At 51.7% G+C, this 57671-nt stretch carries 55 protein-coding genes and 1 pseudogene (1 of these 56 cut by a window edge); 27 read left to right on the top strand and 29 right to left on the bottom strand.

What is annotated here, in order from left to right; genetic code table 11:
- Window positions 1-4: 4 nt before the first annotated feature.
- The 11 genes from ACTG3Z_RS04980 to cysQ all read right to left on the bottom strand — a co-directional run bounded on the left by ACTG3Z_RS04980 (window position 5) and on the right by cysQ (window position 11158).
- A complete protein-coding gene (locus tag ACTG3Z_RS04980; RefSeq protein ID WP_439141627.1) occupies window positions 5-925 on the bottom strand; it encodes an aminotransferase class IV in 921 nt (306 codons plus the stop codon).
- Window positions 926-930: 5 nt separating this feature from the next.
- A complete protein-coding gene (locus tag ACTG3Z_RS04985) occupies window positions 931-2361 on the bottom strand; it encodes a nodulation protein NodH (protein ID WP_439141628.1) in 1431 nt (476 codons plus the stop codon).
- 3 nt (window positions 2362-2364) lie between these two features.
- Window positions 2365-4062, bottom strand: a complete 1698-nt coding sequence (locus tag ACTG3Z_RS04990; protein ID WP_439141630.1) for a DUF5927 domain-containing protein — start codon at window positions 4060-4062, stop codon at window positions 2365-2367.
- Window positions 4059-5069: a glycosyltransferase family 2 protein gene (locus tag ACTG3Z_RS04995; protein ID WP_439141632.1), complete on the bottom strand. Its 1011-nt coding sequence runs from the start codon at window positions 5067-5069 to the stop codon at window positions 4059-4061. Before ACTG3Z_RS04995 ends, ACTG3Z_RS04990 begins: the two co-directional genes overlap by 4 nt.
- Window positions 5070-5117: 48 nt before the next feature.
- A complete protein-coding gene (locus ACTG3Z_RS05000) occupies window positions 5118-5426 on the bottom strand; it encodes a glycosyltransferase (protein ID WP_439141633.1) in 309 nt (102 codons plus the stop codon).
- Window positions 5413-6345, bottom strand: coding sequence for a glycosyltransferase family 1 protein (locus tag ACTG3Z_RS05005; protein ID WP_439141836.1), 933 nt, complete (start codon window positions 6343-6345; stop codon window positions 5413-5415). Before ACTG3Z_RS05005 ends, ACTG3Z_RS05000 begins: the two co-directional genes overlap by 14 nt.
- A complete protein-coding gene (galE, locus tag ACTG3Z_RS05010; protein ID WP_439141635.1) occupies window positions 6305-7288 on the bottom strand; it encodes a UDP-glucose 4-epimerase GalE in 984 nt (327 codons plus the stop codon). The genes ACTG3Z_RS05005 and galE overlap by 41 nt, the downstream gene beginning before the upstream one ends.
- A 23-nt stretch (window positions 7289-7311) precedes the next feature.
- Window positions 7312-8205 (bottom strand): UTP--glucose-1-phosphate uridylyltransferase GalU, encoded by an 894-nt coding sequence (galU, locus tag ACTG3Z_RS05015; RefSeq protein ID WP_439141637.1) that lies wholly within the window; start codon window positions 8203-8205, stop codon window positions 7312-7314.
- A 116-nt stretch (window positions 8206-8321) separates the two neighbouring features.
- On the bottom strand, window positions 8322-9563 hold the full coding sequence (locus tag ACTG3Z_RS05020; protein WP_439141638.1) for a glycosyltransferase family 2 protein: 1242 nt from the start codon (window positions 9561-9563) through the stop codon (window positions 8322-8324).
- Window positions 9560-10360 carry a 3-deoxy-manno-octulosonate cytidylyltransferase gene (locus tag ACTG3Z_RS05025; protein WP_439141639.1) on the bottom strand — a complete coding sequence of 267 codons (801 nt, stop codon included), beginning with the start codon at window positions 10358-10360 and terminating at the stop codon, window positions 9560-9562. Before ACTG3Z_RS05025 ends, ACTG3Z_RS05020 begins: the two co-directional genes overlap by 4 nt.
- Window positions 10361-11158 (bottom strand): 3'(2'),5'-bisphosphate nucleotidase CysQ, encoded by a 798-nt coding sequence (gene cysQ, locus ACTG3Z_RS05030; protein WP_439141640.1) that lies wholly within the window; start codon window positions 11156-11158, stop codon window positions 10361-10363.
- A 121-nt stretch (window positions 11159-11279) separates the two neighbouring features.
- Here cysQ and ACTG3Z_RS05035 point away from each other — a divergent pair.
- The 12 genes and pseudogenes from ACTG3Z_RS05035 to ACTG3Z_RS05090 all read left to right on the top strand — a co-directional run bounded on the left by ACTG3Z_RS05035 (window position 11280) and on the right by ACTG3Z_RS05090 (window position 23358).
- Window positions 11280-12088: pseudogene (locus ACTG3Z_RS05035) on the top strand (ABC transporter permease).
- 136 nt (window positions 12089-12224) lie between these two features.
- Window positions 12225-13040, top strand: a complete 816-nt coding sequence (locus tag ACTG3Z_RS05040) for a MurR/RpiR family transcriptional regulator (protein WP_439141641.1) — start codon at window positions 12225-12227, stop codon at window positions 13038-13040.
- Between the two features lie 120 nt (window positions 13041-13160).
- Window positions 13161-14114 carry a sugar ABC transporter substrate-binding protein gene (locus ACTG3Z_RS05045; RefSeq protein ID WP_439141642.1) on the top strand — a complete coding sequence of 318 codons (954 nt, stop codon included), beginning with the start codon at window positions 13161-13163 and terminating at the stop codon, window positions 14112-14114.
- Window positions 14115-14234: 120 nt separating this feature from the next.
- Complete coding sequence (locus ACTG3Z_RS05050) at window positions 14235-15356, top strand: ABC transporter permease (protein WP_439141644.1); 1122 nt, start codon at window positions 14235-14237, stop codon at window positions 15354-15356.
- Between the two features lies 1 nt (window position 15357).
- Window positions 15358-16140, top strand: coding sequence for an ATP-binding cassette domain-containing protein (locus ACTG3Z_RS05055; RefSeq protein ID WP_439141646.1), 783 nt, complete (start codon window positions 15358-15360; stop codon window positions 16138-16140).
- A gap of 92 nt (window positions 16141-16232) precedes the next feature.
- Window positions 16233-17228: an inositol 2-dehydrogenase gene (iolG, locus tag ACTG3Z_RS05060; RefSeq protein WP_439141828.1), complete on the top strand. Its 996-nt coding sequence runs from the start codon at window positions 16233-16235 to the stop codon at window positions 17226-17228.
- Entirely contained in the window at window positions 17221-19143 is a 1923-nt protein-coding gene (locus ACTG3Z_RS05065; RefSeq protein WP_439141647.1) for a bifunctional 5-dehydro-2-deoxygluconokinase/5-dehydro-2-deoxyphosphogluconate aldolase, read from the top strand. The genes iolG and ACTG3Z_RS05065 overlap by 8 nt, the downstream gene beginning before the upstream one ends.
- Window positions 19144-19153: 10 nt before the next feature.
- Entirely contained in the window at window positions 19154-20986 is a 1833-nt protein-coding gene (gene iolD / locus ACTG3Z_RS05070) for a 3D-(3,5/4)-trihydroxycyclohexane-1,2-dione acylhydrolase (decyclizing) (RefSeq protein ID WP_439141648.1), read from the top strand.
- A complete protein-coding gene (gene iolE, locus ACTG3Z_RS05075) occupies window positions 20987-21892 on the top strand; it encodes a myo-inosose-2 dehydratase (RefSeq protein WP_439141649.1) in 906 nt (301 codons plus the stop codon).
- On the top strand, window positions 21889-22098 hold the full coding sequence (locus ACTG3Z_RS05080; protein ID WP_439141650.1) for a hypothetical protein: 210 nt from the start codon (window positions 21889-21891) through the stop codon (window positions 22096-22098). Before iolE ends, ACTG3Z_RS05080 begins: the two co-directional genes overlap by 4 nt.
- On the top strand, window positions 22091-22897 hold the full coding sequence (gene iolB / locus ACTG3Z_RS05085) for a 5-deoxy-glucuronate isomerase (protein ID WP_439141651.1): 807 nt from the start codon (window positions 22091-22093) through the stop codon (window positions 22895-22897). The genes ACTG3Z_RS05080 and iolB overlap by 8 nt, the downstream gene beginning before the upstream one ends.
- Before the next feature lie 62 nt (window positions 22898-22959).
- The gene (locus ACTG3Z_RS05090) at window positions 22960-23358 is read left to right on the top strand and encodes a DUF2147 domain-containing protein (protein WP_439141652.1); all 399 of its coding nucleotides are present in this window, start codon (window positions 22960-22962) and stop codon (window positions 23356-23358) included.
- Window positions 23359-23426: 68 nt separating this feature from the next.
- Here ACTG3Z_RS05090 and ACTG3Z_RS05095 read toward each other — a convergent pair whose 3' ends face one another.
- The 9 genes from ACTG3Z_RS05095 to ACTG3Z_RS05135 all read right to left on the bottom strand — a co-directional run bounded on the left by ACTG3Z_RS05095 (window position 23427) and on the right by ACTG3Z_RS05135 (window position 33950).
- Complete coding sequence (locus ACTG3Z_RS05095; protein ID WP_439141653.1) at window positions 23427-24032, bottom strand: sulfite oxidase heme-binding subunit YedZ; 606 nt, start codon at window positions 24030-24032, stop codon at window positions 23427-23429.
- 110 nt (window positions 24033-24142) lie between these two features.
- The gene (locus tag ACTG3Z_RS05100; RefSeq protein ID WP_439141654.1) at window positions 24143-26014 is read right to left on the bottom strand and encodes an FAD-dependent monooxygenase; all 1872 of its coding nucleotides are present in this window, start codon (window positions 26012-26014) and stop codon (window positions 24143-24145) included.
- Window positions 26015-26155: 141 nt separating this feature from the next.
- Window positions 26156-27136, bottom strand: coding sequence for a 2-dehydropantoate 2-reductase (locus tag ACTG3Z_RS05105; protein WP_439141655.1), 981 nt, complete (start codon window positions 27134-27136; stop codon window positions 26156-26158).
- 10 nt (window positions 27137-27146) lie between these two features.
- Window positions 27147-28658 carry an acyl--CoA ligase gene (locus ACTG3Z_RS05110; protein WP_439141657.1) on the bottom strand — a complete coding sequence of 504 codons (1512 nt, stop codon included), beginning with the start codon at window positions 28656-28658 and terminating at the stop codon, window positions 27147-27149.
- 65 nt (window positions 28659-28723) lie between these two features.
- On the bottom strand, window positions 28724-30235 hold the full coding sequence (locus tag ACTG3Z_RS05115) for a tripartite tricarboxylate transporter permease (protein WP_439141658.1): 1512 nt from the start codon (window positions 30233-30235) through the stop codon (window positions 28724-28726).
- A gap of 24 nt (window positions 30236-30259) precedes the next feature.
- On the bottom strand, window positions 30260-30763 hold the full coding sequence (locus tag ACTG3Z_RS05120) for a tripartite tricarboxylate transporter TctB family protein (protein WP_439141659.1): 504 nt from the start codon (window positions 30761-30763) through the stop codon (window positions 30260-30262).
- A gap of 26 nt (window positions 30764-30789) precedes the next feature.
- Window positions 30790-31761, bottom strand: coding sequence for a Bug family tripartite tricarboxylate transporter substrate binding protein (locus ACTG3Z_RS05125; RefSeq protein WP_439141660.1), 972 nt, complete (start codon window positions 31759-31761; stop codon window positions 30790-30792).
- Window positions 31762-31874: 113 nt separating this feature from the next.
- Window positions 31875-32726 (bottom strand): universal stress protein, encoded by an 852-nt coding sequence (locus tag ACTG3Z_RS05130; RefSeq protein ID WP_439141662.1) that lies wholly within the window; start codon window positions 32724-32726, stop codon window positions 31875-31877.
- A 453-nt stretch (window positions 32727-33179) separates the two neighbouring features.
- On the bottom strand, window positions 33180-33950 hold the full coding sequence (locus ACTG3Z_RS05135) for a fumarylacetoacetate hydrolase family protein (RefSeq protein WP_439141664.1): 771 nt from the start codon (window positions 33948-33950) through the stop codon (window positions 33180-33182).
- 230 nt (window positions 33951-34180) lie between these two features.
- Between ACTG3Z_RS05135 and ACTG3Z_RS05140 the strand changes: the two genes are divergently transcribed.
- A complete protein-coding gene (locus ACTG3Z_RS05140; RefSeq protein WP_439141666.1) occupies window positions 34181-35101 on the top strand; it encodes an MBL fold metallo-hydrolase in 921 nt (306 codons plus the stop codon).
- A 1-nt stretch (window position 35102) separates the two neighbouring features.
- Here the strand turns inward: ACTG3Z_RS05140 and ACTG3Z_RS05145 are convergent, their stop codons facing one another.
- The 5 genes from ACTG3Z_RS05145 to ACTG3Z_RS05165 all read right to left on the bottom strand — a co-directional run bounded on the left by ACTG3Z_RS05145 (window position 35103) and on the right by ACTG3Z_RS05165 (window position 38793).
- The gene (locus ACTG3Z_RS05145; protein WP_375264443.1) at window positions 35103-35213 is read right to left on the bottom strand and encodes a DUF2474 family protein; all 111 of its coding nucleotides are present in this window, start codon (window positions 35211-35213) and stop codon (window positions 35103-35105) included.
- The gene (gene cydB / locus ACTG3Z_RS05150) at window positions 35213-36214 is read right to left on the bottom strand and encodes a cytochrome d ubiquinol oxidase subunit II (protein ID WP_439141667.1); all 1002 of its coding nucleotides are present in this window, start codon (window positions 36212-36214) and stop codon (window positions 35213-35215) included. Before cydB ends, ACTG3Z_RS05145 begins: the two co-directional genes overlap by 1 nt.
- Before the next feature lie 10 nt (window positions 36215-36224).
- The gene (locus ACTG3Z_RS05155; protein ID WP_439141668.1) at window positions 36225-37634 is read right to left on the bottom strand and encodes a cytochrome ubiquinol oxidase subunit I; all 1410 of its coding nucleotides are present in this window, start codon (window positions 37632-37634) and stop codon (window positions 36225-36227) included.
- Between the two features lie 65 nt (window positions 37635-37699).
- Window positions 37700-38137 carry an EF-hand domain-containing protein gene (locus tag ACTG3Z_RS05160; RefSeq protein WP_439141670.1) on the bottom strand — a complete coding sequence of 146 codons (438 nt, stop codon included), beginning with the start codon at window positions 38135-38137 and terminating at the stop codon, window positions 37700-37702.
- 29 nt (window positions 38138-38166) lie between these two features.
- Window positions 38167-38793: a peroxiredoxin gene (locus ACTG3Z_RS05165; protein WP_439141671.1), complete on the bottom strand. Its 627-nt coding sequence runs from the start codon at window positions 38791-38793 to the stop codon at window positions 38167-38169.
- 106 nt (window positions 38794-38899) lie between these two features.
- Between ACTG3Z_RS05165 and ACTG3Z_RS05170 the strand changes: the two genes are divergently transcribed.
- From ACTG3Z_RS05170 to ACTG3Z_RS05210, 9 genes are all read left to right on the top strand, one after another.
- Window positions 38900-39364: an RrF2 family transcriptional regulator gene (locus ACTG3Z_RS05170; RefSeq protein ID WP_375264438.1), complete on the top strand. Its 465-nt coding sequence runs from the start codon at window positions 38900-38902 to the stop codon at window positions 39362-39364.
- Window positions 39361-40032, top strand: a complete 672-nt coding sequence (locus tag ACTG3Z_RS05175) for a Crp/Fnr family transcriptional regulator (RefSeq protein WP_439141672.1) — start codon at window positions 39361-39363, stop codon at window positions 40030-40032. The genes ACTG3Z_RS05170 and ACTG3Z_RS05175 overlap by 4 nt, the downstream gene beginning before the upstream one ends.
- Before the next feature lie 88 nt (window positions 40033-40120).
- The gene (locus ACTG3Z_RS05180; protein ID WP_375264436.1) at window positions 40121-40333 is read left to right on the top strand and encodes a YgaP family membrane protein; all 213 of its coding nucleotides are present in this window, start codon (window positions 40121-40123) and stop codon (window positions 40331-40333) included.
- Window positions 40330-40764, top strand: coding sequence for a YeeE/YedE family protein (locus ACTG3Z_RS05185; RefSeq protein ID WP_375264435.1), 435 nt, complete (start codon window positions 40330-40332; stop codon window positions 40762-40764). Before ACTG3Z_RS05180 ends, ACTG3Z_RS05185 begins: the two co-directional genes overlap by 4 nt.
- 3 nt (window positions 40765-40767) lie before the next feature.
- A complete protein-coding gene (locus tag ACTG3Z_RS05190; protein WP_439141674.1) occupies window positions 40768-41202 on the top strand; it encodes a DUF6691 family protein in 435 nt (144 codons plus the stop codon).
- Between the two features lie 2 nt (window positions 41203-41204).
- Window positions 41205-41813, top strand: a complete 609-nt coding sequence (locus ACTG3Z_RS05195) for a hypothetical protein (RefSeq protein WP_439141675.1) — start codon at window positions 41205-41207, stop codon at window positions 41811-41813.
- 37 nt (window positions 41814-41850) lie between these two features.
- The gene (locus tag ACTG3Z_RS05200) at window positions 41851-42732 is read left to right on the top strand and encodes an MBL fold metallo-hydrolase (protein ID WP_439141676.1); all 882 of its coding nucleotides are present in this window, start codon (window positions 41851-41853) and stop codon (window positions 42730-42732) included.
- Between the two features lie 15 nt (window positions 42733-42747).
- Window positions 42748-44421: a TIGR01244 family sulfur transferase gene (locus tag ACTG3Z_RS05205; protein WP_439141677.1), complete on the top strand. Its 1674-nt coding sequence runs from the start codon at window positions 42748-42750 to the stop codon at window positions 44419-44421.
- A 66-nt stretch (window positions 44422-44487) separates the two neighbouring features.
- Complete coding sequence (locus ACTG3Z_RS05210; RefSeq protein WP_439141679.1) at window positions 44488-46197, top strand: SulP family inorganic anion transporter; 1710 nt, start codon at window positions 44488-44490, stop codon at window positions 46195-46197.
- Between the two features lie 69 nt (window positions 46198-46266).
- On the opposite strand, the gene ACTG3Z_RS05215 is transcribed toward ACTG3Z_RS05210, so the two are convergent.
- Entirely contained in the window at window positions 46267-46869 is a 603-nt protein-coding gene (locus tag ACTG3Z_RS05215) for an alpha-ketoglutarate-dependent dioxygenase AlkB family protein (protein WP_439141680.1), read from the bottom strand.
- Window positions 46870-47094: 225 nt separating this feature from the next.
- Between ACTG3Z_RS05215 and dnaK the strand changes: the two genes are divergently transcribed.
- The 3 genes from dnaK (at window position 47095) to radC (ending at window position 51114) form a co-directional block, all read left to right on the top strand.
- On the top strand, window positions 47095-49008 hold the full coding sequence (dnaK, locus tag ACTG3Z_RS05220) for a molecular chaperone DnaK (protein ID WP_439141682.1): 1914 nt from the start codon (window positions 47095-47097) through the stop codon (window positions 49006-49008).
- A gap of 85 nt (window positions 49009-49093) precedes the next feature.
- Window positions 49094-50242 (top strand): molecular chaperone DnaJ, encoded by a 1149-nt coding sequence (gene dnaJ / locus ACTG3Z_RS05225; protein ID WP_439141684.1) that lies wholly within the window; start codon window positions 49094-49096, stop codon window positions 50240-50242.
- 110 nt (window positions 50243-50352) lie between these two features.
- Window positions 50353-51114: a RadC family protein gene (gene radC, locus ACTG3Z_RS05230; protein ID WP_439141685.1), complete on the top strand. Its 762-nt coding sequence runs from the start codon at window positions 50353-50355 to the stop codon at window positions 51112-51114.
- Here the strand turns inward: radC and ACTG3Z_RS05235 are convergent.
- From ACTG3Z_RS05235 to secA, 3 genes are all read right to left on the bottom strand, one after another.
- Window positions 51111-52670: a phosphate ABC transporter substrate-binding/OmpA family protein gene (locus ACTG3Z_RS05235; protein WP_439141686.1), complete on the bottom strand. Its 1560-nt coding sequence runs from the start codon at window positions 52668-52670 to the stop codon at window positions 51111-51113. The two genes, radC and ACTG3Z_RS05235, sit on opposite strands and share 4 nt — an antisense overlap.
- A 28-nt stretch (window positions 52671-52698) precedes the next feature.
- On the bottom strand, window positions 52699-53748 hold the full coding sequence (locus tag ACTG3Z_RS05240; protein WP_439141687.1) for a hypothetical protein: 1050 nt from the start codon (window positions 53746-53748) through the stop codon (window positions 52699-52701).
- 117 nt (window positions 53749-53865) lie between these two features.
- Window positions 53866-56568, bottom strand: a complete 2703-nt coding sequence (gene secA / locus ACTG3Z_RS05245) for a preprotein translocase subunit SecA (RefSeq protein ID WP_439141688.1) — start codon at window positions 56566-56568, stop codon at window positions 53866-53868.
- Between the two features lie 175 nt (window positions 56569-56743).
- On the opposite strand from secA, the gene ACTG3Z_RS05250 reads away from it, so the two are divergent.
- Together ACTG3Z_RS05250 and argJ are read left to right on the top strand one after the other, a co-directional pair.
- A complete protein-coding gene (locus ACTG3Z_RS05250) occupies window positions 56744-57589 on the top strand; it encodes a peptidylprolyl isomerase (RefSeq protein WP_439141689.1) in 846 nt (281 codons plus the stop codon).
- A gap of 3 nt (window positions 57590-57592) precedes the next feature.
- A protein-coding gene (gene argJ, locus ACTG3Z_RS05255; RefSeq protein ID WP_439141690.1) for a bifunctional glutamate N-acetyltransferase/amino-acid acetyltransferase ArgJ crosses the window boundary here: on the top strand, window positions 57593-57671 show its start. The gene runs 1148 nt beyond the window's last position; the window shows 79 of its 1227 coding nt (coding positions 1-79); it begins with the start codon at window positions 57593-57595; its stop codon lies off the right edge, out of view.

The raw sequence follows: 57671 nt of genomic DNA on the forward strand, positions 1-57671 counted from the left end.
CCGTTTACTGGGCTGTATGTACCTCAACCAGTTCTTTATAAAGTGTTCTAATCCGCGCCGTAACAGGACGGCTGCCATTGCCAATGAGCTTACCGTCGATTTCACCCACAGGGGTTTGTGCGCCGAAGGTTCCCGTTAAAAACGCCTCATCTGCGCCATATGCATCAACAAGTGAATAATTACGCTCATGCACTTCAATGTCGTTGACACGGCATAGATCAATCACCTTCTGCCGCGTCACGCCATTCATGCAATAGTCACCCGTGGAGGTCCAAACAGCCCCCTTACGGACTATGAAAAAGTTACACGCATTCGTCGTGTTCACGAAGCCATGTGGATCGAGCATCAAACCTTCATCGGCTCCGGCTTGCTCTGCCTGAAGACAGGCAATCACGCAATTCAGTTTGGAATGGCTGTTGTATTTCGCATCCTGTGAAATCGGTAAACCACGCACTTGCGGCACTGTTGCAAGACGAATGCCTTTGCTTTGCAACGCTTGCGCAGGCTTAGAATGCTCCATGATAATCACCATGGTCGGCCCCGTGCGACTGAGTGACGGGTGCTGAAACGGTTTCACCTTCACCCCCCGTGTGAGCATTAAACGGCAATGCACATCATTGGTCATTCCATTGGAAGCCGCTGTCTTCTCCAACGCCTCCATGATACCCGCGCGGTCCATGCCAACCTCTAGCGACACAGCCTTGCAGCTTTCAAAAAAGCGATCCATGTGTTCATCGAAAAAGGCCCATGTCCCATTATAAAGGCGCATGCCTTCCCACATACCATCGCCAAGCATAAAGCCACTGTCGTACACCGACACTTTCGCATCATCGCGGTGTACAAGGTCACCGTTCACATAGATCTTGATATCGCGATTGCGCGCATCTTCTTCCGCGTCATGGGTGGTTTGGGTATCCGAAACCATCTGCATCAGCCCCAGCTTTCGAAGCCGAACATCAGATAGTCGCGCTGATACGCGTCCTGCACAGCGCTTTCGACCTCTGCGTCGTAAATATCGGATAAGGTGAAAAACATCGGCGCGTGCGGGTCTAAATCTGGCGCTGGCGCTGTCTCGCACCCGGCCGAAAGTGCAAGAATAGGTAGCATTTCGCTCAACTGATCTTCTCGTAAAACCATATCCGGTAACGCAAACTCCGCCATATTCGCGATGGCCTGTGACTGGCTACACCAATGAGCATCAACACGGATAGATGTTTGACCGGAGAGGTTCATCTTAATAAATTGCGCGAAAGCAATAAACGCCTCACGATGCGCCGCAAGGTCCCAGTTGTCATTCGGTTCTTGGCCTGGAATCGGTAGCTTGTGAAACCGGCGCAATGTGTTGCGAATCTTGTTAAAGCTACCGGGACCTGTAGTCAGGATTTTTCGACAAAAAGCGTCGTGCAAACGAAGCGCAGGATGGCGCAAAACGGTAAACGTGCGATGACCTGCATGATCACGTTTCCAATTGCGCAATGACTTCTGGTTAAAGCCAGTTTGCAACGCGTCAAGCGGGGCACCGTCCAAAGCCGCAAGCCAGTTTTGAACGACCGCCTCAGGACCTGAGCGGATCGGCATGTAAAGCAGCGGTGCATCTTTGGCAGCTATGTAGCTTGGCACAACTGGCCCGCGACGTGGCTCAAAATTCGGCGTGCGCGCAAGGTTAAACCGATCCAGCCGCGCCAAGCCTGCATCCAGCTCATCAGGGTTCGCAACCTTGTCTTCCAACGCGACCGGGTTCTGCGGTTTGAGTGAATCATCAAGCCCTTCAAGACGACCGCCAACCCCAAGGAAACGTGCGAGCCCGTTCATCACATCAAGGTTCTGTAAATCCTCATACGCAACATAAAACGCAGTCTGACCTTCGGCCTGCATTCGATTGAGCAGCGTTACTTGGAAGGCTTGCAACGCTTCAACGTGCATTTCAAATTCTGCAGGATTGAATGTCGCCTTAGCGTCACGTCGGCGTTTGACGTTGGTCAACTTCCACTGTCCGGTTTCCTGCGCGATCTTCCAAGACACATAACTTTCTAACGGATTACGTGTCAGAATAATCTTGGCGCAGCGCGGATCATTCAGCGCAATGTCCAAGACACGTGGATCATGATCATGAAAATACCGAAACCCACCAAAGCCGTCAGAATACTTCTTAATCGTTTCGATCAACTGTTCAGGGCTGTTTTCACGCATCTCACGGGTAACGCCCAGAATATCCGTTTTATTAGGGTAGCCAATGAAGTGGGGGTTGAATGCCTCACCGTGGCACGTGACGCCATCAATCGCGTTCAAGTTTGCTTCGAGAAAATTTGAGCCTGTACGCATTTCTGCAAAGACGATGAAATAATCGAATGCGTCAGTCATATATTACTTCACCAAATAAGGTTTGCGCGCCTTTTTCACAGGCGACACAGGTTCGTCATGGATCGGGAAATCACCCATCAAATGTGGATGCATTCCTTGGTTCTTGAGATTCTGGAGGAACTGACCAAAGCCCGTTAAATCTGCCATTTTCGGCGCTTCAGACAACCGTCTTTGCGGTGCATTGCCAATCTCGTCAATGATTGTTTGCAACGGCTCCATCGGGCTTTCGATAAACTCAGCCATTGTCCAAATACGGATACGTGCCTTGGCGTAGGGGTTGCGCAGCTTGTAGAGGAATTTGTTTTCAATCTTCTGCAAACGCGCAGCTTCGCGGCGCAGATCAGAGAAGTTCTGATTGGCCGTAAACAGTGGAACCGCCCACGCGCCAGTAATGACAGAGATCTGCGCATTAGGATCGTTGCTCAGTTTCCAGCAAATGTCTTGCGAATCCATCGGCCCAAATTGGAAACACTGACGCTCCCCCCGTGTATTCCAAATGAGATTTGTCAGAAACGCTGCACCATTGTAATCGCGCAGTTCTGGCGCATCGCTCAGGCCTCCATTGATTACACTTTGATGAGACGAAAACTCCGCACGTTCAGGTGCAAAAAGATGTCCATGCACTTGCGTCCCGGTTGCCTTGGCAAGCCAAGGTTCGAAATCTTCAAACAGCTCTGCAAATCCTTGAAACACCGAATAAGCCGAGCATGTCAGGCCATTTTCCCAGCCTTCATTCGGGAAGCGAGAGTGCATGACCAGACCCGCACGCCCGCGTGTGCGCCGTTCGACGGCCTTTGCAAAAATGCGATCAATCTTGCCGGGGTTAGGCTCAGCGCGCTTCATGGCGCTTTCATCATCCGTCAAAAACGCTTCATAGACGCGATCAGCATGAGGCCAAATTTTGCGCGCAACAAAGCAATCGGAACGGCGTAAAAGCTGGAGGTGATCATCATAGAAGATGTGCGGCTTACCTTGGAAATCGAATTTCGACAACGTAAGTGAACGGCTTTCTATATTAGAAGAATACTGGCGCGCTAAAGTTTGAAAATAGCTTTCGTCTGGAATCCAAACTTTGCGAAAATAGCGATCATATTTTGGACGCTCTGGGTCTTCCAAAATCGCGGAAAGGGTTTGTCGGGTCAGGCACCACCACTGCGACCCCATATGCGGCACGAGCCCTTTTGGGATGCGTCGTTTCAGTCCGACAGCACGCTGAAATGCAACGTACTTATCAAACAGGCGCCGTTGGGTTTTCCATGAGAACGGAAAACGCAGGGTAAAACGCTCGATATCAAGTCCACCAACTGTCCAAGGCACATCAGAGGTCGTGGCCGACTCAATGAAGTCCGTGCGCGGGCGCGCATCAAGATATTCTTTCAACTCGCTAATTGGGCGCAAAGGCAGGCACGAACCAGATGCCAGAAAAATGTGACGCACATCTGCAAAACTGTGCAGCAACGCTTCAGCCGCAGCTTGGGTCGCGGCAGTAATGCCCCAACCACCCCATTCACAATAGTGACGCTTGGAAAACTTGATCAACGGTTCATCGCGGATAGAGTTCTGAAATTCACGATAGGTTTTATTGTCGACCTTCTTATCGACATGGATCACCACGGGACAGTTTGCAGCCGCCCAGTGACGCGCGACTTGCTCCGCACGCCCAAGCGCTGTGTGCACCAACATGATGATCCCGACGCTCACGCCCAGTTGCCCTTGGACATGAGACCCAGAATTTCGAGCTGTCGCCAGTTAATATACTTCTCGGACCACTTGCACCACAGATCAGGGTTCTCCGCGAGCCGCTCAGCGTAAGCCTTGTACTCAACGCTCGCAGAATAGTGCTGCTTGCGCTCCAGCTCTTCCTGCGCCTTCTCAGAGAACGTGTTTAGGAACTTCGTGTGCAGCAAAACCCCCGACGCCTTTTCACCGCCCCACTCGTCGTAAACAAGGTTCAGTCCACGTGGCAAAAGGCTGTGGGTCGAGCTGACGTAAGTGTATCGCCGATCCCACTTCACCAGCGGAATTTTGTTCAAAGCTGGTGCTTTTTCGGGGGCATCGGGGAAGAAGACGCGTGCGCGCGGCCCCCCTTGAATCCATAGATTGCCAAGCTTCTTGTTCTTTTCAATCGTGTAGTTACCGGAATCAAACCAACAGGCAATATCCATCGGATTTTGACCGGGCAAATAGGTTTCCGCATCAATACGGCCTTTTGGATACATATCCAAAAGCATAGCACTGAACGACTTGATAGAAGACGCATCAAGCCAGTCTGTCAGTGCGCGAATTGGGCGTGTGTCACAGAACGGGAAAAGGAAAAACTCGTCAGGATCGACCGTAAGACACCAGTGTCCATGCGCATACCGCAGTTGCAACCAGTTGAGCCAATCAACGCCATAACGCGACCGTTTATAGCCATTCTGCGTATGCCACACAGACACGTCAGGCTGCTCAGAGAGGTATTCAAGCCCACCATCATTGCTGTCGTTATCCACAATGAAAAAGTGGTTCACGCCAAGATCGCGATAGTATTTCAGGAAATATGGCAAGCGCACATGTTCATTGCGCATGGTCGAAAACAGAAAAATGTCGCCACGCTTAATCTGGCGCGTACGGTTGCGGATAGGTTCCAATTCGCGACGCTTTCGGATCGCACGAATGCGCCAACGCTTGCGTTGCAATCGAAGCCTATATGACTTGACGATACCCACGTCTGCTCTGCCTCCTCATAACCCAATCAGCCTTATGCACGTTTAGCATTAACCAAAGTGTTGTAACACAAGGTTAAAATGTGCATCCCATCTCGGCGCTTTGAATTGGGCCTGATCGCTTCTTACTCTACCGTGATTCTTACCGTCTTGGTGCAGTAATTTTTCAATCTCGGCACGCCAAGCATAAGCGTTTGAAGTCGTTGCGTAAACGGGGAATTCCCCGCATATTTCACGATATATGTCGAGTTCGCCACATATGATGGGTACACCAAGGCTAAGCGCCTCGACTTGCGGCAGGCCAAACCCTTCGGCGAGACTTGGAAAAAGTGCGACTTTCGCCCCTTTAAGAAGACCCATCATCTGCGCCATTCAGCTCAGTTATGCGCCCCCGATCAACCTTATCGAGCTGCGCAAACACGTCTTCGTTTTTCCAACCCCGATTGCCACAAATGACCAAATGCGGTGCGTCGTGCCACTTATCCCAAAGCTCCAGAAGAAAAGCGTGGTTCTTGCGCGGTTCTATCGTGCCAATGGTGATTACGTAGGGATTTGGCATGACTGGCAAATCCACGTCTGAAACAGAGGGTAGATCAACACCCAAATGCGCAACAAATGCGTTTGGCATTCTACCGAAGCCATTGAAATGACGACTACAATCGTCCAGTGTTTGCTGCGAGTTACAGATCAAAGTATCTGCAAATTGCGACACAACACGCATACGTTTTTCGAACTTTGCAACTGTTCCAGCACGCTGGTGATCCGGCCAATCCAGCGGGATGAGATCATGGATCAAGACCCCGATTTCCGCGTCTTTCAATGCGCTGAACGCACGAAAAACGCGTTTACTCAAATTGCTATGACCTGTGTTAAGATACGCCACACCTTCAGGAAAACTGCGGCGCAACATAACGCCAATGCGCGACGGAGTGGCGCGGGCAAACGTGCGCTTACGCAAGTTTGCCTCAGCAGCGCGGCGCGTCGGACTAAGCTTGAAAGCAAACTGCGACAGCAGATCAGTCTTACCCCAATCTGCCGTTTTCAAATGCTGATGCGCAAATACCATGCCTGTGCGATCGAGCAGAAAATACCCAAATGCACTACGAACCAGCGCATAAACAGGGCGATCCAAGCTTAAACACCATTCCAGATACGCCCACTCCACGCGATCAACACCCGTATGAACCATGCCTGTTCGGCTTAGAAGACGAGTCAGATCGAGGCAAATAGGCCTGTCTTTATTTGGAATAGTGCCCAGTTTGGTGCCACCTCCACGCATCGCCGATCATTGCTTTCAAATTTGAGCGCGTCGGCTTCCAACCAAGCTCTGCTTCGGCCTTAGTTGATCCTGATACAAGTTGAGTGCAATCACCTGCGCGACGCGCACCTTCTATAATCGGAACTTCTTTGTTGGTGACACTTCGGCTGTGATCCACAACTTCGCGCACACTAAAGCCGGATCCAGTTCCCAGATTGAACACTGCACTTGGCCGTCCATCCGTAAGCCATTGCATTCCCAACAAATGCGCATCAACCAAATCGCAAACATGCACATAATCGCGCACGCATGTGCCATCAGGCGTGTCATAATCGGTGCCATAAATTGTCAGCGCGTCACGCTTACCATCAATCGCATCAAGCATCAGCGGGATCAGATGGGTTTCCGGCTGGTGAAATTCACCCACGTCACCCTCAGGGTCCGCACCAGCAACATTGAAATAACGAAAGATTACGTGTCGAAGTCCAAAGCGACGCTCAAAATCATAAAGGATGTTTTCTACAGCACGCTTAGAGGCACCATAGGCGTTGATCGGCTGTTGCACGCTGTCCTCATCAAGAACAACATTGTCTTGATCACCATAAGTCGCACAAGTGGATGAGAAGATGAACTTGTTGATATGCGCATCAACCGCCGCTTCAATCAAATTGAGCGAGCCCAGCACATTGGTACGCCAATAGAGCCCCGGATCGTCCATGCTCTCACCGACCTGCGAAAGCGCTGCAAAATGCATGATCGCAATAGGTTTATGCTTGGCAATGACCTCGTCTATGCGGGTGCGGTCCAACAAGTCGCCACGCTCGAAAGGGCCGAATTTAACGGCATCTTCCCAGCCAGTTGAGAGGTTATCGAAACAAACGGGGGTAAAGCCAGCGCGGGACAGAGCTTTGCACGCGTGCGAACCAATGTATCCTGCGCCACCTGCAACTAATACGCTATCCAACCTTCGTTCCCCCGATCAAACGACTACTGTGCTGCTTGCTCAGTTGCCATAAGATCAGTCAGATAGCCATGCAGGTCGTCGCGTAAGTCATCACGAGACAACCCAAATGCAACTGTTGCCTGCAAGAACCCCGACTTGGAGCCACAATCAAACCGCTGACCACGGAAACGATAGCCATAAACACCACGCTCTGAGCCAATTTCCTGATCGATCGCATCGGTCAGTTGAATTTCGCCACCTGCTCCAGATTTGATTTTATTGAGGTTCTTCAAAACCTGCGGTGAAAGGATATAACGACCAATAACTGCAAGATTAGAAGGTTCTGTGCCCGGCGCTGGCTTCTCAACCATTCCTTTGACGGAAACCATAGACCCCATGTCTTCCTGCACATCCAAAACACCATAGGATGACGCTTTGGATGGCGGAACTTCCATAGCTGCAACCATATTGCCGCCTGTTTCTTCGTAAGCTTCAACCATCTGCTGTAAACACGGCTTTTCCGCTGCGATCACGTCGTCAGGCAAGATCACCGCAAATGGTTCGTTACCAATCAAACGACGCGCGCACCAAACAGCATGGCCAAGGCCCAGCGCCTTGTGCTGACGCATGTAAGCAATCGCACCGCTGTCCATATTCGTGGATTTCAAAATCTCTAGCAGGTCATCTTTGCCCTTTTTACGCAGCTCATTCTCAAGCTGTGGCGAGTGATCAAAATAGTCCTCAAGCGCGCCTTTGCCGCGCGACGTCACAAAAATGAATTCTTTAATGCCCGCAGCTCTCGCTTCATCAATCGCATATTGGATCAGCGGCCGATCTACGAGCGTCATGATTTCCTTAGGGACTGACTTGGTCGCCGGTAAGAACCGGGTGCCCAGTCCTGCAACAGGAAAAATCGCTTTCGTCACTTTGTTACGCATAAAATCGCCTTTGTACTCAGATCACTAAACATCTCGGCTGGGCTATGGGCGTACAATAGGTCCAAAACATGTCTATTAATCGAAATTTGATGGCATTGTTTCCAACGCTAGCCTTTTTAGACTTTTGGAGGAAAATTCCGTAGTTTGGCAAGTCGCTTCAACTCTTGCGCGAGTCTTTTCTTACGAGTGTTGATCAAAAAATGCGCACCCTTACGGACACTACGTCCATAAAGGCCCCCAGCTTGCTCCCACACACCCTCTTTCGTGAATTTCACCTTATGAGGACGAGGTGTCGGCGAAAATATGAACAAGGACGTGCGCATGTTGTTTGCGACTTGCTCTTGAGCGTGTTGCCTCAATAAACGACGTCTAAACCATGACCCGCTGACCAGAACATGTTGACCTTGGAACCTTTGTGGAAACGGCTTGAGCCCTTCTCGCGCCAAAGGGATAGATTCCAGCGTTGTCAGCTGTCTTTTCATACCTATTGCGACGCCGTCCTCGAAGCCCTTCATCAATTGGGTCACATTGCGAGGTTCAAGCAAACCCTTCACCATATAGCGCAATGCGCGACGGCGTTGTTCAGTTCGAAACTGATCAATCGCATTATCATGCCGCTCAACTGGCGCGAACTTGCGCAAATATACTGATAGACTTGCACCAATTTCGCTTAAATCCGTCGGTACCCGATCTTCACGCCGGGTGTCACTTGCTTTGTAGCCATGATGTACTTGAGCGAGCGGCACGATTGCCGTGCGGTGGCCGGCCCTCATCATTCGAAAGTTCAAATCTGTTTCATCTAGATAGAAACGGTAAGCCGGATCAAATCCACCCATCTTGGCAATCACATCTCGGCGCACCGCCATGTTGGTGCCTTCAGTCTTTATCGCGCGCCCGTTTTGTGCAGTGAGTATGCTAATTTTATCCTCCGGCACATCAAGCGGTGTTGCATCACCAAAACAATCGACGCTCCGCACTTTCCACTGAAAACTAATTCCGTTGCGCCCCCGCACAAATCCACCTGCAGCGGCGACGTCGGCTTCACTAAACCCTGCCACAAGAAACTGCAGCCAGGTCGGCTCAGGCACGGCATCGTCGTCAATAAAAGCAACAATATCTCCTGCGGCTTCTGCTATTCCAAGATTGCGCGCGCGCGAGATATTCGCTTCACCAAATTCTACGCTTTTCAAATCATCAAAAAACGGTAGCGTTCGCGCAGCGTTTAACCCCATTTTGTCAGCAACTAAGACAACTTCAAAATGCGGGTAATCAAGCTGTGAAATACCCAATAAACAGAGTGTAAGATCAGCAGCGCGGCCTCTGCTCACGACAATGACAGAGACCGATGGAGCGCTCATTCAATCCCCATCTCCTGCATCATTCGCTCAATCACAGGGACGTCTTCGGGATTGTTCAATTCCCAAAACTGGCGACCTTTCGCCTGCACTTCAACACATCTCACTGTCCCGCCTTGCTCCATGAATCGAAGCTGCTCAAGACCCTCCAGCTGTTCCAATGGACCTACAGGCCAATCGGGATAAGACCTGAGTGCCGCAGGCCGATAGGCGTAGACGCCAACGTGATGGAATACAGGCGTTTGCGCCTCGTTTGGGTAAGTGTCGGACGTAAAGGGAACCACCTCTTTACTGAAATACATCGCGCGCATGTGCGCATCAAACACTGCTGTAGTGCCACCAACACGCCCCGCTTTGCGATCTGCCAAAAAGCCGTTCAAGGCCCGCCCGTCACAGCGCAAAACCGGCGTCGCAATATCCGCGTCTGGACTAACGCGCATGGCCTCAATCAACTCCTCAACGAACCAAGCAGGAGTGAGTGGCGCATCGCCTTGAAGGTTAACGACGATCTCCGCATCGCTTCCCATGACATCATAGGCTGATGCGCAACGCTCCGTTCCATTCGCGCAGCTCTCCGGCGTCATCACGACATCCGCACCAAATGCTTCTGCAGAAACTCTGATCCGATTATCATCCGTCGCAACGACCACGCGGTCCACACCCTTCACAGCGCTCGCGGCTTCCCAAGCGCGTTGAATGAGGGAACGTGACTGGCCGCTCGCACCCTTCAACTCGGCAAGCGGTTTCGCAGGATAACGCGTTGAGGCATAGCGTGCAGGAATAACAATTAGAACAGACACTTACGCTTCTTTCAGTTCAACATCAGGGGAATACGCAATGAAGAAAGGATTGGCAAAATCATCTTTGCCATAAGCCAAGTCTTCGTGGTTATCAAAGCGCACAACACGGCCACCAGCGCCGGTCAAAACAGCATGACCCGCTGCTGTGTCCCACTCCATCGTGCGGCCAACACGCGGATAGATATCCGCTTCGCCCGTCGCAATAAGACAGAATTTCAGGGACGATCCCGCGCTCTTCATATCGCGCACTTTGTATTTGTTGATATAATCATCCGTCGCTTGATCGCGATGCGATTTAGACGCAACAACATAGAGCGCTTTGTTGTCCGGCTTGCTGACCGAAATAATGTTCTGTTGGCCCACTACATCAGGGTGCAATGGTCCCGTCTCTTCGATAGATTGACCATCTGCACGCGTATAAAACATCCGCTTCTTCGCAGGCGCATAGACGACACCCCGCGTTGGAACGCCGTTCTCCACATAAGCGATATTCACCGTGAAATCGCCGCGGCGATGAATAAATTCCTTCGTGCCATCAAGCGGATCAACAATTAAAAACGTATCTCCTTTGGCGCTATGGGATTCAGACTGTTCTTCCGTCACCAACATCACATCAGGAAAGGCACCGTGCAGCCCTTCGGAAATCAGTGCATCCGCCGCCTCATCAGCAGCTGTTACAGGGCTATCATCAGACTTGGATTTAACGTCAAAATCATCCTGACCATAGATTTCCATGATCACATCACCGGCTGCCAAAGCCAAACGACGCATGCTTTCTTCCAACTTTTTGTAGTCCATTTGCCCAATCCTTGCCCGAATTCATCTGTATTGTTGATAAAATATACACGCCTCTTATTATAGGAAGTCAGGCGAACGGCAATAAACATCAAACAATCGTCGCGCATCAGGCAGAGTACTCATGTTTCAGGTTCGAAAACGGGAAACGACATTTAGGAAGGTTCTGACCTTCTGCGATCTCGTTTACCACAACATTGTACGCACGATCCGAAAAACGCATGGAAATGCGTTGATGAGTATTGTGATGAACTTGATGCAAATGATCATCTTTGTTCTTGCGTTCTATTTCATGTTCTCGATCCTTGGATTGCGCGGTGCAGTCCTGCGGGGCGACTTCATGGTGTATATTATGACAGGCATCTTTCTGTTCATGACACACATCAAAACAGTTGGCGCTGTTGCAGGCTCTGAAGGACCCGCTTCGCCCATGATGAAGCATGCGCCTATGAATACTTCGATTTCTATCGCCGCCGCCGCTCTAACGCAGCTCTACATTCAGATGCTTTCGCTCTTTGTAATCACGTTTTGGTCACGCCCTTTGAGATCCAAAATGTGACTGGTGTGATGTTCATGATCCTGCTGGCTTGGTTCACTGCTGTTGCTGTCGGGCTTGTTTTTCTTGCAATCAAACCTTGGTCACCTGGTCTCTCCTCCCTTCTTTCCACGATTTATCAACGCGCAAATATGATCGCTTCGGGCAAAATGTTCGTCGCAAATACATTAACGCTACAACTGTTGAACATGTTCGATTGGAACCCACTGTTTCACTGCATTGATCAGTCGCGCGGCTATGCTTTTGTCAACTACGCACCGCGCAATTCCTCATGGGAATATGCCTTCTATGTCGGCCTAATTTTCCTGATGATTGGCATGATGGGTGAATTTTACACCCGTAAACATGCCTCTGCCAGCTGGAGCGCGCGCCAATAAAGTGCGCTTCGCTTTTGCACGATCCAAACTCACATTCTGAGCCACCTTAGATCGCAGCTGATCTATTTTGGAATGTGCGTTCCAATTTTTAAATTTTCATTCTAAGTTGCCCATCAAATATAAGGGCAAAGACGACATGGAACAATTTGAACCACCACAAAGCCTAGAAATCTTGCTCGATAGAATTTCTCATCAAAGAGATTCGTTGCCAAAGCGTCTACGTCAATGTGCTGATTTCATCGTTCAAAACATGAACGATGTTGCCTTCTCAACAGTCGCGCAAATCAGCGAAAAAGCAGAAGTGCAACCTTCTGCCGTAATGCGATTTTGTCAGGTTATGGGCTTTGGTGGTTACTCGGATATGCAAAAGCTGGTTCGGCAAAATATCCAACCCAAAATGCCTGACTATAGTGAGCGTATCCAGAATTTGCGTCATAGTGGCGATGATAGTCCAACCGCAATCCTTGCTGAGTTCGTCGAGGCAGGAAGACAGTCACTGGAACAGCTGTCAGCATCCGTAAATACAGCGTCTTTGGAACAATCCGTCGAATTGCTTTCCAATGCAAAACTTATTCATATCATGGGGTTAAGACGGGCCTATCCAGTCGCATCATACCTTTCATATGCCTTTGAAAAACTAAATGTCCCCAATATTTTGCATGCTGGAAGCGGACGGTTGAGCCATACCCAAGCAATGCGGGAGGGTGACGTTTTAATCGCAATCAGCTTCGCGCCATACAGCCCAGAGACTCTGGAACTTGCGGATGAGGCAGTACGCCGTGGCGTGCCTGTTATCGTTCTGAGCGACTCCGCTTCGATACCTTTGAAAGCAGTCTCATTTGTTCCACTCATTGTCTCTGAAATTGACTTTGGCGCTTTCCGCACTTTGTCAGCAACGCTGTCGCTTGCGATCTCGCTCGCGGTGGCTGTTGGTGCAAGGCGATCAGAGTAAAATGAAAATTTTATGTTGTGCGATTCAAAAAATGGAATATACATTCTATTATCAGAAAGCTTGATTCTTTCTGTCCGGTCTCTGAGGAGATGACCGAGCAATAGAAAATGGGAGGTCTTCATGAGAAAGACATTTACTGCACTTGCTGCGGCAGCCTTTGCTGTCGTTGGCGTGGCTTCGACTGCAACTGCCGATGGTCACGGCGGTGGCGAAAAATATGTACTCGTAAGCCATGCGCCAGACAGCGATAGCTGGTGGAACACAATCAAAAACGGCGTCGCCCTTGCGGGTGAGCAAATGGGCGTTGAGGTCGAGTACCGCAACCCGCCAACAGGCGACTTGGCTGACATGGCGCGTATCATCGAGCAGGCTGCAGCCTCTGGTCCAAACGGCATCATCACGACACTTGCTGACTTTGACGTTCTGTCCGGCCCGATTTCTGCGGCAATTGACAGCGGTGTTGACGTCATCATCATAAACTCCGGCTCGCCAGATCAAGCGCGTGAACTTGGAGCTCTTATGTATGTTGGTCAGCCCGAGTATGATGCGGGTTTCGCAGCTGGTCAGCGCGCGAAAGGTGACGGCATCGGTTCGTTCCTTTGTGTGAACCACTACATCAACTCACCTTCTTCCACAGAGCGTTGCCAAGGTTTCACAGACGGTCTGGGTGTTGAGCTTGGTAACCAGATGATCGATTCCGGTCAGGACCCTGCGGAAATCAAGAATAAAGTACTCGCGTATCTTTCCGCAAACCCAGAAACAGAAGCTGTCCTGACGCTCGGCCCGACATCTGCAGATCCAACTATCTTGGCTCTGGAAGAGAACGGTATGGCCGGTGATCTTTACTTCGGCACATTCGACTTGGGCGAAGAAATCGTCAAAGCGTTGAAGTCCGGCGTGATCAACTGGGGTATCGACCAGCAGCCGTTCCTGCAGGCGTATCTTCCTGTCATCGTTATGGCGAACTACCACCGTTATGGCGTTCTGCCTGGTAACAACATCAACTCTGGTCCTGGCTTCGTAACAGCGGATGGCCTTTCTAAAGTTGAAGAGTTTGCAGGCGAATTCCGCTAAACAAACCTCCCTGTTGGACTAAGGTTTCTAACCTATCTAACAAAAGTTTCGGGGCATTCTGTAGGGTGCCCCGACATCTAAAACCCCACTGATAATTTATAGATAAAAGGAAGGTGTGCCATGACTGGTAGTCCTCAAGCTGGTGCTGCGGACGAGCGGATCAAGGAAACCTCGTTCATTCGTAAAGCTCTCATCCGTCCTGAACTTGGCGGTATTGTAGGCACGATCGCAGTTTTCACGTTCTTTCTACTCACAGCCTTTGACAGCGGCATGTTCAACACACAAGGCGTGATGAACTGGTCTGTTGTATCGGCGCAATTCATGATCATCGCCGTAGGCGCGTGTTTACTGATGATCGCTGGGGAGTTCGACCTCTCGGTCGGTTCCATGATCGGTTTCGCCGGCATGATGATCGCGATATTCTCGGTCACGCTCAGTTGGCCGGTCTGGATGGCTATCCTTTTAACCTTCGTTATTTGCATCGCCATCGGAGCTGTGAACGGCTTGATCGTGATCCGTACCGGACTTCCAAGTTTCATCGTGACGCTTGCGTTCCTTTTCATTCTGCGCGGTTTCACCATTTTTTTCCCCCAAACGTTTGAGCGCAAAACCATCATTGGCGGCATCAAAGACGCAGCCGAGGGTGATTGGCTAGCTCCTGTATTTGGCGGTAAGATCGGCGCCCCGATTTTTCACTGGCTTGGCGATATGGGCATTATTGGTGTCTTTGAACGCGGAACCCGCGCGGGCGAGCCTGTCGTAAATGGTATCCCGATGTTGATCGTATGGGCTTTGATCCTTGTCGCATTTGGCCATGTCCTTTTGACACGAACGCGTTTCGGGAACTGGATTTTCGCCTCTGGTGGTGACGCAGAAGCTGCGCGCAACTCGGGCGTTCCTGTAAACCGCGTTAAGGTATCGATGTTCATGTTCACCGCCTTCTGCGCAACGATATTCGCCACATGTCAGGTGATGGAGTTCGGTTCTGCTGGCGCAGATCGTGGTCTTCTTAAAGAATTTGAAGCGATTATCGCAGTTGTTATCGGTGGCGCGCTTTTGACAGGCGGCTATGGCTCCGTCATCGGAGCAGCGCTTGGCGCGCTTATCTTTGGCGTGGTCCAGCAAGGCTTGTTCTTTGCAGGTGTTGAAAGTTCTCTTTTCCGCGTGTTCTTGGGTGCCATTCTACTTGGTGCGGTGATCTTGAACACTTACATCCGTCGCTTGATCACAGGGGAGCGTTGATATGTCTGAACCTATTATCCAGATGAACAACATTCAGAAACACTTTGGCTCCGTGATTGCGCTTGCTGGTGTATCCGTGGATGTAAAACCGGGCGAATGTCACTGCCTTTTGGGTGACAACGGTGCGGGTAAATCAACCTTCATTAAAACGATGTCGGGCGTGCACAAGCCAACATCCGGGGAAATCTTGTTTGAAGGCAAACCAATGTCCTTTGAAGATCCGCGTGATGCGATGGAAGCGGGGATTGCAACGGTGCACCAACACCTTGCCATGATCCCACTTATGAGCGTCAGTCGTAATTTCTTTATGGGCAACGAGCCGGTGAAGAAGCGGTTCGGGATCAACTTCCTTGATCAGCAAAAGGCAGACGACATCACCATGCAAGAGATGCGCAAAATGGGCATCAACCTGCGCGGACCTGATCAGGCGGTTGGCACTTTGTCTGGTGGTGAACGTCAGACTGTCGCAATAGCCCGCGCGGTTCATTTCGGTGCGAAAGTACTGATTTTGGATGAACCAACATCTGCTTTGGGTGTGCGTCAAACGGCCAATGTTCTCAGCACCATTCACAAAGTACGCGATCAGGGGATTGGCGTCGTATTCATCACTCACAACGTGCGTCACGCTCTGGCTGTGGGCGACCGTTTTACCGTTTTGAACCGTGGTAAAACACTTGGCACTGCCAATCGTGGCGAGATTGAATACGACGAATTGCATGATATGATGGCCGGCGGCGACGAGCTTGCCAAACTGGTGCCCGAACTGGGCAAACAAGGCCAGTAACCAGATCACGACAGCCGTGCAATTGCGCGGCTGTTTATCCCAATGTTGTTCGTTTGGCCGCGTGCCACGTGACAAGAATGAAAGTACTCCACATGTTGAAAGTTGGTCTTCTCGGCGCGGGCCGTATTGGCTGGGTCCATGCAAAAGCAATCACAGCCCACGCCGGCAGCACATTGGTCGCCGTGTCGGATCATTTTCCCGAAAGTGCGGAAAAACTAGCCGCTGATTTTGGCTGTGCCGCGCGCACGACTGATGACATCATTGCTGACCCGTCCATCGATGCCGTTTTGATTGCCACATCAACCGATACACATTCAGATTTGATGGAACAGGCCACTGCTGCTGGCAAAGCTGTACTTTGTGAAAAACCTGTTGATCTTAGTCTTGAGCGTGCGCGAGCCTGTCAAAAGGTTGTCGCCGAGACAGGAAAGCCTGTGATGATCGGCTTTAACCGCCGCTTCGACCCTAGCTTTGGAATGCTAAAAAAGTCCTTGGATGCGGGGGAAATTGGCAAAGCGGAACTGCTGAGCATCACGTCATTTGATCCAGCGCCGCCACCCGTCGAATATGTGAAAGTATCAGGCGGCTTGTTCCGTGACATGATGATCCACGATTTCGATATGTCGCAGTTCATTATGGGCGCAACACCAGTAAGCCTAACAGCCGCTGGAACCAGCATTGTAGACCCAGCTATCGGTCAAGCTGGTGACGTGGATACCGCTGTTGTCACAATGACCTACGCAGATGGACGCATCGCAGTGATCAAGAACTCACGCCGTGCAGCCTATGGCTATGATCAACGCCTTGAAGTGCTTGGCTCTGATGGTCTGCTGCAAGCTCAGAACCTACTGGAAAACCTTGTTATCAAGTCCACCAAAGCAGGCGTAACTGGCGCAAAGCCTACGTTGTTCTTCCTTGAGCGTTATATGCCCGCCTACACCGCTGAATGGGACAGTTTTGTCACGGCAGTCACACAAGGCACGCAGGTGCCCGTCACGCTTGACGAAGGTGTCAACGCACTGGCGATGGCCGAAGCAGCGACGCTTTCGGTCAAAGAAGGTAAACCCGTGAGGATTGAAGATGTCTGATTTAGATCTCATCACGATCGGGCGTTCTTCGGTTGATCTTTACGGTGCACAAGTTGGCGGTCGTTTGGAAGATATGGGATCGTTCGACAAATATATCGGCGGTTCGCCAACCAATATTGCCTGCGGCACTGCACGCTTGGGGTTGAAGTCTGCCGTTATTACAGGTGTCGGTAATGAGCACATGGGGCGGTTTATCACTGAGCAGCTTCAGCGCGAGGGCGTGAACACTAAGGGTGTAAAGGTGGATCCAGATCGCCTGACAGCTCTGGTTTTGCTTGGCATTCGTGATGAAGATCAGTTTCCGCTCATTTTCTACCGTGAGAATTGTGCGGATATGGGCCTGACCGAAGATGATATCGACCCAGAGTTTATCAAATCAGCACGCGCAATTGTTGCGACAGGGACCCATCTGAGCAACGTTCAGGTTGAAGCTGCGACGCTAAAAGCGCTTAAACTAGCGCGCGAGAATGGGCAGCAGACAGCGCTCGACATTGATTACCGCCCGAACCTTTGGGGTGTCGCGGGCCATGGCGACGGAGAAAGCCGCTTTGTTGAAAGCGCTGAAGTGACAGCAAAGCTACAGCGCTCACTTCATCTGTTTGACCTGATTGTCGGCACAGAAGAAGAATTTCACATCGCAGGCGGCTCAACCGATACGATCCAGGCGCTGCGCGCAGTGCGGGCTGTGTCTGGTGCCACATTGGTGTGTAAACGCGGCGCTGATGGTGCCGTTGCCTTTACGGGTGACATTCCTAGCAGCCTTGACGATGGCGAAGCTGGTCGGGGTTTCCCTATTGAAGTGTTCAATGTCCTTGGCGCTGGAGACGGATTTATGTCTGGCTTGCTGAAAGGATGGCTGGATGGCTCCGAATGGCCTGTCGCACTAAAATACGCCAATGCGTGCGGAGCCTTTGCAGTAAGCCGTCATGGGTGCACGCCTGCATATCCGACTTTGGATGAATTGGAGTTTTTCTTTGATCGCGGCATGGTTCAACCAGATTTGCGCAATGATGAAACTTTGGAACAGGTTCACTGGGCTAGCACGCGTGTAACCCGCTCTGGCAGCACATGGGATCATGTACGCACCTTTGCGTTTGATCACCGTTCGCAGCTGGAAGAAATTCCCGGATACTCCACTGAAAAGGGTGCGGCGTTTAAAGAGCTATGCCTTGACGCAGCGCTCACCGTGTCCAAGGGCGCGGAAGGCTACGGTATTCTATGTGACAACCGGATTGGGCGTTCAGCATTGCACCGCGCGTCTGGCAGTGGTCTTTGGATTGGTCGCCCAACCGAATTGCCCGGCAGTCGCCCAATCGAGTTTGAACCAGAGCTTGGCAAAGATTTTGGCCAGCTCCGCGAATGGGCGCGTGAGAATGTTGTAAAGCTCTTGGTGTTTTGCCATCCAAGCGACACCAGCGAAACGCGTGCCTTGCAAGAAGAGCGGGTGACGCGCCTCTTCAAAGCTGCACGACGTAACGGACTTGAGTTTTTATTAGAAGTTATTCCATCCAAGGTCGGTCCTGTTGATGACGAGACAACGTCACAACTGATCCAGCAATTCTACAATGCAGGTGTGTATCCTGATTGGTGGAAACTGGAGCCGTTTAAAACAGAAGCGGCTTGGGCCAATGCGGTGAATGCAATTGAGGTCAATGATCCACGCACACGTGGCATTGTCGTTCTAGGCCTCGATGCACCAGAAGCAGAACTGGCCAAAAGTTTTGCCTTGGCGGCCAAGCAACCTTTGGTAAAAGGCTTTGCCGTTGGCCGCACAATCTTTGGCGACGCGGCGCGCGCCTGGATGAAAGGTGATATGACAGACGCAGATGCTGTGGCACAGATGTCTGAGCGTTTCACGCGACTGTGTGAAACATGGGACAAAGCCCGTGAAAACGCGCGCCTAGACTGCGCCTGAGGAGCAAGACATGACAGAGACGATCCGTTTGACCGCAGCGCAGGCTTTGGTGCGCTACATTGGTGCGCAACAAAACGAAGATGGCGATTGCTTTATCGCAGGGTGCTGGGCAATTTTTGGTCACGGCAATGTTGCTGGTATCGGTGAAGCGCTGCACGGAGCTAAAGACACGATCACCACCTATCGCGGTCATAATGAACAGACTATGGCCCATGCGGCGATTGCCTATGCAAAACAATTGAAGCGCAAGCGCGCGATGGCGGTTACGTCTTCGATCGGGCCGGGGGCGCTAAACATGGTGACGGCAGCTGGCCTTGCACATGTGAACCGTCTTCCAGTTCTTTTCTTGCCGGGTGATGTGTTTGCCAATCGCGGACCTGATCCTGTTTTGCAGCAGATTGAAGACTTCGGCGATGGCACAGTCAGCGTGAATGATTGCTTCAAGCCGGTTAGTCGATATTTTGATCGTATTACTCGTCCAGAACACTTGCTCACGGCATTACCACGCGCATTCCGCACGATGATGGATCCTGCCGATTGCGGGCCCGTCACCTTATCGATGTGCCAAGATGTGCAGGCTGAAGCGTTTGACTATCCGCTTAGCTTCTTTGAACCACAAGTTTGGTACCAACGCCGGATCCGCCCTGACTTGGGTGAACTGGATCGCGTGGCAAGTGCTATCAAGGCCGCGAAAAACCCTGTCATTGTCGCAGGTGGCGGCGTGCATTATTCCGATGCTTGTAATGATTTGCGCGCCTTTGCTGAAACACATGGCATTCCAGTTGCGGAAACGCAGGCGGGTAAGTCCGCACTAGCATGGGATCATCCGCTCAACCTTGGCCCAATCGGTGTGACCGGTGGTGAGCCCGCCAATGACGTGTGCGCAACAGCAGATCTGGTTTTAGGTGTTGGCACGCGTTTTCAGGATTTCACCACTGGCTCTTGGGGCCTTTTTGCCAATCCGAAACGCAAAGTAGTCAGCCTAAACACCGCAGCCTATGATGCGGCGAAACATGGTGCCATGCCATTGATGGCAGATGCGCGAGTTGGTCTTTCAGAACTGACAAATGCGATCAGCGGATACAAGGTTGATGCTGGTGTAGCCGCAAGAAAAGACGATTGGTTTGGTAAAGTCGACCCACTCACAGATGCGCCGACCGACAACAATACGCTTCCGACTGACATGCAAGTTGTCGGTGCAGTGCAACGCAGCGCAACCGACGAAACTGTTGCAATGTGTGCTGCGGGAACGATGCCTGGCGAACTGCACAAGCTATGGAAAGCCAACAAACCCGGCGCGTATCATATGGAATACGGCTTTAGCTGCATGGGCTACGAGATTGCAGGCGCCATGGGGATCAAAATGGCCCAACCAGAGCGAGACGTGATCTGCTTTGCGGGTGATGGCACATATATGATGGCGAACTCTGAAATGGCGACGGCAACGATGCTGGGCATTTCGTTCACTGTCGTTGTGACAGACAATCGCGGTTATGGATGCATCAACCGTTTGCAAATGGGCACGGGTGGCGCTGAGTTTAACAACTTGCTGGCACATTCCAAGGGCGGCGAGAATTCCAGTATCGACTTTGCCGCACATGCTGGCTCAATGGGCGCAACTGCGGTGAAAGTCGCAAGCATTGCGGAGCTTGAGACAGCATTGGCCAAACGCCATGACATCAAAGGTCCTTATGTTGTTGTCATCGACACTGACCCATATCCCACTACACCACACGGCAGTACGTGGTGGGATGTTGGTGTGCCAGAAGTATCCGAGCGCGCAGAAGTGAACGAAGCCTACGCAAACTATAGAGAAAATAAGAAATCCCAAAGGATTAACTAGATGGCTGTCAAAGTAGGCATTTCCCTGATTGCATGGCAGAATGACGATCTGCCCGAGCTCACCAAAGACTTCACAACCGAAGTTGCCATGGAAGATGCCGCGCGCATTGGCTATAGCGGCGTCGAACGTGGTCGCCGTATGCCAGCTGATACCGAAGGGCTGCGCACTTATCTTGACGAATACGGCGTGTCCCTATGTGGCGGCTGGTGTTCCGGCAACCTGATGGTGTCGACAGTCGATCAAGAAAAAGAAGCGATTGCTGAGCAGGTCGAACAGTTTGCGGCGCTTGATGCGCCATGCATCGTCTATGCAGAATGCTCCAACACCATTCAGGGCGCCTTGCGCGTCCCTGTGTCTACGCGCCCTAAACTAACACGCGACGAAGTAATGGCGTATGCTGCGAAACTTTCAGAGCTTGCCAAATGGTCAGAACAGCAGGGCGTAAAGCTCGCCTATCACCACCACATGGGCGCGATGGTTCAGGATGCTGAAGATATTGATTGGCTGATGGAGGGCTCTGGCCCCGAGTTGGGGCTGTTGTTTGATACGGGTCATTTGCATTTTGCGGGCGCTGATCCGGTCGCGGTTATCGATAAATGGGCAGACCGTGTTCACCATGTGCACTACAAGGACGTGCGCCAAAGCGTGTTAGATCAGATCAATGCAAAAGACGGCAGTTTCCTTGATGCCGTTGCAGGCGGTGCTTTCACAGTTCCAGGGGATCCAGACGGCTGCATCGACTTCGAAGCAATCACATCCAAGCTTAAGGCGATGGACTATGCAGGTTGGATCGTCGTTGAAGCCGAGCAAGACCCAGCCTTGGCTGCACCATATGAGTATTCCAAAATCGGCTATGACACCATTGTCGCCACATGCGCCAAAGCCGGGCTTGTTGTTACGAAATGATAAAGCTGCTTGGTCTCAATCATACGTTTTTCAAGCCACTGCTCCGGCGTGTTATAACCTTGGTCGTGGTCGGACTTTACGGTCTGTTTGAACTGACCTTTGGCCACCCTGGTTGGGCGAGTTTCGCAGCGGCCCTTTTCGCAATTTGCGCTTATGCGTTTTTCATAGCCTTTGATCCCGAAGATAAAGGAAGCAACGATGTCTGACCTTCTTAAAAAGCCTTTTGGTACACGCGGTAAAGTACATCAGATTACCCCCGAAACTGCGGGTTGGCGCTATGTTGGCTTTTCGCTTTATCACCTGAAAGCGGGCGATACTGCGGCAGAGGTCACCGGTGACAATGAAGTCATTTTGGTAATGGTCGAAGGCAAGGCAAAGATTACCGGTGGCGATCAAGACTGGGGTATTCTGGGTGACCGTATGAACGTGTTTGAAAAAACACCGCCGCATTGTCTTTATCTGCCTAACGGAACGGAATGGAACGCCACTGCTGAAACAGATTGCGTGATCGCGGTTTGCCTCGCTCCGGGCAAAGGTGGTCATAACGCGCGCCGTATCGGGCCTGATGGGATCGCATTGACCGAACGCGGCAAAGGGACAAACACTCGCCATATCAACAATATCGCGATGGAAAATGAAGATTATTGCGACAGCCTGTTGGTCACAGAAGTCTTTACACCCGCTGGGCACTGGTCATCGTATCCGTCCCATCGGCATGACGAAGATGATTATCCGCGCATCACCTATCTCGAAGAAACCTATTACCACCGTCTGAACCCTGCATCTGGCTTTGGCATTCAGCGGGTTTACACAGATGATGGTCAATTGGATGAAACGATGGCCGTAAGCGATGGAGATGTTGTTTGTGTCCCACGGGGCCACCATCCTTGCGGTGCGCCTTACGGGTTTGAGATGTACTATCTCAATGTTATGGCTGGCCCGAAACGCAAATGGCGTTTTGTTGCCGCTCCAGAGGTTGAATGGATCATGGAGCGTGACGCTTGATTGCTTGAGAACGCCAAAGACGGGCTTTTACAAGATTGATGGGACTACAAAGGATGCTTGTTATGATAATGATATTCAAAAAATCACTTATCATCATTGCCTTGTTCGCCTTGCCTACGTCGGCCTTTGCACAAGATGCCAACGGTCTTTGGCGGACACAAACCAATGAACAAGGACATTTGGAAATCGAAATTGAAAAATGTGGTGCTGCGCTTTGTGGGACGATCGTTCGTGCACGTAATCCTGAAGGCGTGAGTGGCCCTTACGAGCATCTGGGAAAACGTATGATTTGGGACATGAAACCGACAGATCAAGCGGGCTCTTGGGCAAATGGTAAGATCTGGGACCCGCGCAATGGACGCACGTTTAATTCTCGCATGACGTTGGAAAATGGCCAACTTTCGGTTGCGGGCTGCGTGCTTGGGATATGCCAATCTCAAACTTGGGTGCGTGTGCGCTAAAGCCGTTATTCCATTACGTCAGATCGCTTAAGGCCCAAACATATCTGCTTGGGCCTTTTGCTTGCGTATTACGCTACCTGTGGCCGTGGTCGTAAATACCAATACCAAATACGATATGCCTCTAGCGCGATAAGCGGCCCAAAGTGAATCATCGCTGGCGCTAAACCATTCCAATTATGCAAAGCGGCCCAGTGCACCAAGGTCAACACTGCAGCGGCGTAGGTCCAACGTTGCAGCCATTTCCACCACGTGCCCATTTTGCGCACAAAATAGTCCATCGATGTCAGAGCCAGCGGGACAAAAATAAGAAATGCTATCCAACCAGTCCAAATGTAAAGACGCGGTAACTCATCCACGACTGTGGCAAGAGACGCTTTATCCAAAAGATAAAACACCGTGTGCATAAGCGCGTATCCAAAAGACGCAACGCCAAGATAACGACGGTTGCGTTTTAACCATTGCGGACCGCGCCAGCCCTTTAGCAGCATGGCAAGCGGCGTGGCCATCATGAGAATGATCAGCAAGCGGGCCGAAGTCTCACCTGACGGATGTACGAGAATATGAAAAACGCGCGGGTTCGAGGAAGTCAGCGCGTCAAATGTCATTCCTATGGCGGGTATAGCGAGCACCAGCCACAGCAAATACGGAGAAGTGAAAGTGAAAAAGCGTTGCATTGTATCGTCCAGATTTATGTGTGTCTGAACTAGATACGGGTGAGCCGCTGATTTCCGTCGCAGCTCTGATGTTTTTTATTTTGAGGGCGATACTCTCTTCAATGACAACTTCACACAGTCACCAATATTCTATCAAAGAAGTCATCGATCTGCTGAAAGGCATTCAAATTCAGGACTTGCGCCACAAATTGATCCGGACGCACGATCAGAAGTGCACCTTTTTCCCGATCAATTCCGCGCATATCAAATATGTCTGAGCCGCTCGAACGGTCTGGGCAAAAGGCTTTTTCATAGTCAATCAAACCGTATTTGCCTTTACGCGGTAATAGAAGTGACGGAAGCTTTTCAACTTTCATAGCTTTATGGCTTTCTTGGAAGACAGCACGCAAATCAAACAAACTGTCGATGTCAGCATCTTTAGGGGTGAAACGCGGGATCAGCGTGCTTGATGCATATTCACAAAGCTTAGCGATATCCGCCCCAATTTGACCAACGTCACCGCTTGCAGCAAAAGCGATGAGGCGCCAGCGCCCATCCGCTTTTAGCGTATGGCCCAATTGCATCGGCTTGGCGTCGCCTAAACGGATCACAGGTGCAGAATGGAACCGCATTCCCGTCTTTAAACCAGTGGCAAGCGCCTGATGCGCTTCGCTGCCTGTCAGCAGTGATGGCTCATAACGGGTCTCTACACCTGCGGTATAGCGGCCATGCTTTTTAAAATAGCGCTGAAACTGCGCAGCCTCAGTTACGTCCTTCGGCTTGGCGCTGAATAGACGCGCCATGTCTTTGTCAAAATCAATCAGTTCTTTGGCTTTTGCGCGCCTTTCATCAGAATAGGTATCAAGCAACACAGGTTTGCACTGACCCCTTAGGACCCCCGCCAGCTTCCACCCAAGGTTAAAGGTGTCGGCCATCGACACGTTCATGCCCTGCCCCGCCTTTGGGCTATGCGTATGACACGCATCCCCTGCAATAAAGATTCTCGGCATTTGAGTGCCGCGTGCATCTGACGGAACATCATCAAACCAGTCACAAACGCGCTGGCCAATCTCATAAGCCGACCACCAAACGACCTCTTTCACATCCAACGTATAAGGCGCGAGAATGGATTGCGCTTTGGCAATCAACATCTCTGGCGTTACATTGCGATCAGCGGCGCGTTCTTCGCCCTGTAGTTCATCCAATTCGATATACATGCGCACCATATACCCGCCCTCGCGGGGGATGATCAGTATGCTACCGTTATCTGCAGATTGGATCGCTGCCTTGAGCCGAATGTCTGGAAAGTCTGTAACCGCCAGCACATCCATAACGCCCCAAAGCTGTCGCGCTGCTTCACCTTTGAGCGCATACCCCATGGATTTGCGCACAACGCTTCGCGCACCGTCACATCCAACCACGTATTTTGCGCGCACGGTCTTTGCAGCGTCAGAGCCATCCAAACTCTTGAACGTCGCAGTAACGGGGTAATCAACATCATCCGTTTTCGTCAGTGCTACCAACTCACGAGCGTAGTCCGGCTCAAGCCGACAGGTTGAATTGTGCATGGCCTCGAGGTAGAAATCATGCACACGCGCTTGATTAAGGATCACATGCGGCATTTCGGAAAGGTCTTCCTCGACATCCTTAATACGATCAGCGCGGTGCAATCCGTTCCCATCCGGATTTGGGCGCCAGAACCCAACCTCGTTCACCCAATAACTTTCTTTTAGAACTTTCTCAGCAAAGCCAAACGCTTCAAACATCTCAAGTGAGCGACACGCGAGACCATCGGCTTGCCCCACCTCTAAACGTCCGGGTTTGCGATCTGTGATCATGGTTGTGATTTCAGGAAAAGCCGACAGTTGCGTGGCAAGGGTCAGACCAGCTGGGCCGCAACCAACGATAAGAACGTCGACGACGTCGGGTCTTTGGGACGGAGCGTCACGTTCGATCGCAATCGAAGGATCACCGCTTTTATAACCGTTCAGGTGATATTGCATTCCGCTCGCTCCCAAATATAGTATGCATGCATACTATATAGGCAGACCTTGCCACTTCAGTCAAGGTAATAGGTATACTTACTAAGAGGCTAGCATAGAAAAACGGCGCTGAAACAAATCAGCGCCGCCTAAAAGCCGGTTTCAGCTTCCGTATAAACCTGCGGTTCTTCCACGCAGCGCAATCAAAGCCAAAACAGTGTCAATTGTGGGCGTGGGCGTTTCTGTGACCACCCCAAGCTCCTTTACAGAGCCAACAAGTGCGTCGATTTCCATTGGCCTGCCTTGATCAAGATCTTGCAACATCGATGTGCGATGCGCCCCAACTTCCGCACCGCCTTTGATGCGACGGTCCACATCGATCGGGAATTTGACGCCAAGCTTTTCAGCAATTTCCTGCGCCTCTAACATCATGTTGCGTGCAACTTCTCGCGTACCCGGATCGGTGCACAAAACATCCAGTGTAGAATGCGTAAGTGCAGAAATCGGGTTAAATGACAGGTTGCCCCAAAGCTTAACCCAAATTTCATCTCTTATCTTCGGGCGTACTGGCGCTTTAAGGCCAGCGGCGGACAAGGCTTTTGACAAAGCCAGTGCGCGCTCAGATTTAGACCCATCAGGCTCACCCAAAGAGAAACGGTTGCCTTCAATATGCTTCACAACCCCTGGTTCAATCACCTCTGCTGCGGGATAGACAACGCAACCAAGGACACGATCAGGTCCAAAACCATCCCATTGGGCATTGCCCGGATCGACCGTATGCAAGCGCGTACCCTCAAGCGGTCCACCAGTCTTATGGAAATACCACCACGGCACCCCGTTTACGCCAGAAACAATCGTCGTGTTCTCACCGATCAGCGGCTGCATATGTGGCACGACAGCCGGGACAGAATGCGCCTTCAGCGTCACGATCACATAGTCCTGCGGGCCAAGATCAGCAGCATTGTCAGACGCTGTAACCTGCACAGTCGTCTCTCCGCTTTCCTCAATCAAGCGCAGCCCGTTCTCACGCATTGCTTTCAAGTGCGGCCCACGCGCAACGAGGCTAACATCCGCCCCCGCTTGCGCCAATTTCGCACCCATATAACCACCGATCGCGCCGGCTCCAAAAATGCAAATTTTCATAATGTGTTCCTCAGCCCAAACCTAGCTTTTCAGCAAGACCGATGCGTTGAAGTTTGCCAGTCGCCCCTTTCGGGATCTCATCAAGGATCAGGATCTTGCGCGGCACCTTAAATGCGGCCAGTCGTTCGCTTGCAAAATCGCGAATTTCGCGGTCTGTCGCGCTTTGGCCTTCCTTGAGCACGACCGCTGCGGCGACATCCTCGCCCAGCTTGGCGTGTGGCACTGCGAACGTCACACATTGACCAACAGCCGGATGATCAGAAAGGATGCCATCCACTTCAAGCGGACTGATCTTTTCACCACCACGGTTGATGATCTCTTTCAAGCGACCGGTCAGGGACAGATAACCTTCAGCGTCAAACATCCCCTGATCCCCTGTGCGGAACCAACGCTTGCCATCAGCATCGAAGAAGTTCTTCTCATTCGCTTCTGGATTAGCTTCATAACCAGGCGTGACGTTGGGCCCAGAGATAGAGATCTCGCCGACACCATCGATCAGACGATTTTCGATCTCATGCGCGATGCGTACTTCTGGCCCAGCAGGCAGACCGACAGCACCGGGCTTCTGGCGACCTGGCTCAATTGGATTACAACACATCTGGTGCGCTGCTTCTGTCATGCCATATGCTTCCACAACGGGCGCACCAAAGGTGTCCGCCAATTGGGTCATCACAGGACCAGGCAAGGATGACGAAGATGAACGTAGGAAACGCAGGCGTGCATTCTTAATGATCTCAAGGTTGCGTGGCGCACGCGCCAAAATAGCCTGATGCATGGTAGGCACGGCAGTGTACCAAGTTGGATCCACCTCTTCGAGCCAACCATAAAACTTCAGCGCGTCAAATCCGGGCGCGCAGCTGATGGATGCCCCAGCCGCAAGCGATCCACTGACGGCGGCAATCAGACCGTGAATGTGGAACAATGGCATAACATTGAGACACACGTCATCAGACGTCAGCGCAAGCGAAGCACTCACATTTTGCGCGGACGCTGCTACGTTGGACTGTAAAAGCGGAACGATCTTCGGGCGCGATGTCGTGCCAGATGTGTGCAAGATGAGGGCAACGTCATCAGCAGCAGGCAAAGTATCAGCAGCGCTGCCCGTCACGTCGGAAGAAAGCGTGAAATTACCCGCTGGCTCGGTCGCCGTCAGCTCGATAATCGCCATGTTGAGCTTGCTCGCGGCCGTGCGCGCAGGACCATCATAGCCCGCTTCAACGATAATGGCACGCGCCTTGAGATCTTCAAGGTAGAAGGTGAACTCCTCCTCTTTATAGGCAGGATTCAACGGGGCCGTTGTTGCAGATTGCCCGACAGTGACAAAAGCCGCAGCCATCTCAGGACCATTTGGCAAAACAATTGCAACACGATCCTGCGCGCCGATGCCCGCACCGCGAAGGGATGTTCGCACGCTAAGCGTCAATGCCTTGAGATCACCGTAGGTCATCCAGTCGCGACCCGGCGCACCGATTGCATTGTTTGTGTCTGGATGCTGCTGGATCAGGTCTTCAAGTCTTTGCATATCGTGTCTTCCATGTCGTTTTATTTGGGTAAGTCATGATCATTGGTTGGGGTGTACCGTGTTGTTTAGTCTGCGGCCACCCGCCGTTTGCCGCGCAGCATTTTGATAGCGGGCAACAGGATCAGAATGATCGCAATAACAGTGATTGGTCCAGCGATCGGTCTAGTGAAGAAGATTGAGGGATCGCCCGATGATAAGAGCAAAGATTGACGCAATGTCGGCTCTGCGATGGGGCCAAGAACAATCGCCAGAACGGCAGGTGCGAGCGGATAATCAAACTTGCGCAAGAAGAAGGCACCAAGCCCGAAGATCACGATCAACCACAGGTCATGCATACTACGTGATGCAGCGAAGCCGCCAACAATAGACAGAACAAAGATCAGCGGTGCAAGAATGGTAAAGGGCATCCGCAGCATCCATATAAACAGCGGAATGAACGCGAGATTGATCAAAACTGCGGCAAAGTTGGAAATGTAGAAAGATCCAATCAGGCTCCAAACAAATTCACTTTCATCGATGAACAAGCGTGGACCGGGTGTAAGCCCCCACATGACCATGCCGCCAAGCAAGATCGCTGTCGTCGGTGAGCCTGGAATTCCAAGGGTCAGCATTGGCAACATAGATCCGGTCGAGGCAGAGTTATTGGCAGCCTCTGGTGCCGCAACACCGTCTGGTGATCCACGTCCGTATTCCTCTGGGGTCTTGGAGAGCATTTTTGCGACCCCGTAAGACATAAGCGAGCCGGGCGTCGCGCCCGCTGCTGGCAGAACGCCCACAAAGAAGCCAAGGATGGAGCCGATCCAAGTTCCCTTCCAACCCCTTTGTACTGCTTCTTTCGCATCTGAAGCGAGACCTTTGGCGGTCATTTTCGGGTTGGTTGTCGTAACCTCACCGCGTGTTTGTTCGATCGTCCAAAGCATCTCTCCGATGCCATAAACACCGATGGCCAGCACGATAAAGCCGATCCCGCGAATGAAGCCTTGTATGTCAAACAGAACGAGGCGCGGTTCCCCAGAAATCGTATCAAACCCGACCGTCGCAAGCACGAGACCAAAGCAAATCGAAAAGACCGTTTTTGGAATGTCATCGCCGCCCAAGCCGACAAAAGTCGCGAACGCCAGTAGCATCAATGCAAAAATCTCAGGTGGTCCAAAGTTCAGTGCAACGGTCGCAAGCAGCGGGGCAAACAGCGTAAAGAATACGGTCGCTACAGTTCCTCCAACAAACGACGCCAATGCTGCTGTCACAAGCGCTAGGCTGGCGCGGCCTTGAAGCGCCAAAGGTCGTCCATCAAACGTTGTCGCTACGGCTGTCGATGCTCCGGGTATACCCAAAGCAACCGACGAGATCGCACCGCCATACATTGCGCCATAATAAATAGCGGCAAGGAAGATGATCGCGGAGGCAGGCGGTACTAGGAACGTAATGGGCAACAAGATGGCCACACCGTTTACAGAACCCAACCCTGGCATCGCCCCAATGAAAAGCCCGATGGTCACACCGATTAGAATGAGGCCGAGGTTGATCGGCTCAAGCGCCGTCAGAACGCCGCTTGTGAGAAAAGAGAGAACTTCCATGATGATCCTCGGCCTTTGGCTGCGTTAGTAAATGATGTCGTACATCATATCGAAAAATGGCTGCGTGAAGGGCAGGCCTTGCGGCATCGAGATCTGCATCGCACCTTCAAAAAAGAAGAACAGAAGGACCGGAACAAGTAGCGCAAGAACCAGTGTCAGCACCCAAGAATGTCGCCCCAAGAACCGAAGATAATAGACAAGGAACAGACAGACCGCGCCATACATCGACACGACTGAAATCAAAGCAACGAAGCCAATGACGCCTCCGCCAACGTGTAACACTGTGAGCCAGCCGAAAGAGTCCATGAGCGGTTCATCAGACACCGAAGCCGGGCTTTTACCGCGCCACCAATTCCAAGCGATGGCAACGCAGCTCAATAACATGCCCACGGATAGCCAGAATGGCCAGAACCCGCCGCCCGGCCCTTGGCCGCGCATGTATCCAATGGGAAGTTCAGCGCTCTTCCACATTAAATATAGAGAAAAGAGGGCAAGGATCCCTGCGAGTGAAATTTCACCTTGGCGCATCTCTGCCCCCTTTCCGTTAGTAGCGTTTAGCCTTCGATTTCAGCAAGAAGCTTGCGATGGTTCGCAACCTGTGTCGCCCAGTAAGCACGTGTTTCTGCTTCATCCATAGGAAGCGGAGACAGGCTCTCGGAGACAAGGTAGGACTGCCATTCTTCGCCGTCATAGACCTTGCCAAAGACTTCACGGTAATAGGCAGCTGCCTCATCCGACATACCCGGCGCACCTACGATTGCGCGCTGGTTATAGTAGGAAAAGTCATGTCCCATTTCTTTGATCGTTGGCACATCAGGGTATGCTTCCATACGCTCATCAGAGAAGGCGAGCAGTGGAACGAAATCGCCAGCTTCATAAAAACCTTTGGCCTCGGCAGGGTTGTTAACTGTTGCCATGATCTGCTGACCCGCAAGATCCTTGGCCACAGCGCCGCCGCCATCATAAGGGATGTACTTGATGTCGAGGTCATAGACACCAGACATGTAAGCGATGACGATTGAATCTTCTTGGCCAGCGCCTGTGCCACCCATGACATATTCACCGTCCATTTCACGGACCTTCGCGAGATAGCCCTCAAAGTCTGTGATGCCGGAGTCTTTGTGAACCCAAAGTACAAAAGGATCGACGCCCATCATCGTGATTGGAGTAAAGGTCTCGATATCGATGCCCAAGCCTTCTTGGCGGATCGGCGTTGTATAGAAGGAGTTCAATGTGACCATGAGTGTGTGATCAGGGTCGCGTGCACCGTTCAGGTGCAACAGTGCTTCAGCACCAGAGCCGCCACCGCGGTTTGTTGGAACCAATGGGCGATTTGTTAGGTCATTCGCTTCGACGACTGACTGCACGAAACGCGCAATCTGGTCAGCACCGCCACCAGCACCAGCCATGATCGTAAAATCAACCGGACGTGTCGGCTGCCAGTCCTGCGCAAACGCTGTCATTGGCAACGTTGCAAGTGCGGTGCCTGCTGCAAGTCCTAGAAAAAATCTCTTAGTGATCGTCATTTTGTCTTCCTCCCAAAAAACGTCCTTAATCGGACAATTCATTCATTTTGTTTGCGACGTATTTCCAGATGGTTTTCACGCCGAAGTCGTAGTTTGCTAAGCGTCCTGTTGGTTCAATGAGCCATCAGGATCGGCATTTCTGTTTTGTCGACGATGCGTTCAGTATTGCCCCCGAACAGCATCTCCGTTTCGTGGCTGTGGCTATACGCGCCAATAATCAAAAGGCTGGCATCGATATCTTTGCTGGTTTCGAGAAGTCCGGCTGCAGGGTCTTTTCCATCAAAACGCACAACATCAGCGGTGATCCCGCGCTGTGCGTAATAGGCCATGAGTTCATCTACTTCAGGGCCATGAGACTGCACTTTGCCGCCCGTCAGAATGCTGACGCGCTTGGCTTTGTGAACAATGTCTAGCGAGGATGCGACGGCACGCGCTGCGGGAAGTGATCCGTTCCAACCAATCGCCACATGCTGTGCAAAAGTTTCGTCAGGTTGCAGTTGGCCCGGGCAGATCAAGACTGGGCGACCCGCCCCATAAAGCGCCGCTTTCAGCGAGCTTTGCCCTAGATTGCGTTCCCGCTGAGGTTTCGGAAGGACGATCAAGTCTGTCAACCGGCCCGAATGCTTCACAACGTCTGCCATGCGACCATGCTCTTCCGCAAAGGTACATGTTGCCGACCCATCCACTGATGCATCTTCGCTCAACCCAAATTCGCGCGCCAAACGGTGCAGAATGCCGCGAAGGTGATCTTCCTGACGGTTCGCCAATTCGATGGCCTGCTCAGTCATCACTTTGCGAGCGAAGTCGTTCATAGCGATGCCCTGAGGCATCAAGTCTTTCGCTTGCGCACGGCAATGTACAACATTGACTTGCGCGTCGTGCGCCTTGGCCAGTTCCGCCGCATGGGCAAGTACTGTAGCGACCATGCCATCGCCGCGGACAGGAACCAGTATCGATTTTATCATTGCCAAGCCTCTGTCCAGCGTTTTGCGTCATTACAGCACTGCTTATTCGCTGAGCAGGTAAGAGCCTGCGGAGTCTAAATATGTCGCGTCTTGTAATCTTGCCCTCTATTGAGCGCGCAACTATATTTCGTCAATAGAAAAAATTTTGTAATTTACTTACGTTCTCATTTTTTCGTTTTTTTTAAGCCTTTGTAAACAAGATATTTTTTTGCACACGAAAGTATACCGATAAAATCTGAGCTGATTTCATCGCTTCGAAGTCAAAATGATACGCATGAATGCCGTTGATCTGAACGAATCGCGCGCAAAGCAACGATCCAGGAGCCGCAATCACACCCCTCTAAAAAGAAAACCACCCTGAACAAACATGATCAGGGTGGTCATTTTCGCATGTGAAGGACAATGCGCAAATTAGTAAGTTCTAAGATTTACGGTCTGGAGCCAACCCGCGATTTATGCCGCAGGGGCAACCATTGTCACACCAACATTGCCGATACCCTCAATATCAACATCAACCGCCATGCCCGCCTTAACGGGACGAGCACCAATTGACGTGCCGCAAGCGATTAAATCACCGGGATTGAGCGTCATATCCTGAGAGAGGCAGCTCACGATCTGTTCGGGCGAAAGGATCATATCATCGGCTGGATAAGACTGCCGCTCTCTATCATTGACCAAAACTTTGATCGTCAGCGCGCGCCAATCAACGTCTGTTTCAATCACGGGGCCTGCAACACCGAACCCGTCAAAACTTTTGGCGCGTGTCCACTGGGGAAATGATGGATCTGCGTTCAAAACATCGAGCGAGGTAAAATCGTTGATACAAGTATATCCAAAAATGAAATCACTCGCTTGGTCTGGCGAGATGTTTTTGCACGTTTTGCCAATCACAATCCCAAGCTCACCTTCAAAGACGACCCGTCCCGCTGAAGTAGGCAACGTGACCTCTGCACCCGGTCCGCTAAGGGATGTGTCAGTTTTGCAAAAGTACAAAGGGTGCGCGGGATGTTCCATGCCGCCCTTTTCAGCCGCAGCTTTGAAATTGTTCCAAAGTCCGATGAACTTTCCCGGCACGACCGGTGCAAGCAAAGTAAGATCGCTCAACGCGATTGCATCACCTGTCCCCGTTTCTGATCCAAGCGACGCCTTTGGTTGTAGCATCTCATCCACGATCACGCCCGTTATTTGCGTGCCGTCGGCTTTTTGTGCGCGTGCCCATTTCATACAGATGTCTCCCATTACGTTTAAAAGTATTGCCATCGCTCAATCGCGAGCTCTGGATGAGGTTGCGATAATTGCTTCGTCCGATGCAATCCGTTTTTTGATGAGCATAGACCTCGTTACTTAGATCCAAATCGTTGTCTCGCAAATGCAGGGATGAGAAAACCTGTATCCTTTTGAAAAATATCTGCTACGTTCAAACATTCAAAGTTTAGAATATATAGGATTGTTTCATGAAGTTTGCTGCACTCGCGATGGCATTGGCCATCAATCTTGGTTCAACCCTGCCAAGCCAAGCCGAAGCCTTGGATGTGCAAAAAGTCACGGATGGCATTTGGGCGCTTGTCGGGCCCCTTGAGCAACGCAATGCAGAAAACCTCGGCAACAACGCTACCTTTGGACTGATTGAAACGACAGACGGAGCAGTGCTCATTGATCCAGGTGGCAGTGCAAAAGGGGCTGCGATGATTGATGAAGTCGTAAAGGGATTGACCGATCAGCCAGTTCGGTATGTCGTCAATACAGGTGGTCAAGATCACCGTTGGATCGGCAACGCCTATTGGCAAGCAAAGGGCGCAAAAGTCATCGCCGCAACAAGTGCCGTTGAAGATCAGCAAGATCGCGCTTCAATGCAAATGACCATTCTATCTCAATTGATCAAAGACGGTCTGGACGGCACGACCGAGGCTTACGCAAATATCACCTTTGACGACACCTATACCTTGGAATTAGGTGGCAAGGTTCTTGAGATTCATCACCCCGCAGCAGCGCATACTCCGGGTGACAGCTTTGTTTGGTTACCAAACTCCGACACGCTGTTCGCAGGTGATATTGTCTATGTTGGTCGTGTGCTTGGAATAATGAGTTTTTCCAATTCTGCTGAATGGGTCGACGCGTTCAAAGCGATTGAGGCACTTAATCCAACGCATCTCATCCCCGGTCATGGCCCCGCGACAAATATGGCCACCGCGCGCGCAGACACTTTTGACTATCTCGCAAACTTGCGTCTTCAGATTGGTGAGCACATTGATGCAGGTGGCGACATCATCGGATCTGTCGATGTCGACCAATCTGCCTTCGTCTACTTAGATCAGTTCGATGCACTTGCAGGGCGCAACGCACAGGCTGTGTTTGAACAGATGGAGTGGGAATAGATCATCCATAAAGAACCAGCCGGATGGCGTAAGCAACCAGCCCAAGCGCCGCGACGCTCGCGAGCCAGATCGCTATAAACCACCCGACCCTTTTGGCAGTGTCTAAGGTCATCAATGATACCCCTCTTCCGGATCAATCTTGCCCCGAAAGACCCAATAGGCATAGCCGGTATAGACTAGAATCATTGGCACCAGCACAACGGTTCCAAACAAAGCAAAACGCAGGCTTTCATCCGGCGCGGCCGCTTCGGCAATCGTCAGGCTCGGTGGGACGATGTTGGGATAGAAGCTGATCCCGATACCAATGAAACACAAAACAAAGATGCTAAGCGCTGCAAGAAACGGCTGGCTATCTTTGCCGGCGTTAAGACCCGTAAACAAAGCCCAGGCTGCGGCAAAGATGGCACCGGGCATGACGACGCTAAAGATGCTCCCAGGTAGGTTAAGCCAGCGTTGGAAATACTCCGGGTCTTGGAAAGGCGTCAGTATGCTCACCACCCCAATAAAGGCCAAAGTTCCTGCCCCGAGGTACCAAGCGTAGTTTTGCATACGCCGTTGCAGGGAATCTTCGGTCTTTAAAATAATCCAAGTTGCGCCCAACAAGGCGTAGCCGACAACGACAGCGACGCCAGTAAGGATTGAAAACACGCTTAGCCAGTCCCACCAACCGCCAGCATAAGCGCGATCTGCGACTTCGATGCCTTGGACCAATGCACCAAGTGCGATGCCTTGCATGAACGCCGCGACAATGGATCCCCCGAAGAAAGCAATGTCCCAAAGGTATTTACCATTTTCAGTGCGCCAGCGATATTCGAAAGCAACGCCGCGAAAAATCAACGCCAGAAGCATTAGAATAATTGGCATGTAAAGCGCTGGCATGATCACCGCATAAGCAAGCGGAAATACAGCAAACAGGCCACCGCCACCCAACACAAGCCATGTCTCATTCCCATCCCACACGGGCGCGATAGAGTTCATCATGGTGGCCTTTTCCCGCTCGCCATCTGCCAACGGGAACAAGATACCAACACCCAGATCAAACCCGTCAAGGATGACATAGGTCAGGACCGCGAACGCAATGATGCCAGCCCAAATGAAAGAATAATCCAACATATTTTCGCTCCTATTCGCCGGCTATAGCGTTGGGGTTAGCTGGTGCAACGGGTGTAATACCGGATGTTCGGATGGGGCCGTCCTTCAAACCAAGCCGCGGTGTCGAAGCAGGTTTGTTCATCATGCGCAGCAGATAAACAGTGCCCGCGCCGAACACGAAAAAGTACACGATGATAAATGCGATCAAAGATGCCGCGACAGCCGGTGCAGCGATTGGCGCAAGGCTGTCAGAGGTGCGCAGCAGCCCGTAGACAGTAAAGGGCTGTCGGCCAACCTCTGTCGTGATCCAGCCCGCAAGGACTGCGACAAACCCCATCGGCCCCATTACGATAGCCGCGCGATGTAGCAAACGATCCTCATAAAGCCGTCCACGCATACGCCGCCACAAGCTCCATGCACCCAAACCTAGCATTGCAAAGCCTAGCCCCACCATGACGCGAAAGCTCCAGAACACGATTGCCACGGGGGGTTCTTCATCATCAGGGATCGTATCAAGACCGTCCAAAGGGGCGTCCCAATGATGCTTGAGGATCAAGCTAGATAGATACGGAATTTCAAGCGCGTAATCGATACGCTTTTCTTCCGCATTCGGAATTCCAAACAAGATCAAAGGCGCACCATGCGGATGGCTGTCATAATGACCTTCCATAGCCATAACTTTGGCAGGTTGATGCTCAAGGGTGTTGATCCCATGCATGTCACCCGCAAAAATCTGCAATGGCGCAACAATGACCAACATCCACATCGCCATCGAAAACATGCGACGCGCAGGGACGTCCTGACGTTCGCGCAACAGATGAAGGCCGCCAACACCACCAACAACTAAGGCAGTCGTGAGATATGCCGCCAATACCATGTGGGTCAGACGATATGGAAAGGATGGATTGAAGACGATCTGCCACCAGTCTTCGGGAACAAATTGCCCCAATTCGTTCATGCCGTAGCCCGCAGGCGTTTGCATCCATGAGTTTACAGACAAGATCCACGTCGCTGACATCAAGGTACCAAATGCCACCATTGCAGTAGCAAACATATGCAACGTGTCACCGACACGCTCGCGTCCAAAAAGCATGATGCCAAGAAAACCAGCTTCAAGGAAAAAGGCGGACAAAACTTCATAGGCCATCAATGGACCAAGGATTGGCCCCGTTTTGTCCGAGAACACTGACCAGTTCGTCCCAAACTGATAGGACATCACGATGCCTGAAACGACGCCCATACCGAAAGCAACTGCAAAGATCTTTTTCCAATAGGTGAAGAGCGTCAAATACGTCTCATCACGCGTTTTGAGCCACAAGCCGTTCAGCACGGCGAGGTAGCTGGCAAGACCAATAGAGAACGCGGGAAAAATGATGTGAAACGACACAGTAAACGCAAATTGCATGCGTGCGAGTGTCTCGGCGGTAAAGCTATCGAACATAGTGATGCCCCATGAAAAAGGTATCAGCGCCCCAAGGTCGTTTTTTGGGGCGCTGCGCTGTCAATTTAGGACTTTGGACCAAAATCAGCCGATGTGATTGCACCATCTGCATCACGATCCACCGACGCGAGCCATGCCCCTGATTGGGCAAGAAACTCTTCTATAGAGACACCCCCATCAGCATTCGTGTCATTAAACGCCAATGTCAGACCTTTCTGCATGCGGCCACCACCTTTGCCATGGCTGCCACCTGCATTGTTTTCCATGTCTGCAGCACGGGTTTCGTCAAAGAATTTGTACTCTTCGGCATCAAGAACGCCGTTCTCATCATCGTCAAACATGCCAAAAACAAGTTCGCGTCGTTCGGTAATTTCCGCAACTGTGACAGCACCATCTTCATCAAGGTCCCAGTTCAGCAAGAAGTGAGCACCTGGCGTGTCTTGCGCCAACGCAACCATTGGGACCAAGGCGATAAGCGTTGCTATAGTTGTAGATTTCATCATTTTTCTTTTCCTAGCTTCAGTAAGGCTGATTAGAGTTTGACCGTGCGCAAATAGGGGCGAATGGTCTCAAAACCCTGCGGGAATGAAGACTTCGCATCGGCATCGTTCACGCTTGGCGGGATAATGACGTCTTGTCCCGGAACCCAATCTGCAGGGGTCGCAATCTTGTGTGTGTCACCCGTTTGCAGAGCATCAATGACGCGCAGTATTTCATCGAAGTTACGCCCAACGCTCATCGGGTAAGTCATCGTCAAACGGATCTTCTTGTCCGGATCGATGATAAACACAGAACGCACAGCAGCTGTTTCACTCTCGCTCGGGTGGATCATGTCGTATTGCTTCGCAATCGTCAGATCAGCATCCGCTACGATCGGGAATCGCAGATCAGTATTCTGCGTGTCATTCACATCCTCGATCCATTTGACGTGTTCTTTCACGGTGTCTGTCGACAGGCCGATGGGTTTCACACCGCGTTGCGCGAATTGCTCTGCGAGCTGGGATGTACGGCCCATTTCGGTTGTACAAACAGGCGTAAAGTCTGCGGGGTGACTAAAGAAAAAAGCCCAGTCATCACCGATCCAGTCGTGAAAGGTGATCAAACCTGTTGTTGTCTCAGCCGTAAAGTCGGGAGCGATATCGCCAATTCTCAGTGTCATGCTGTATATCCTATATTTGAAATAGTTCTTTTAGGGGCCTAGCTGAGGCTCTTTACAAAAGCAATACTTTGAATGTATCTTTTAACTGCGACAAAAAGGATGCTCGATGAAACTGACCAGCTATACGAACTACGCGATGCGCTCTTTACAGCTTGCCGCCCTCAAAGCGCCTGACCTTGTGCGGATTGATGACGTGGCAAAAATCCACAATCTTTCTCGACCTCACATCATGAAAATAGTCCATGAACTTGGTAGAGCCGGTTATCTTGAAACAGTGCGCGGACGCAGCGGTGGCTTTCGTTTGGCGCGACCACCAGAAGACATCATTGTCGGTGAAGTTGTCCGTATCACTGAGGGTCCTCTGGATGTGGTTGAATGCTTCAATCCCGAAAAGAACACCTGTCCTTTGATGGGCATCTGTATCCTGTCGAAAAAGATGCAAGAAGCGACGGCAGCGTTTATGGCCGTCCTTGATGATCTAACCATTGCAGATATCGCAGCCAACCGCAGTCAACTGATCGACCGCATCGCCCCCTTAGAAACACCACGTCTCGAGAAAGCAGCGCGATGAACAATATCTCTGAATGGATCGAGCGATTTCCTGGCTTGTCGCGTCTGGATCATCCAACAAAAGAACTGCTTTTGAAACAGAGCCAGATTGTAACCGTCGCAAAGGGCGCAACGATCTTCGGACCCGGCAATTCCCCAGAAAATATGCTGTTTCTCTTGGATGGCACAGTACGGGTTCAGCAAACGTCGGATACAGGTCATGAAATCGTGCTTTACCGGATCGAAGCGGGGCAAAGCTGCGTGCTGACAACCGCTTGTTTGTTATCTTATGACGATTACTCCGCCACTGGCATTGCAGAAACAGCCGTTGACGCTGCCGCTGTTCCCCGAGCTGTTTTCGACGCCCTTGTTGCGCAATCAAAACCGTTTCGCGATTTTGTGTTTGCTGCCTTCTCTAAACGGATAACAGATTTGTTCTTGGTCATTGATGAAGTCGCGTTCCAGCGCCTTGATGTCCGGCTTGCGGACAAGCTGATCAAACTTTCCAGCAACACAGATCGTGTCGCAACGACTCATCAAAAGCTGTCCTTTGAGCTGGGCACAGCGCGCGAAGTCATCTCGCGTCAGTTACAAGAATTTCAACGCCGCGGCTGGATCGAGCAAGCCCGTGGCAGCGTGACGCTCATTGACAAAAGCCAGCTTCAAAAGCTTGCAAACCATAACACATAAAGAAAAATGAATGTTTGGTGACATAGTCACCGAGACTCAGAACTCAAAACGGCTAGTGAACACATATGATTTACAAGGAGACTGCGAAATGACACCGAATCTCGGTACGCTCGACCGCTCTTTCCGCCTTGTTTTGGGTGTTGTGCTGTTGGCCGCCCCTTTCGTAAGCGGATTGGCACTTTTGGAAAACACAGCGGCAAGCGTCGTAAGTGTTATTGCTGGATTGGTAATGGTTGCGACATCAACCATGAAGTTCTGCCCCCTCTATCGCCTTTTTGGCATCCGGACGTGTAAGATATGATCGAGACAGCTTTTACCCCGTTTCAATCCTTGGGTGGCGGCGCCTTGATTGGCTTGGCCGCTGTCTTGTTGATGGGCACTATGGGTCGCATCATGGGCGCAACCGGCATTCTGGCGGGACTTATGCAGCCTGCTAGCCTGTCGGACTGGTCTTGGCGTGCTGCCGTGCTGCTTGGCATGGTTTCTGGTCCAATCGTCGTGATGCTCATCACGGGAGAAATGCCAGCGGTGCAAGTGCCTATCTCGACCACAATGCTAGTTGTTGGCGGCTTTATCGTCGGCATTGGGGTCACCTATGGGGCAGGCTGTACGTCTGGTCACGGTGTCTGTGGCATGGCGCGTTTGTCACCCAGATCTATCGCCGCGACGCTCACTTTTATGCTTACCACTGCGATCACTGTCTATTTGATCCGCCACGTTTTTGGAGCCTGACCCATGCGCTTAGTTCTTTCCTACTTGATCGGCCTCGTTTTCGGCGTTGGTATTTCGATCTCCGGCATGGCGAACCCTGCTAAGGTGCTCAACTTCTTTGATGTTGCGGGCGCATGGGATCCAAGCCTCGCGTTTGTGATGGGCGGTGCTTTGATCGTCACAGCTCTTGGATACCGTTTTGTCTTGAAACGCCCTTCCCCAATGCTTGCGACTTCTTTCCAATTGCCAACGCGCCGTGATCTCGACATGCCGCTTATTGGCGGCTCTGCTGTGTTCGGTATCGGCTGGGGTATCGCTGGCTTTTGCCCAGGCGGTGCACTCCCTGCGCTTGGCACAGGTCGCAGCGAAGTGTTCATTTTCGTTGCAGCGCTTTTGGTCGGAATTATTGCGGCAAAAGCTCTGCAATCGATGAGCCTAAGAACAAGAAAGGTAGCGTAAGCATGATCTCCAAAGCATCCGCTCTAATCGCGATTGCGTTGACTGCCGTATTGGCCGGTGGTGGCACATATTACGCCATGGCCCAGCACGGTGGACATTCAAATGCAGGCGGCGCTGGGCATTCTATGTCCCGCCACATGCATGGGGCAGATGGCAACGGACATGATGAGGTCAACATGCCGGGCTTGCGTGGCGAAAACGCAAGCCCTGAAGAAAGCGCGGAAATCGCGCTGATGTTTCGCAAGTTTGAAACCATCACCCGTAGCGTCGAGAATTTGCCAAACGGGATCAGAACCCTAACAGCGTCTTCTGATCAAGACGTTATGGACGCACTGGTAAGCCACTCAGTCGGTATGATTGATCGTGTCGGCCAATTGGATGATCCCAAAATTATGATCCAAAGCCCGACTTTGGATATCTTCTTCTTGCGAGGTGATGGAATCACGTCAGATGTCGAAATCACCGATGCGGGACTGCTGGTGATTCAGATCTCTGATGATCCTGAAATGGTAACAGCGCTGCAAACACACGCGGCAGAAGTGACAGCAATGGCCGACAGAGGCATGCAAGCTGTCCACGAAATGATGACGAAAACCGGGGCGAGCCATTAACGCTACGCTTAGGCATAAAATAACTGAAGGAAACGAAATGACTTACCCAGTAGATATGTCCGTCAAACCTGACGTTTCGGCTCACTTTGACGAAGCCACAAACACGATCACCTATATCGTGAAGGATCCAAACAGCACCCATTGCGCGATCATCGATAGCGTCATGGACATCGATTACGCGGCTGGCCGTATCACGTATGAAGCCGCTGATCGTTTGATTGCCGAGATCAAGGATCGTGGTCTGACGGTCGATTGGATCATTGAGACACATGTGCACGCAGATCACCTGAGCGCAGCCCCTTATCTGCAAGACAAGCTGGGTGGCAAAATCGGTGTCGGTGAAAAGATCATGGTGATCCAAGAAACCTTTGGCAAAGTGTTTAATGAAGGCACTGAATTTCAAAGGGATGGGTCACAATTTGATGCGCTGTTTAAAGATGGCGACACCTACATGATTGGTGAGATGCAAGCATTTGCGATGTATACCCCCGGCCACACACCAGCCTGCATGGTGCATGTTGTAGGCGACGCTGCATTCGCAGGTGACACGCTGTTTATGCCCGATGGCGGTTCCGCGCGCTGTGACTTCCCCGGTGGCGACGCTGGCGAATTGTATGACAGCATTATGAAAGTGCTATCTTTGCCAGATGAAACGCGTTTGTTCATGTGCCATGACTATGGTCCCAACGGCCGTGCAATCCAGTGGGAGACCACAGTTGCTGCGCAGAAAGCGGATAACATTCACGTCGGTGGTGGAAAGTCCCGTGCAGATTTCATCAAGTTCAGAACAGAGCGTGATGCGCAACTCAGCATGCCCAAGCTGATCATACCATCCTTGCAGGTGAATATGCGCGCCGGCGAAGTTCCAACGGATTCCGATGGGAACCCAATGTTGAAAGTGCCGGTTAACGGCATCTAATTCGAAAGCAAAACCATGGAAACGAAGAAACTTACCACAGGCTTGTCTGTGATCGGGCAAGTCATGCCAACTGACATGCAAACCATCAAAGACGCTGGCTTTCGTGCAATCATTTGCAACCGCCCCGATGGCGAGGCCGCTGACCAGCCGACCTTCGAGGAAATTTCAAAGGCGGCTGAGAAAGCTGGGATCGAAGCGAGATATCTGCCCATCGTTGCCGGCAAAGTCAGTGACGAAGATGCAAACGCGTTTGATGCCGCTTTAAGTGAAATGCCAGGCCCTGTGCTTGCCTTTTGCCGAACAGGGACGCGCTCAGCGACGCTTTGGTCGCTCGCACAAGCCAACAGCCGCAGCCTGCCAGACATCCTCGCGACGACCAAATCCGCAGGTTACGACATGGCAGGTGTCGTGCGTCGGATCGCAAACGGTGGCAAGACACCCACTGAAACGGGTGATGCAAGTTATGAAATCGTGATTGTCGGAGCTGGGGCAGGCGGTATCGCTGCTGCGGCCAGCCTGAAAGCGCGCAAACCCGGGATCGAAATCGCAATTATTGATCCGGCGGATATCCATTACTATCAACCTGGTTGGACGATGGTTGGCGGCGGTATCTTTGAACCAGAGCAGACATCCCGCACGATGGGGTCTTTGATCCCGCGGGGCGTTCACTGGATAAAGGCAGCGGTCGCAGCGTTTGAACCTGAAAACAACGCCATCATCCTCGATGGGTGCCGCGTTGTGAAATATAAGCGCATGATTGTGTGTCCGGGCTTGAAGCTGGATTGGAACAAGGTCGACGGCCTTGTCGACACACTCGGTCAGAACGGCGTAACCTCCAATTACCGCTATGATCTCGCTCCCTATACGTGGGATCTGGTAAAAGGCATGAAGTCGGGCCGCGCGATCTTTACGCAGCCTCCAATGCCAATCAAATGCGCAGGTGCGCCGCAAAAAGCGATGTATTTGTCAGGCGACGCTTGGCACCGAAAGGGCGTGTTGAAAAACATCGACATACAATTCAACAACGCTGGTGGCGTTCTGTTCGGGGTCAAAGATTACGTCCCAGCCCTGATGGAATACGTCAAAAAATATGATGCATCGCTAAACTTCTTTCACACACTTGTGGCAGTGGACGGACCTGCCAAAAAAGCATGGTTTGATGTGTCAAAGCCTGACACCCCTGTCGAGCGGGTCGAGATGGAGTTTGACATGATGCATGTCTGTCCACCTCAGACAGCGCCAGATTTTATTCGTGTGTCACCTCTGGCAGACGCTGCTGGCTGGATCGATGTTGATCAAGCGACATTGCGCCACAAGACCTATGACAACATCTGGTCGCTTGGCGATGTCATGAACGCACCGAACGCAAAAACAGCCGCCGCTGCGCGTATCCAAGCGCCTGTTGTGGCCGAGAACATCATCGCTGACATGCGAGGCTCCTCTCCTGTGGCGCAATACAATGGCTATGGGTCCTGCCCACTGACGGTTGAGCGTGGCAAGATTGTTCTGGCAGAATTCGGATATGGCGGCACGATGCTACCCAGCTTCCCAAAAGCGCTTCTTGATGGCACGAAACCAACCCGTGCAGCATGGTTCTTAAAAGAAAAGATGCTCCCGCCAGTCTACTGGAAGGGCATGCTTAAGGGCCGTGAATGGATGGCAAAGCCCGAAAAAATAACCGCGTCGTAGCGTACCTGACCACGTCTGCACGACACCTGTGGACGTGGTAAATTTTAGAACACACTGAGTAATCCAATGAAACGTTACCTGCCCATTCTCACTTGGGGGCCGGCCTATAGCCCTTCTGCCCTGTCAAACGACCTTATGGCTGCATTGATTGTAACCATCATGCTGATCCCGCAATCACTGGCCTATGCGTTGCTGGCGGGTCTTCCGGCTGAAGCTGGCTTATATGCATCGATTGTTCCGATCCTTCTTTACACTGTCTTTGGCACCAGCCGCGCTTTGGCCGTCGGGCCTGTGGCGGTTGTCTCCTTGATGACCGCTGCCGCCTTGAGCAATATCGTCGAGCAGGGCACGATGGGCTATGCCGTTGCCGCTTTGTCCCTTGCAGGCCTTTCAGGGGTTATGTTGTTGGCAATGGGCCTGTTCCGTTTGGGCTTCATCGCGAACTTTTTGTCACACCCTGTCATTGCAGGATTTATCACCGCATCTGGTATCATTATCGCGGCCAGCCAACTCAAGCATATCTTTGGCATTGATGCGCATGGCCACAACCTTCTGGATCTTGTCGTGTCTTTGGTCAAACACGCGACGCAGACAAACTGGATCACCGCACTCATCGGTATATTAGCAACTGGCTTTTTGTTCTGGGTGCGCAAAGGGCTGAAACCGCTTTTACAACAGCTTGGGTTTGGCGCAGGCATCACAGGCGTGCTGGTTAAGACAGGGCCTGTCTTTGTCGTTGTGCTGACAACGCTCGCCGTTTGGCTATTCGGGTTGAATGATAAAGGCGTGAACATCGTGGGCGAAGTCCCGCAAAGCTTGCCGCCTTTTACGCTACCCTCCTTCTCCCCTGCCCTGCTTGCTCAACTGCTTCTGCCTGCTTTCCTGATTTCGATCATTGGATTTGTTGAATCGATTTCAGTTGCTCAAACACTTGCTGCCAAAAAACGACAGCGCATCGATCCCAACCAAGAGCTGATTGGCTTGGGTGCAGCAAACATTGGCGCATCACTGACAGGTGGTTTTCCTGTAACCGGCGGCTTTTCCCGTTCTGTGGTGAATTTTGACGCTGGCGCGGAAACTCCTGCCGCTGGTGCCTTCACTGCAATCGGTTTGGCGATTGCCGCACTTGCGCTCACGCCGTTGATCTATTTTCTGCCCAAAGCCACACTTGCTGCAACCATCATTGTAGCGGTTCTTAGTCTCGTTGATTTTTCTATTCTCAAACGAAGCTGGGCATATTCCAAAGCTGATTTCGCGGCCGTTTTGGCGACGATTCTTATGACTTTAGGTCTGGGCGTTGAAATAGGCGTATCCGCAGGCGTTGGGCTGTCGATACTGCTGCACCTTTACAAGTCGTCCAAGCCGCACATTGCAGAGGTCGGACGCGTTCCAGAGACAGAGCATTTTCGCAATATTCTACGCCACGACGTTATCACAGACCCAACAGTCGTGACGCTACGGGTTGATGAAAGCCTCTATTTTGCAAATGCGCGTTTTCTCGAGGACAAGATCCAAAATCGTGTGACAGGTGCCGTGGACGTGCGCCATGTCATCCTTCAATGTTCAGCAATTAACGAGATTGATCTGAGCGCATTGGAGTCATTGGAAGCGATCAACGAACGTCTGCGCGAAATGGATGTGAAATTGCATTTGTCCGAAGTAAAAGGCCCTGTGATGGATCGTTTAAAAGAACAGCACTTTCTAAAAGAAATGACGGGAAGTGTGTTTTTGTCCCAATTTGAAGCTGCTCAAACGCTCTCATCTATAAAGGCATAAGATTGCATTCTTGCGCATATAACCCGTGTTCACCAAGTTCGGGTAGTTCTAAAACCTAACGTTTGAACCTCAGCTGACAATGCGCATTGTGAGGTTCAAGCGCCCGCCTTTCGGCAACAAACGCGAGGACTGAAACCTGATCTTATCGACACCGTGATAGGTCAACCGCGCGTCACCGCCCATAACCACAACATCACCTGAGCTAAGCCAAATCGACTCAGTTGATCCACCTCGTTCCATATTTCCGATCCGAAATAGACCATCATCACCAAGGGACACAGACACGACAGGATGCGAAAAATCGCGTTCATCACGATCCTGATGCATGCCCATGCGTGCGTCCTCACCGTAAAAGTTCATCAAACAACTGTCTGGCGTCTGGCGTGAACCGCTCACGCGATGCCAAATATCAAGGGCTTCGTTAGGTATATCAGGCCACACCATTCCTTCTGGATGCGTCTCAGAATACCGGTAGCCAGTGCGATCAGACACCCATCCATATTTTCCTGCAGACGTCATCTTGACGCGCATGGGTTTACCATAAGGGGTCATCGGCGAAAACATAGGTGCACCCTTTGCAACCTCTCGCATCGCAGTCAGCAAAAGCTGTTGCGCCTCAAAATCGAGTAAATCTTTGTAAATCTCGAAACCGCGCAAACTTAGCTTTTCCAAGGTTCGATTAACTCCCTATTGACCCTAAAGGCAAAAAATTCGCGGCTAATGTGCAAATTCTCCAAATGAGTTACGCACAATCCTTGCAGCACCCATACACGCTCCTTATATACCGCTCGAACGTTGAACTGCACCACCGCAGATCAGCTAACCAATCGGGGCGCAGATGCCATAACGGGTTTGCGTCTCGTGACATCGCCTTGAACAGAAAAAGGGATCGAAAACATGGCCAAAGTAATTGGTATTGACCTTGGAACGACAAACAGCTGCGTTTCTATCATGGACGGCTCTCAGCCTCGCGTGATTGAAAACGCTGAAGGCGCACGCACGACACCGTCGATCGTAGCCTTCACAGATGACGAGCGCCTTGTAGGCCAGCCGGCGAAACGCCAGGCCGTCACAAACCCAGACAACACAGTCTTTGGCGTAAAGCGCCTGATTGGTCGCCGTTTTGATGACGAGCACCTTAAGAAAGACATGAAGAACCTGCCCTTCTCCGTTGTGAGTGGTGGCAATGGTGACGCATGGGTTGAAGCGAAGGGTGAGAAGTATTCCCCGAGCCAGATCTCTGCGTTCATCCTTGGCAAAATGAAAGAGACAGCTGAAAGCTATCTCGGCGAAGATGTGACGCAAGCGGTTATCACCGTGCCAGCTTACTTCAACGACGCACAGCGCCAAGCGACAAAAGACGCGGGCAAGATCGCTGGCCTCGAAGTGCTACGCATCATCAACGAGCCAACAGCGGCTGCGTTGGCGTACGGTCTTGATAAGGAAGAGACACAGACAATCGCCGTCTATGACCTTGGTGGTGGTACATTCGACGTAACCATCCTTGAGATCGATGATGGCCTGTTCGAAGTAAAGTCTACCAACGGTGATACTTTCCTTGGTGGTGAAGACTTTGACATGCGCATCGTTAACTACCTCGCGGATCAGTTCAAGAAAGAGAACGGCGTTGATCTGACGCAAGACAAGATGGCGCTTCAACGTCTGAAGGAAGCGGCCGAGAAAGCAAAGATCGAGCTGTCCTCCGCGAACCAGACAGAGATCAACCAGCCGTTTATCTCCATGGACCCTAAAGGCGGTCAGCCTTTGCACATGGTGATGAAGCTGACGCGCGCAAAGCTGGAAAGCCTTGTGTCCGATCTGATCAAAGCGTCTATCAAACCATGCCAAGCCGCGCTTAAGGATGCAGGTCTGTCCACATCCGACATCGACGAAATCGTCCTTGTTGGTGGTATGACACGTATGCCGCGCGTTGTTGAAGAAGTGACAAAGTTCTTTGGTAAAGAGCCACATAAGGGTGTGAACCCTGATGAGGTCGTCGCGATGGGCGCTGCCATTCAGGCTGGTGTTCTTCAGGGTGACGTCAAAGATGTTGTTCTTCTCGACGTTACACCGCTTTCTTTGGGTATCGAAACGCTCGGCGGCGTGTTCACACGCTTGATCGATCGCAACACGACGATTCCAACGAAGAAGAGCCAGATCTTCTCCACTGCGGAAGATAACCAAAACGCTGTGACTATCCGGGTTTTCCAGGGTGAGCGCGAAATGGCGAGCGACAACAAAATGCTCGGTCAGTTCAACCTTGAGAGCATCCCACCGGCACCACGTGGCCTACCACAGATCGAAGTCACCTTTGACATCGACGCAAACGGTATCGTTGCTGTAGGCGCGATGGATAAGGGCACTGGTAAAGAGCAGAAGATCACGATCCAAGCTTCTGGCGGTCTGTCCGATGATGACATCGAAAAGATGGTCAAGGACGCGGAAGAGAACGCGGATGCGGATAAAGAGCGTCGCGAGTTGATCGAAGCGAAAAACCAGGCGGAAAGCCTCATCCACTCGACTGAAAAGTCCATGGAAGAGCATGCCGACAAGGTGGATCCAACGACAATCGAGGCCATCGAATTGGCGATTTCTGCGCTTAACGATGATCTGGAGACAGAGAATGCAGACAAGATTAAGTCCGGCATTCAGAACGTCACAGAAGCTGCCATGAAGCTAGGTGAAGCCATCTACAAAGCGTCGCAAGACGAAGCAGATGACGAGCCGATGGCCGCAGACGCTGGACCCGAAGATGACGACATCGTTGATGCCGACTTCGAAGATCTGAACGACGACAAAAAACGCGGGTAAGTCACGCACCTCGCGTGATCTCACCCTAAAGGGCCGGCCTGCTTAACCGGGTCGGCCCAATGCGTTTCCTCAAAGGGGGAGTGTTATGTCAAAACGAGACTATTATGATGTCCTGGGCGTCGCTAAAGGCGCGTCTGCGGATGAGATCAAAAAAGGCTATCGCAAGAAGGCCAAGGAGCTCCATCCAGATCGCAATTCCGACAATCCCAAAGCGGAAGAGCAATTCAAAGAAGCCAATGAGGCCCATGAAATCCTGAAGGATCCTGAGAAGAAAGCAGCATATGACCGCTATGGTCACGCTGCATTTGAAGGTGGCATGGGTGGCGGCGGTGGTCGTCCAGGTGGTGGTCAGGGCGATTTTTCATCTGCCTTTTCGGACGTCTTTGATGATTTGTTCGGCGACTTCATGGGCGGCGGTCAACGCGGCGGCGGCGGTCGAAATCGTGCGGCGCGCGGTTCTGATCTTCGCTTCAACATGCGCGTTTCGCTTGAAGAAGCGTTTAACGGATTGCAAAAGACGATCAACGTTCCAACCGCTGTGAATTGTACCAGCTGCGAGGGCACTGGTGGAGACGGCGGCGCAGAGCCAACAAATTGCCCAACCTGTTCTGGCATGGGTAAAGTCCGCGCGCAGCAGGGTTTCTTCACGGTTGAACGAACGTGTCCGACGTGTTCTGGCATGGGTCAGATCATCAAGAACCCTTGTAAATCTTGCTCTGGCCAGGGCCGTGTCGAGAAAGAACGCGCACTTAGCGTGAACATCCCTGCAGGTGTTGAAACCGGCACTCGCATACGCTTGTCCGGTGAGGGCGAAGCAGGTATGCGCGGTGGTCCATCAGGTGATCTGTATATCTTTATTGAAGTGTCCAAGCACGAACTGTTTGAACGCGAAGGTGTGAACCTGTTCTGCAATGTTCCAGTCTCAATGGCCTCGGCTGCACTGGGTGGTGATATTGAAGTGCCAACAATCGATGGTGGACGTTCGCGCGTCAAAATCCCCGCTGGTAGCCAATCGGGTCGACAGATGCGTCTACGCAGCAAAGGGATGCCTGCACTACGTGGCGGCGGTACCGGAGATATGTTCATTGAGCTGGCGGTGGAAACACCCGTCAATCTGACGAGCCGTCAGAAAGAACTGCTGAAAGAGTTCGAAGAGCTCTCAGAGGATAATAACCCAGAAAGCAAAAGCTTCTTTTCGTCAGTAAAGTCCTTTTGGGATGGCATGAAAGGCTAAGTCCTTTCATATTCAAACATGAGCCCGGCCAGCTATGCTGTGTCGGGCTTTTTATTGGACCCACTCGTTAGTTAATTAAAAATTTATCGAATCGGGTGATCACTGTTGTCATGAGTATGCAACACACACAGTTCACCGACATCGCCGCCCCCGCTTTTAACCCGCGTCTTGCAGATGAAAAGGCGCGCAAACGCCTTGGGCTTTATGACACCAAGCTACGCGATCATCATGTTGCCTTACGAGGGCGCTTTCAAAATCACGGCGCGGAGCATCTTAGCGATGCAGAAATGCTCGAGCTTTTGTTGCTCCATGCATCCCCTCGCAAAGACACACGCCCTACCGCCAAAAAGGTCCTTTCAGAGTTCGGTGATATAGCCAGCGCACTTGCTGCAGATACCCCTCGTTTAGAGGCGCTTATCGGCGTGACTGCAACGCAGGACCTTAAGCTCGTGTTTGGCGCGTCCAAACGCATGGCAAAAGCACGTATCGCGCATCGCCCACTTATTTCTAGCTGGGACGCGGTGCTTACCTACTGCCGCACAGCACTTGCCCATAAAGAGACAGAAGAATTTCATGTGCTCTATCTGGATCGTCGCAACATGTTGATTGCCGATGAAGTGATGGGCATCGGTACGGTCGACCACGTCCCCGTCTATCCGCGTGAAGTACTCAAACGCGCGCTAGAGCTTAATTCATGCGCCATCATCCTTGTGCATAACCACCCGTCTGGCGACCCAAACCCGTCACCGAGCGATATCGAAATGACGAAGCTAATCAAGCAAGCCGCAGATAGCCTCTCAATCACGCTACACGATCATCTCATTATCGGCGCAAGCGGCGAAACCAGCTTTGTCAGTGAAGGGTTGCTCTAGCGGACCCAAACCTCAACACGTCGGTTCACTTGTCTGCCCCAAGCGCTATCATCACAGGCCATGGGCAAGGCTTCGCCAAAGGCCTCGACGGAGATGTTAAGCGTGTCGAGATCAACCGTCTCAGCGGCTTTCTTCACCGCCGCCAAGACAGTATTGGCGCGCCTGAGTGCAATCCGCTTGTTCCCGTCCGCAGGCCCTTGTCCATCGCTGAAGCCAACAAAACTGACGGAACGCTCATCATAAACGCCCGTCTCGATCGCACGGGCGAGCTGCTGCACGTTGGACAGCGATTGCGCATCTAGCTCACTAGAACCAGCGCGAAAGCGAAATGACGTGCTCAAACGCTTCATAGGTGAAAGCACCGTGACCAAGCGTTTCACGTCAGCCAGGTTAATCTCTGAACCGATCAAAGAGATCGCATTGGCGAAGCGATCCCCTTGCTGGTTTATCGAAAGCTCTTCTGGCGCTTGATCCACAAAACCTGCACGGCGAATAACAATTTGCGCGGATGGGGAGCGTGTGAAGGTCAAAAACTCACGTGCCAACTGCGGCAATCGACGCGCAGGGATATAAAGGAACATCGGCGCTGTCAGCGGGTAATCTTCGGTCTTGATGGTCACGCGCCCAGCGCGCAACGAGAAACCACATGTTCCGGTCAGCACCAGAACATCTGCATTTCCCGTCTCAGAGTAACTCGAAATACCAATTGCGAACGGGTCTTCTGTTACTGCTCGTGTGAGCGCTTTGTTCGTTGCATGCCGAATAATGTTGCTGTCCAGAACAAGCGCAGCCGGCCCCATCAATCGATCTTGCACAGCCTGCGACAGACCCGATTTTGGATCACGTAAATGCACGGATATCGGCGCATCAGGGCCACCCAGATCTTTCCAATTTGTCACGCGTCCCGCAAAAACCCGCGCAAGCGTGGCTGGCGAAATGGCGTCTACTGGATTGCCCGGAGCGGTGATCGGCACCATCGCATCAAGCGCGAGTACGCGACTGCGGTTGGGGCCGCGTAAATCCCCTAGTCCAGCCTCATTCGCGCGGCGGTTTTCGGTAAGTCGAATTTCGCGTAGCGACATAACGATATCCGCTTCATCGGCGAGCAAATCAGCAAAACCCTCGTCAGTGTTTGTCACGCGAAAGGTAAACTTCCCAACAAGCGCATTGTCTGTTCGGTTGCGCAAATTGTAGGTGAAGTGTGTAGGGTCGATGATTTCGCGTTTGGCAATGTAGCCATTGCGCAGCGCAAACCCTTCGATAAGCGCGGGCATCAAAACTTCGCCAATCGTGGCAGAGCCCGAAATAGAGAGTTCGGCCACAAAGTTTTGAAGGTCGGGACATGCTGGACCAGCGCAATTCACACCTGTGCCATCGACAGTCAATTCGCCATAAATCGTCTCGACACGGTAGAAATCGCCATCAAAGCCAAGCAAAGTTCCATTGACTTCGACAGTGCCATCAGGCGACGTCAAAGTCACATCTTGCGCCGCTAGCGGAGCCATCAATACCAAAACAAAAAATGCGGCGAGTCTCGCCGCACGTAGCATCATCATCAACCAACAACCTCAAAGTGTCGCGCGCTTAGTTACGCGCGACTTTCAAGTCTTGTAGCAGGTTTTGCAACACCAGAAAATCACCAACCGCGTCGCAGCTTGGAATTGGCAGTGTCAGGTCTTGAACCTTCATTTTGCCTGCACGGCTAACCTCAAGCGTTTGTGCTTCGATGCGCAAGCCGCAGTTGGCAACAGTCACGTTAACATCAACAGACACATGCACATCGCCCTGCGCCTGAGATGAATTCGTAGGGAAAGTATAGACTTCGGCAATCAGAGCCTCGCCCTGAGCTTTGTCACCCAAAACTGTGATAAATCCGCCAAGACCTTGCTCTGCGTCTTCAATCGTGCGCTCTGATTTATTGTTGACGTGACCATCCTCACGGAAGTTCGCGCCAAATTCAAAAGCGTTAATGTGCAAGTTGCTCTTCGCTTTTGATTGCACAACCATGCGGTCATAGTCAGCAAGTGACGGAACTTTTGCATTCGCCAGCGCGCCTTCACCATTGGCAAATGCAACAATGACTACTGCATTTTCAGAAAGCGCAGGAATGCTTAGGTCAAGATTACCGTCACGGTCTGTCGCGTGGGTAAACATCATTCCATTATGGTGAAATGTGACGCGTTCATTCGGGTAGCAATCAGCTTTCAGCGAAACATCCACCATAGCCCCCGCAGAGGTAACAGCGTCCATAGTAATGCTACAAAGGGAGGCAGGACCCGCAATTTCAGGCTCTTCAGTCAAAGCTTCGCTCGCGCTTGGCAGTGCGGTATCACCAAGTGCCGCAGTTCGCACAACCGGCTCTACGATTTTCTCTGCCGGTGCTTTAATCGCTTCAGCGACATCCTTAGACATAGGTTCTGCGTCAACCACCGCTTCGGTGGCAACCGCCTTGGACGACGCAGAGGTTAGCTTGATATCAGTAACTTCTAGCGGGTCGCTTTGAGTACCGGTAATGTCAGGCACTGGCGCTGACGCATATCGTGCTTTCGCAGATTCACCGTTCTGCATGACAAAGCCAATGGCACCCGCTGTCGCGAGCACGCCGCCAGCCATTACGATTCTTTTGATGTCCATTTTCTCGCCCTCCGAGGGGATATCTCTTCGGAGGTGTGATCGCCCGCAATCAGGGCGAGAATGGGACGGAGGCAAGGACTCTTCGGGTCACAAGTCCAAGTCGCGCCTTAATTCAAATTAAGCAATCTTACCGTGGCAGTGTTTGAACTTCTTGCCCGAACCGCACGGGCATGGATCATTTCGACCCGGATTACCCCATGTTGAACTGTCATTCTCATCAAACCCAGCGACCTCGGGTTCTGGCGCTTGTGATGCTTCCGAAGATGCATCACTTCCCGCATCCTGCAACGCTGCTTGTTGGGCTTGGAACTCCGCAACCATCTGCGCTTGCTCTTCGTCCGTCATTGGACGCACTTGGCCAAGTTTCTGCGTCACTTCTGTACGAAGACTATCGAGCATGCTCTCAAACAGCTGGAAACTTTCGTTCTTATACTCATTGAGCGGATCACGCTGCGCATAGCCACGGAAACCGACAACTGAGCGAAGATGCTCAAGCGTTACAAGGTGCTCACGCCATTTGCCGTCGATCGTTTGCAGCAACATCTGCTTTTCGATCTGGCGCATATTGTCCGCGCCAAAGGCAGCAACCTTTGATGCCATCGCTTCATCTGCTGCCTTTTCAAGGCGCTCACGGATCACATCGTCATCCGCGCCCTCTTCAACGCCCCATTCTTGCACAGGCACATCAATGTTAACCGCTTCTGCAACCGCGCCATGCAATCCTTCCATGTCCCACTGATCCGCGTAGGACTTCGGGGGCATGTACTGATCAATCAAGTCATCGATGACTTGATAGCGCATATCCTGCGTAATCTCGGACACGTCTTCAGATTCCATGATCTCACGACGCTGTGCAAAGATCACTTTACGCTGGTCGTTCATCACATCGTCAAACTTCAAAAGCTGCTTACGAATGTCAAAGTTACGACCCTCAACTTTCGCCTGCGCGCGTTCTAGGGATTTGTTCACCCATGGGTGAACAATCGCTTCACCCTCTTTCATGCCAAGCGTGTTCAACACTTTGTCCAAACGCTCAGAGCCGAAGATACGCATCAAATCGTCGTCAAGCGACAAGAAGAACGCAGACCGACCCGGATCACCCTGACGACCGGAACGACCACGCAGCTGGTTGTCGATGCGACGGCTTTCGTGGCGCTCTGTTGCGATGATATAAAGTCCACCAGCATCAAGCACCTTTTGACGCCATGTCTGATGCTCATCCTCAATGCGTTTGCGCACTGCTTCAGGATCTGCGTCAGGTTCTGCCGCAAGCGCTTCAAGCACCTTCAGCTCCACGTTGCCGCCCAGCTGAATGTCCGTGCCGCGACCCGCCATGTTCGTCGCAATCGTAATCGCGCCAAGCTTGCCCGCATCGCCAACAATCTGTGCTTCCTGCTCGTGCTGGCGCGCGTTCAAAACGTTATGCTCCAGACCCGCCTCAGTCAGCATATTCGACAGGAATTCAGACTTCTCAATCGACGTCGTCCCGACAAGACAAGGCTGACCCTTTTCCTGAGCTTCTTTTACGACATTAACGATCTCTTGGTATTTCTCTTTCGCGGTACGGAACACTTGGTCGTGCTCATCAACTCGCGCGATTGGCCGGTTCGTTGGAACCTCGACCACGCCCAGACCATAGATCTCCGCGAATTCTTCCGCTTCGGTCATCGCTGTACCGGTCATGCCAGACAGCTTGTTGTACAGGCGGAAATAGTTCTGGAAAGTCACAGAAGCGAGCGTGACGTTTTCTGGTTGAATTGGGCAGCCTTCCTTCGCTTCAATCGCTTGGTGCAGACCATCAGACAAACGACGACCGCTCATCATACGACCTGTGAATTCATCGATCAAAACAACTTCACCATCGCGCACGATATATTCTTTGTCTTTCTCAAACAGCTTATGCGCGCGCAAACCCTGGTTCACGTGATGCACAAGCGTCGTGCTTTCAGGGTCGTAAAGCGTCGCATCTTCCTCAAGCATCCCTTTTTCACGCAACAGGTTCTCAAGAAACTCGTTGCCTTCTTCCGTGTAGGATACGTTGCGGGTTTTTTCGTCGAGCTCGAAATGCTCGTCGGTCAACTCGGGGATAACCAGATCAATCGCTTTATAAAGCTCAGAGCGATCAGCGGCAGGACCAGAAATAATAAGTGGTGTCCGTGCTTCATCGATCAGGATCGAATCCACCTCGTCAACAATCGCGAAGTTATGGTCCCGCTGATACATCTGGGATAGCTCAGATTTCATGTTGTCGCGCAGATAATCAAAACCCAGCTCGTTGTTCGTGGCGTATGTCACGTCACACGCGTAAGCCGCTTTCTTTTCATCGTCAGGCTGTTGCGGATAAATGACGCCAGTGGTTAGGCCAAGTGCGCCAAACACTTTGCTCATCCATTCCGCGTCACGCTTGGCGAGATAGTCGTTCACCGTAACAACGTGCACACCTTTGCCCGTCAAAGCATTCAAATACGCAGGCAACGTCGCAACAAGCGTTTTGCCCTCACCTGTTTTCATCTCAGAGATATTGCCCTGATGCAGAAAGATGCCACCCATCAACTGCGTGTCGAAAGCCCGCAGACCCAGCGCACGGCGTGCACCTTCGCGACAGTTGGCAAACGCTTCTGGCAAAAGGTCATCAAGGCTTTCGCCACCAATCGCGCGCTTTTTCAGTTCTTCGGTTTTTTCAATAAGGCCTGCATCGGTGAGTTTTTCGAACTCTGGCTCCAACGCGTTGATCTTTTCGACCAGCGGGCGCGTAGCCTTCACTTTGCGATCATTCGGCGTTCCGAAGATCTTTTTGGTGATTTTTCCGAGTCCTAGCATCTGCGCTCATCCATTCTTGACGTCTTTGTGCTCAGGCTCGACTTGCCCGCCCTGCACGCAACCCATAGATACGAGGGTGAAAGACGGCCTGAACCATGGCTTAAAATCGATGTAGTGGTCGGGTATGCCAGTGTCAACGGCGCGTACGAAAGCCGCCAAAAACAAGGAAAAAACGATGTTAAAACGCACTTCATTTTTGGCCACAGTTGCCGCGACAGCACTGCTTGCATTACCTTTGGCAGCCGAAGAGGGCGCCGATCAAGTTATCGCGACTGTAAACGGTACAGATATCACAATGGGTCACATGATCGTTGTGCGCTCTGGCTTGCCAGAACAATATCGCAATTTGCCCGATGACGTTCTGTTCAAAGGGATCTTGGATCAGATCATCCAACAGACTGTTCTTGCGAATCAAGAAGGCGATAATCTTCCAAGCCGTGTTCAGCTCGCTCTCGAAAATGAGCAGCGCGCAATGTTGGCGGCAGAGCACATGGATAAAATGTTGGAAGGTGCTGTCACCGAAGAAGCGATCAAAGCGGTCTACGACGAAACATATGGGGGCGCAGCGCCTGAGAAGGAATTTGACGCTTCGCACATTCTGGTTGAGACAGAAGAAGAAGCAAAAGCGCTCGTTACAGAGCTAGAAGCTGGCGCAGACTTTGCAGAGCTCGCAAAGACCAAATCAACAGGTCCTTCCGGCCCTCGCGGTGGTGCCTTGGGTTGGTTCGGTGCAGGTCAGATGGTGCCTGCCTTTGAAGAGGCTGTAAAAGTCATGGACACAGGTGCAATTTCTGCCCCTGTGCAGACGCAGTTTGGCTGGCACGTTATTAAACTAAATGAAACGCGCACCAAGGACGCGCCAAAAGTCGAAGATGTGCGCGAAGAGCTTGAGCAGCAAGTGCGTATGAACGTGGTTGATGCCTATATTGAAAAGTTGACCGCCGCCGCGACGGTTTCTAGAACGGCGATGGACAAGATCGACACATCTCAACTCAAAGACCTCACTCTACTGGAGAAGTAAAATATGGCAGGCACGCCACCCCGCTCCCCGCTTGCGCCGGAGCAGTTTCCGAATTTGCCGCAAATTAGTGGCGTGTCTTTTT

The organism is Planktotalea sp. (genome assembly GCF_965659345.1).
In the GTDB taxonomy this organism is placed as follows: Bacteria; Pseudomonadota; Alphaproteobacteria; order Rhodobacterales; family Rhodobacteraceae; genus Planktotalea.

Excerpts from the sequence above, each read along its gene's own strand:
- ACTG3Z_RS05235 (WP_439141686.1), bottom strand. The coding sequence starts at position 52,670 with ATGATGATGCTACGTGCGGCGAGACTCGCCGCATTTTTTGTTTTGGTA.
- ACTG3Z_RS05135 (WP_439141664.1), bottom strand. The coding sequence starts at position 33,950 with ATGAAATGGGCACGCGCACAAAAAGCCGACGGCACGCAAATAACGGGC.
- ACTG3Z_RS05195 (WP_439141675.1), top strand. The coding sequence starts at position 41,205 with ATGATCTCCAAAGCATCCGCTCTAATCGCGATTGCGTTGACTGCCGTA.
- ACTG3Z_RS05055 (WP_439141646.1), top strand. The coding sequence starts at position 15,358 with ATGTCTGAACCTATTATCCAGATGAACAACATTCAGAAACACTTTGGC.
- ACTG3Z_RS05120 (WP_439141659.1), bottom strand. The coding sequence starts at position 30,763 with ATGCGCCAAGGTGAAATTTCACTCGCAGGGATCCTTGCCCTCTTTTCT.
- ACTG3Z_RS05005 (WP_439141836.1), bottom strand. The coding sequence starts at position 6,345 with ATGCGTGGAGGTGGCACCAAACTGGGCACTATTCCAAATAAAGACAGG.
- galU (WP_439141637.1), bottom strand. The coding sequence starts at position 8,205 with ATGCGTAACAAAGTGACGAAAGCGATTTTTCCTGTTGCAGGACTGGGC.
- ACTG3Z_RS05000 (WP_439141633.1), bottom strand. The coding sequence starts at position 5,426 with ATGGGTCTTCTTAAAGGGGCGAAAGTCGCACTTTTTCCAAGTCTCGCC.
- ACTG3Z_RS05040 (WP_439141641.1), top strand. The coding sequence starts at position 12,225 with ATGGAACAATTTGAACCACCACAAAGCCTAGAAATCTTGCTCGATAGA.
- ACTG3Z_RS05130 (WP_439141662.1), bottom strand. The coding sequence starts at position 32,726 with ATGATAAAATCGATACTGGTTCCTGTCCGCGGCGATGGCATGGTCGCT.
- ACTG3Z_RS05170 (WP_375264438.1), top strand. The coding sequence starts at position 38,900 with ATGAAACTGACCAGCTATACGAACTACGCGATGCGCTCTTTACAGCTT.
- dnaK (WP_439141682.1), top strand. The coding sequence starts at position 47,095 with ATGGCCAAAGTAATTGGTATTGACCTTGGAACGACAAACAGCTGCGTT.
- ACTG3Z_RS05155 (WP_439141668.1), bottom strand. The coding sequence starts at position 37,634 with ATGTTCGATAGCTTTACCGCCGAGACACTCGCACGCATGCAATTTGCG.
- iolG (WP_439141828.1), top strand. The coding sequence starts at position 16,233 with ATGTTGAAAGTTGGTCTTCTCGGCGCGGGCCGTATTGGCTGGGTCCAT.
- ACTG3Z_RS05105 (WP_439141655.1), bottom strand. The coding sequence starts at position 27,136 with ATGAAAATTTGCATTTTTGGAGCCGGCGCGATCGGTGGTTATATGGGT.
- ACTG3Z_RS05180 (WP_375264436.1), top strand. The coding sequence starts at position 40,121 with ATGACACCGAATCTCGGTACGCTCGACCGCTCTTTCCGCCTTGTTTTG.
- ACTG3Z_RS05205 (WP_439141677.1), top strand. The coding sequence starts at position 42,748 with ATGGAAACGAAGAAACTTACCACAGGCTTGTCTGTGATCGGGCAAGTC.
- ACTG3Z_RS05210 (WP_439141679.1), top strand. The coding sequence starts at position 44,488 with ATGAAACGTTACCTGCCCATTCTCACTTGGGGGCCGGCCTATAGCCCT.
- ACTG3Z_RS05240 (WP_439141687.1), bottom strand. The coding sequence starts at position 53,748 with ATGGACATCAAAAGAATCGTAATGGCTGGCGGCGTGCTCGCGACAGCG.
- ACTG3Z_RS05110 (WP_439141657.1), bottom strand. The coding sequence starts at position 28,658 with ATGCAAAGACTTGAAGACCTGATCCAGCAGCATCCAGACACAAACAAT.
- ACTG3Z_RS05125 (WP_439141660.1), bottom strand. The coding sequence starts at position 31,761 with ATGACGATCACTAAGAGATTTTTTCTAGGACTTGCAGCAGGCACCGCA.
- ACTG3Z_RS05095 (WP_439141653.1), bottom strand. The coding sequence starts at position 24,032 with ATGCAACGCTTTTTCACTTTCACTTCTCCGTATTTGCTGTGGCTGGTG.
- ACTG3Z_RS05080 (WP_439141650.1), top strand. The coding sequence starts at position 21,889 with ATGATAAAGCTGCTTGGTCTCAATCATACGTTTTTCAAGCCACTGCTC.
- ACTG3Z_RS05140 (WP_439141666.1), top strand. The coding sequence starts at position 34,181 with ATGAAGTTTGCTGCACTCGCGATGGCATTGGCCATCAATCTTGGTTCA.
- ACTG3Z_RS05050 (WP_439141644.1), top strand. The coding sequence starts at position 14,235 with ATGACTGGTAGTCCTCAAGCTGGTGCTGCGGACGAGCGGATCAAGGAA.
- ACTG3Z_RS05100 (WP_439141654.1), bottom strand. The coding sequence starts at position 26,014 with ATGCAATATCACCTGAACGGTTATAAAAGCGGTGATCCTTCGATTGCG.
- ACTG3Z_RS05165 (WP_439141671.1), bottom strand. The coding sequence starts at position 38,793 with ATGACACTGAGAATTGGCGATATCGCTCCCGACTTTACGGCTGAGACA.
- ACTG3Z_RS05200 (WP_439141676.1), top strand. The coding sequence starts at position 41,851 with ATGACTTACCCAGTAGATATGTCCGTCAAACCTGACGTTTCGGCTCAC.
- ACTG3Z_RS05115 (WP_439141658.1), bottom strand. The coding sequence starts at position 30,235 with ATGGAAGTTCTCTCTTTTCTCACAAGCGGCGTTCTGACGGCGCTTGAG.
- ACTG3Z_RS05160 (WP_439141670.1), bottom strand. The coding sequence starts at position 38,137 with ATGATGAAATCTACAACTATAGCAACGCTTATCGCCTTGGTCCCAATG.
- ACTG3Z_RS05185 (WP_375264435.1), top strand. The coding sequence starts at position 40,330 with ATGATCGAGACAGCTTTTACCCCGTTTCAATCCTTGGGTGGCGGCGCC.
- ACTG3Z_RS05175 (WP_439141672.1), top strand. The coding sequence starts at position 39,361 with ATGAACAATATCTCTGAATGGATCGAGCGATTTCCTGGCTTGTCGCGT.
- iolE (WP_439141649.1), top strand. The coding sequence starts at position 20,987 with ATGGCTGTCAAAGTAGGCATTTCCCTGATTGCATGGCAGAATGACGAT.
- iolD (WP_439141648.1), top strand. The coding sequence starts at position 19,154 with ATGACAGAGACGATCCGTTTGACCGCAGCGCAGGCTTTGGTGCGCTAC.
- ACTG3Z_RS05020 (WP_439141638.1), bottom strand. The coding sequence starts at position 9,563 with ATGAGCGCTCCATCGGTCTCTGTCATTGTCGTGAGCAGAGGCCGCGCT.
- secA (WP_439141688.1), bottom strand. The coding sequence starts at position 56,568 with ATGCTAGGACTCGGAAAAATCACCAAAAAGATCTTCGGAACGCCGAAT.
- ACTG3Z_RS05065 (WP_439141647.1), top strand. The coding sequence starts at position 17,221 with ATGTCTGATTTAGATCTCATCACGATCGGGCGTTCTTCGGTTGATCTT.
- ACTG3Z_RS05090 (WP_439141652.1), top strand. The coding sequence starts at position 22,960 with ATGATAATGATATTCAAAAAATCACTTATCATCATTGCCTTGTTCGCC.
- ACTG3Z_RS05145 (WP_375264443.1), bottom strand. The coding sequence starts at position 35,213 with ATGACCTTAGACACTGCCAAAAGGGTCGGGTGGTTTATAGCGATCTGG.
- cydB (WP_439141667.1), bottom strand. The coding sequence starts at position 36,214 with ATGTTGGATTATTCTTTCATTTGGGCTGGCATCATTGCGTTCGCGGTC.
- ACTG3Z_RS05045 (WP_439141642.1), top strand. The coding sequence starts at position 13,161 with ATGAGAAAGACATTTACTGCACTTGCTGCGGCAGCCTTTGCTGTCGTT.
- dnaJ (WP_439141684.1), top strand. The coding sequence starts at position 49,094 with ATGTCAAAACGAGACTATTATGATGTCCTGGGCGTCGCTAAAGGCGCG.
- ACTG3Z_RS05250 (WP_439141689.1), top strand. The coding sequence starts at position 56,744 with ATGTTAAAACGCACTTCATTTTTGGCCACAGTTGCCGCGACAGCACTG.
- cysQ (WP_439141640.1), bottom strand. The coding sequence starts at position 11,158 with ATGGACTACAAAAAGTTGGAAGAAAGCATGCGTCGTTTGGCTTTGGCA.
- ACTG3Z_RS04985 (WP_439141628.1), bottom strand. The coding sequence starts at position 2,361 with ATGACTGACGCATTCGATTATTTCATCGTCTTTGCAGAAATGCGTACA.
- radC (WP_439141685.1), top strand. The coding sequence starts at position 50,353 with ATGAGTATGCAACACACACAGTTCACCGACATCGCCGCCCCCGCTTTT.
- iolB (WP_439141651.1), top strand. The coding sequence starts at position 22,091 with ATGTCTGACCTTCTTAAAAAGCCTTTTGGTACACGCGGTAAAGTACAT.
- ACTG3Z_RS05190 (WP_439141674.1), top strand. The coding sequence starts at position 40,768 with ATGCGCTTAGTTCTTTCCTACTTGATCGGCCTCGTTTTCGGCGTTGGT.
- ACTG3Z_RS04980 (WP_439141627.1), bottom strand. The coding sequence starts at position 925 with ATGGTTTCGGATACCCAAACCACCCATGACGCGGAAGAAGATGCGCGC.